We start from the raw sequence: 57671 nt of genomic DNA, 5'->3' as shown, positions 1-57671 counted from the left end.
CGGTGCGTCCATCCCGTTAACAGTAGGTGCTGTATTTGCTAGTGGAGCCTTTGGGGCATTAGCTTCACCTTTAGGCGATACCACTATTACGACTGCTTCTATTATGGATTTGCCGATAGTCGAGTATGCAAGATATAAATTGAAGGTTTCCGTAATAGGAGGCCTCATATCCATTGCCGTCTATCTTGCTGCTGCCTTCTTTATTTGAAATATCTATACATTTTTAATCGATATCTACTTAAAATGGCGGGTTATAATGGTTACTTGCCATTTTCTCCGCCATAATTTAATTGATCCTGAAACAAATCAATATATAAATTGCCTTTTGTCCCTACTACAGCATACGAGATTTCATTAACAGCGAGGTTTCTTTTTTTAAGCTCAGCCATTAGCCATTTTTCATCGTAGGTGTGTTTGGTAAAGTTTTCGTATAAAATATTCCCATCATAGACCAGCTCTACCGGTACAGTATCTACAGTTGGTAGTAACTTTAAATCCTGCTTAGTGGTATTTTGGTACTGTATTTTTTTTAAAACTGAAAGTGAGCCATTAACCTCTAAAATAGCGCACTCCACCTCATCGATGTTGAAGATATCTTTTCCCCTCAAAGCCTGTTTAAGTGAATCTAAGGAATACCCCATTCGTTCCATTGACTCTTCGAGAATTTGTCCTTTATGAATTAAAGGAGCAGGTTCTCCTGCAATCCATTTTCGGAAGCGCGGATTTCGAACCGCAACAAGATTCAGCATAAAAACGATGGTACCCATTATAATTATTGCAATGATAAAATACAAGAATTTAACTTTAATATTGAATGCTAGATTACCTGCAATGGTCCCCATCGTAATGGAAGCGATATAAAGGTGATAGGTCCTTTGGGCAATCGTCTGTTTACCGAGCAGCTGAACAAATACCCATAATAGAATAAATGCAGTAAAGGTTCGAAAAATAATTTCAACAGATTCTAACATCGTTGTTTCTCCCTTATAAAAATCCAGAAAGTTTGTTTGTGATAGTTTGTTCATAAAGCAGATGCTTTATAGGTAATAAAACACAAGGGAAACATTTTTGCTAAGTCTATTTTCAAAACTAGGTTCATACAATTGTTACCAAACATTTGCTCCGCCCTATTTTTCGGGCACAATCCACCCTCCCGTAGATATTTTTCAAAAAAAAAACGACAGTGATGTCGTTTTAATGTTATCTGAAATTATTATGGATAGGTTGGAACAGGTTTTCTTTACTTTTTCTAACTATTGAAAAGTGGTGAACATTGTCGTGCCCATGCAATATTTTATTATGATGCGATATGATTTGTTTCAGCAGGCAGAACGGTTGAGTCCTTTGTGGAATGACCATCAGCTACTAGTGTTACATCCAATATATTAATTGTTGCCGTTCTAACAGCAGAATCAATGCAATATTCTGTTTGACATTCCATGATAATTAGTCCGAGCTTGGATGATGTCTTTTTCTATTCTCGTTTTATATATTCCCTTCAGCTTCCCACCTAGCCACTTCTTCACGAACAATCGGCGCTACTTCTTTCCCTAACAGTTCGATGGACTTCATGACATCCTCATGTGGCATAGTTCCAACTGGGCAGTGCAGCATAAATCGTGTAATTCCCACGTTCTTACGGAGGTTAATGATTTTTTCTGCCACTGTTTTCGGATCACCCACATACAAGGCCCAATGTAAACTGCGCGCAGCATCGAAGGTTGATTGGTCGTATCTTCCCCATCCACGCTCGCGTCCTAATTTATTCATGGCCTGTTGGGTCGAAGGGAAAAACTTTGCCGTAGCTTCGTCTGTACTTTCTCCAACGAAACCATGTGAATGTGAAGCAACAGGTAGTTTAGAAGCATCGTGTCCTGCGTGCTCCGCAGCTTTCTTATAGAGCTGAACGAGCGGTGCAAAATGCTGGGGATTTCCTCCAATGATTGCTAGAACCAGCGGTAATCCAAGCAGACCTGCACGGATGACAGAATCCTGACTTCCGCCGCTTCCAATCCAAACTGGCAGTGGAGTCTGAACTGGTCTTGGATACACACCACGATTTTGAATAGCAGGTCGGTGCCCGCCTTTCCAAGTTACTTTCTCGGAGTCCCGTATTTTTAACAGCAGCTCAAGCTTTTCTTCGAATAACTGGTCATAGTCCTTTAAATCGTATCCAAACAGTGGAAAGGATTCAATGAAAGAACCTCGACCTGCCATGATCTCAGCACGACCATTCGAAATCGCATCGACTGTTGCAAAATCCTGAAAAACTCTGACTGGATCTGCCGAAGAAAGAACGGTCACCGCACTTGTTAGTCGAATCCGATTTGTCTGTGAAGCCGCTGCAGCCAGTACAACTGCTGGGGAAGAGACCGCATAATCTTCTCGATGGTGCTCCCCTACACCGTATACATCTAGCCCTACTTGATCCGCGAGTACTATTTCCTCCACGACTTCACGGATTCGTTGTGCATGACTAATCACCTTACCGGTTTCAACATCCGGTGTTGTTTCCACAAACGTACTTAACCCAATTTCCACTATGACTTTCCTCCTATGTATCACCTGGTAAAATTATTTTTCCATATCTTTATCTTAACCTTCTATCTCCAATTCACAAAGAATTTTAACCTTCAAAACCCAATTAAGCACCGACTCCTACTAAGAGTTGGTGCCTAAATTTGTTTACAAAATAAAAGTACCATTTCGATAATCTTCATATGCTTGTTTAATTTCTTCCATTGTGTTCATGACGAATGGACCCTGTGCTACAATTGGTTCCTTCAATGGAGGTCCAGCGAACAAAATAATTCGTAATTTTTCATTAGCATGTACTTGAATGAAACTCTTATCCGCTTCATCTGCTGATCCTAACCACATTGCCTGTCCTTTTTTTGCTACTATCTTGTTTTCTCCAAACGTGCCGCTGCCTTCTAATACATAGATATATCCGTTGTAGTCCCCGGGTAAATCTTGACTTACGGTAGCACCTTGATCTACTAGCATTTCTACAAAAGTTACAGGGACATAATTCAATGTTTCAGACATGACATCCCCAGATGACCCAGAATATACTCGAATTTTTGCGCCCTCTTCTTTTCGAACAGGTACATCTTTTCCCTGGATGTTTTGATATCGAGGTGCTGTCATTTTATCTTTCCTAGGGAGGTTTACCCAGAGCTGAAGGAGGTGTACTTTATCCCCATTATCGGGAGATTCATTATGAATAACACCTCGGCCAGCCGTCATTAATTGCATATCACCTTTTTGTAATTTACCACCTTCTCCAGTGGCACTGTCATAGTGGTTTATACTGCCATCAATAACAAAGGTAATTGTTTCAATCCCCCGGTGAGGATGTCTATCAAATGCACCTTTTTGAAACTTATCTTCCATTAATAATAAAAATGGATCATATGCCTGCCAATTTCCCGGTTCAAGAATAGCACCAGCACGATGGATATTACTAATGGTTCGTTCCTGCACTGTCCATATTTTCTGTATATCTCGACGTTTTTCATTATTCATTGTGAGACCCTACTCTTCTTTTGTATTTTTTTCAAATGCATTTTAGCTATTAGCTACAAATTCATTCATCATAAATACTCCATTTTTGAATATATTGCATTTAGAGTAAAATATCATACGCCTCATATCACGATTAAATATAGGAGGGCAAATGAAGAATTTAATTAGCTTCAGACTCGCAAGTAACACTATAATCGCTATTAATACAATGGCTCTTTTAATGCATGTTCTGATACTCTTAAATATTTTACCGCATGATTTTGTATGGGGAGGTAGGGTAAATAGTGAGGCAGATTTAATCATCCTCGAAAGTATATCTATTGTTGTGCAAACATTATTTATTTTTATTATTGCTATAAAAGCTGGATATTTGTTCATAGGTAAGTTTAAGAGAACAGTAACCGTCGGTATTTGGGTTTTCTTTGGAGTAATGGTGCTTAATACAATCGGCAATTTAGCGTCAAGTTCAGGCTTGGAAACAATAGTCATGACTCCATTAACAATTGTGCTATCTCTTTTGTTATACAGATTAGCAATTGAAAAAGAAAATCCACAATAGAACTTATGTTTTTTTACAAGATTTCCTTAAACCTTTTGATGACGATATCTATTTCTTCCTTTGTCGTATACCTGCCTAAACTAAATCGAATCGCACCCATTCCCACCTCTTCACTCACCTTCATTTCTCTTAAAACAGGTGATAATTCAATGCTTCCAGCATGGCATGCAGACCCAGTAGATGCTGCAAGTTGTGGAATGGCGTACAACAAATCTTGCCCTATTTTTCTAACAAAACTCACATTTAATGTATTCGGTAACCTTTCTTCCGGATGCCCATTTAAGACGACCTGTTCACCAAACTCACTCTTTAATTCCATCCAAAAATAGTCAGTTAATTCCTTTATTTTCCCTAATGGAGTACCAGCAATTTCACATGCCTTTCCTAACCCAACTGCCAATAAAGTATTTTCAGTCCCTGCCCGCAGTCCATTTTCATGCCCAGCACCATGAATAAGTGGTTCAAGTTCCACTCCATCGCGAATGAACAGTGCGCCAATTCCTTTTGGAGCATAAAGTTTATGACCAGCAATCGTTAACATATCTACTTCTAACTCATTCACATTGACTGGAACTTTACCAACTGACTGTGAAGCATCCGTATGAAAGACAATCCCATACCTTTTGGCAATCTCCCCAATTTCTTTTATCGGCAGTAAGGTGCCTGTTTCATTATTGGAGTGCATGATTGTAATCAGAATTGTTTCTTTTGTAATTGCCTTTTCTATTTCTTCTGGTGATACCCGTCCAAATTGATCAACGCCAACGTACGTTACCTTTGCCCCTACTCTTTCAAGGAACTTACAAGGGTTCACTATCGCAGGATGTTCAATTTTAGAGGTAATAATATGTGTACCTTTATGCTGATTTCTAAAATAAAAACCTTTTAACGCCAGGTTATTAGCTTCACTTCCACCCGAGGTAAAAGTAATTTCACTAGGAGAACAGCCAATCAACTCAGAAACCTGTTTTCTTGCGTTATGTAATAGTTCTTTCACTGGTTTTCCCGCCCAATGAAGTGCTGATGGATTGCCATAGAAATCATTCAGCAGTGGCAGCATCGCGTCAACAACTTCAGGTGCCAGCGGCGTACTAGCGTTGTAATCAAAGTAAATTTTTTTCATCCAGCTATTCCTCTCCCAACTATTTCTCTAGTATAATAGTAACAAAATTGCCTTCATTATGTTACTTATACTGCTTACAAAAATAATCAATCAGCATTTATAAGTCCTCTATCCAAAATAGCCAGACCCCTAGGGAACTGGCTCCATCGTCGACAAATGCTCCTCGATACTCATTTCTCTCTTTTTCCCCTTCTCTTTAAACAGTTGTCCTATATGTACTCAATAGACATGTATTGTTTCAAGTTTTTATATTTCCAAGCCAATCATTAAGTTCGATTGGCTGTCATATCGTCATATGGCAGGATTAGCTTTTCCACTCGATCATAGTTCATCGTACTTATTTCTTTCATTAATCTTGGAATCGCTTTTTCTGGATAGCCATATTCACGAAGCAGCTTTTCCATTCTTTCAAATTTTTCCATTCGATTACCCCCCTGTTGCTTTCTAAGGAAAACCCCGTTATACCTTTACTTTTCCCTTTATGAAGAAAGATTCATATGGAAATATTTAAATGATTTTCCCTAGGATTCACCTGGATAATTCACACCTTACTACATAACCTATTGCTGTTCAGGAGGTGAGATATTTGTCTAATAAAAATCAAAATAGTAAAAGTGCTACGGAAGGAATTAAAGAAACCGCAGGTGCAGCCTTTCATACTCTTCATAGTGCCTTAGAAACAACTGAGAATGTTGCTATGAATTCAGTAGATGCCGCTAAGAATGTTGCAAATAATGTAACTAGGAACGGAAGTGGAAGGGACCAGCGTAATCGTGATTAAAGAATAAAACGCTTTTAAACAGGTGTTCAAAGTAAAAATCCCTTTAATTAGATAAAGGGATTTTTGTTTAAAAGTTATTTTATTATTTTGTAATTCTTATGGTTAACAATTGTTATAAGTGGTTCATCTTTATCTTTTGAAACACCATACTGGACCATAACAGAATTTTCCCTTATCCCTGTAACAACACCTTCTAAAGAATCCCCCTCACGCTTAAAGGAAATTTTATCACCAATTTGTGCGTTAGCCATTCTATCACCCCAACAATATATTTTCAAAATTCACCTTTATAAATACTTAATTATAAGCTTAGTCAAACCGGTTTTCAATATTTTAGAACTGAAAAAAACGGAAGGACAATAATCGAAAGTGTAAGAAAGAAAACGGCAACTGCCCCCATTTTTTGTTTCTCTCTCCATAAAGTTACAGCAAACCCAAAGGTATAAACCGCAATGGCGATCAGGGCAAGGACGGTTATTATTTTCACTCTAATCCCCCATCTTTAAAGGTTTTTTTGTTTGTTTACCAAAATCAATAATTTCTATTTCTGGTATTACATGAATATCTGCCTTAAGATACGATTTTGCCCAATTAAATTTTTTATATTCCTGAATGGTTCCAAAATATTTACGGGCAGAGACTGATAAAGGGTATGGTACACCCTTTAATTCAGTTTGTGTTTTTTTAAATAAATCTTCATTTAATGTTCTTATATCTTCCTTTATTCTTTCTTTTAGAATTTTTTGATTTTTTTTCACTTTAAAATCAGCCATAGAAGGGTTTGACATGATTTCCAATTGTAACGGTATAATAATAATAATCTTTGGCCTAGCACCCTTTAATTTCATTTTCACTTTATTGTTCCCCGATTTAAACATTCTTGCCGACATCTGTTTCTCACTGCCTGGAAATGGATTAGGGAAATTCAACAATATATCTTTTATATTAGTGGTATCATCAAGAATATTGACATTACGTGTTTCCTCACCGGTTAGCTTATTAATCATCTTCCCATTTCTGAAGACCGCTGACCCCATAAATTGTGTATCTTGAAGGTCTCCTGTTGCATTCAATTGCCCTGCTGTATATTCATCCTCTTTTTTATATTCGGGATTCTTTTCCCTTACAGCCGTTGTATACATCGCCAAAAAGAGGTCTGTTCCTCTTTCCATTGTTCTAAAAAAACGAAGAAGTGTCGAATCAGGTATAAAGCCGTTTTGAATTCCGTGTTCGATCATGAATTGATAATATTTATGTGGTCTTGTTTCCATTCTTGGACGATTCTTTATAAAATACTCACTTGCCTTTTCCCTCGATACCGCTAGATAACTATTTAATCGAATTTCTTTATCTTTTAGGGCGTCATAAATAGTAGTAATAAATTCTTTGTCCCGTGCATATTTCTCGGAAACAACAATAATCTTTAATAGTTCATAGCTAATATTGCGTGAGATAATCGCATTGGCGGTCGCTTTCGCTGCAATAAAATCATTGGCTTCAAACGTAATGATTTCCCTTGGCTTCTCGGTTGACCCACCACCTCCTTGCACACTCCCTACTTCTGGATTGGCAAGTAACATCGTGACTTTGATATTCCCTTTATGTTTGGAACTATCAATACCTAGCCCAATAACATAGGCTTTATCTTCAAGTTCTTCTCGATCCCAACAGCCTGATAATAGGCAAACCATGATTATTAACATCAACCATTTACATACCGTTTCTGTTTTTTGCATGTTTAAATTCTCCTTTTACCAGTGCAACGAACCATAAAAGTAGTGAAATGACGAAAAACGTAGGACCCGATATATTTGTTATAGCCTGTTTAAATACAAGAGAGACCTCAATTGCATTTTCCGGAATACTACCGATTAATAAATAAATCGTCGTAAGAGCTGGGATTAAGAATTTATGGTCATTTATTTTAAATAGATGACCAAACATTAGCGCATTTAGATATATAAATGCTGCAAAACGAACAAAAATCGCTAAAATCCACAACACAAAAAATAAAATTTCGACGTTTGGCAGGTACAATCCGAGAGAAAGAAAACCAATGGATGTGTGGAATGGATAGCCAATTCCTTTTAATGATGTATCAAACATACAAATAAAAATGAGAATGGCGATACTAATTTGGAAGCTGACGAAAGCAAATGCATACCAGGTTGATTTTCGAAACTCCTTTATTGAGGTCATATTCGGTATGAGCATGGTAAGCAGAAAAAATTCTGCATAAAGTGTTATTTTTAGCGAACTTTGCTTTAGAATTTCAAGCTTTCCAGGACCCCAAATCGGAAATATTGCTTGTAGAGTGCTATCCTGAGTACTTATAATTAATGCGAAAAATAAGGATAACACCACATAGAAAACGACCAGATAACCAACTGATCCGATATTTTGAATTCCTTTTTTCGCACCATAGGCACCTAAGACCATTAAAACAGCGTAGATGATAAGATTAGGAGTAGTTGTAAAATAAAAGGACCTAATAATATTTGTATAGGTTCTAGAATCGAACGAAATGCCGAAAGAACTAATGAGAAATATTACAAGGCACAAAAAGAAGCCTATATACCTTCCTAGTAATTGTTGGATAACGGAAAACAAGTTTTTTCCTTGAAATAGGTCCATCGTTTTTAATAATAAAAATAGTCCAACAAAAAAAATAACAGCCGATAGCAGGGGAACCATCCATGCTGCATTTTGTACCTTACTGTACAGAAGCGCTGGGTTACTATCCGTTGCTTTTGCCCCTATCATTAAAATAGCAATGGACATATATTCACGCTTACCGAGTTTTCCAGATTCCATATAAGCTTATCCCTTTCTTTGTTTGACCATATCCTTAGGTTTTACATATCCTGGCCGAAACTTTTCCTTTAATGGGATTTGACGAACAAGTAAGTCCTTTGAAGATGTGAAATGCGGTGTCATAGGCGCAAAGTAAGGAACACCAAAAGATTTTAATGAAACTAAATAAAAGAGGCCTATTGTGAATAGCGCCATAACCCCATAAATACCGAAAAAGCCGGCTGAAAAAACAAACAAAAAGCGAGTTAAACGAATCGCAAAATTCATGCTCCCATCAATGATTATAAAAGAGCTTAAACCACTTAAGGCGATAACGATGATGACAATAGGACTAATGATATTCGCTTGAACGGCAGCTTGCCCCAAAATTAATGCACCAACAATCCCAATCGTTGGACCTATAGGTGATGGCACACGTAAACCAGCTTCCCGAATAAGTTCAAAGCCAGTTTCCATCATCAGAATCTCAACGATTGATGGAAAAGGTACGCGTTCTCTAGAACCAGCAATTGCCATTAATAAATCGGGCGGAATCATTCCTACATGATAGTTTGTAATAGCAATATAAAAAGGGGAGGAAAAAATTGCTACAAACAAAGCAAAAAATCGCAATAACCGGATAAAATTACCATATGGTGTCCGTAAATAGTGATCTTCAGGCGAATGCATCATGGCCCAAAAGGTGGTAGGAAGAACAAGACAACTTGGTGAATTGGACATTAATAAAACAATGTGGCCTTCTTCAATAAAAGAAGCAGCCCTGTCAGGACGTTCTGTATATAATATTGTTGGAAATAATGACCTTGGACGCTCTTCTAAATATTGTTCCAACATACTTAAGTCGAGAATTTTATCCGTATTAAGCGCAGCCAACTTATCTTTTATCATTTGAAGCAACTCATCATTTACTAAATCTTTTTCATAAACGAGGAACACACTGTTTTTTGAACGTTTTGTTATGTTCTGCGATTCAACGATTAGATTTTCATTTTTAATCTTTTTACGGATTAAAGCAACATTTTCAACCAAGTTTTCGTTAAAAGCTTCTTTGGCACCTTTTACAATCACTTCATTATCAGATTTTTCAATTGATCGACCATGGAGTTTGGTCGTTTCAAATAAATAACATTCAGAATCGCCTTCCACAAAGAGTGCGGTGACGCCGCCCGAAATCAAATCAGTAATTTCCCCAATATTGGTGGCGGTCTTTTCCATTGGAAAGGAAACAATATCTTGAATCTTTGCTGAACGTTGATCGTTTCCTAAAAGTTTTTCCATGATGCTTTCTTTAATATGCTCTAGGTCAACCATTGTACCGACGAAAATGATAAAGGCCCGGCGATTTAGGGAACGGATGGTAAACTCACGTACCTTGACATCCGAGTTTAAAGGTACACTAAAAATAGATTTAAATGTTTCTAAATTTTGTTCATACTGAGTGCTGATGTCATGTTTTTTTAATTCGATATCCTCTTTATTGGATTGTTCTTTAAATTCTGGTGATTCTTTATTGAGACTTTTCACCAACAACTTGGAGATTTTTTTTCGCATTTTAAATCCCTCCCAGTTTTTATATCGTTTTCCTTTAATGGGAGTTTTATGTATGTTTGAGCTAAAATATACAGATTACAAATAACCCCCATCCATTAATTGGATGGGGGGCATTTCTAATTCATATATTTATCTGATAAAAAATTATTTCGAATTGCGAAAAAAATGGTACAATACAATACATAAAAATAATAGATTGAGGGTACAGGATGAATAAAAAGACTTGGATTATTTATATAATGTTGTTTATTGCAACAGCAACCTGGGGAAGTGCTTTTATTGCTGGTAAAATTGCCGTCCAAAGCTTCGAACCGGCAACGGTAGCATTTTTACGTTTTTTAGGCGCGGCGGTCCTTTTGTTTCCACTAATGTGGATCATGGAAAAAAATCAAAAAAAGCCTACACTCAAGGATTATGGATTATTTGCGGTTTTAGGCTTAACCGGGATTGCTCTCTATAATATTTGTTTTTTTATCGCAACAAAACAAGCACCCGTGATTAAGAGTTCTTTATTTATTGCCTCAAATCCGGTATTGATTGTCCTGTTATCGGGATTATTTTTAAAAGAGAAAATAACAAGGAACCATATTATTGGTATGGTGATTGCTCTTACAGGAGCTGCTTTTATTATCACGGATGGTCACATACTCACATTGTTTACACTTGGCTTTGAAACGATTGATTTTGTTTTACTTGGAGCCGTGATCAGCTGGGCATTATACAGTGTCGTTGGTAAAGTGGTCTTAAAAAAATATAGTGCAGTGGAATCGACCACCTATGCTGTTGCATTTGGTACTGTATTCCTAGCACCATTTGCTTTCGCAGAAACCACTTGGCAGGATATTACGCAGGCGAATGTGTCAACATGGGTAGCAATTGCACATATGAGTATTTTTGTAACCGTCGTTTCTTTTATTATGTATTATTACGGTATAAAAGAAGTTGGTGCTGCAAAAGCTTCAATCTTTATTAACGTAATGCCTGTATCCGCTGTTTTGATGGCTACCATTTATTTAGGAGAAAGCTTCACTTTGGCTCATGGAATTGGGGCTGCGTTTGTTTTAAGTGGAGTATTTATAGGAACAAATACGAGATTATTTAAGAGGAAAATACAAGTAGTTAACATTACAGAATACCGCTAAACAATTGTTTAGACAAAAGAGGGAATCAGCTGGTTAGCTAATTCCCTCTTTTGTCTTTATTTGTTTTTCCATCTCAATCATTCTTTTTAAATATTCATATTCCTCTTTTTCGAGAATGTCAATCTCACGGTTCGTTGCCAGCAGGATTTGGTCTCGGCACTTGGCGACTCTTTGAATCATTGGATGTATCGTTAGACTTGAAAGATTAACAAAGTCATACAAATCATTTAAACAAACCGGTAGTTTATAGCCTTTATTGCTAGAGGCAATTAACAACCCCTGATCGCGCAGCTTTGAAACTATATTTGAACGAAAATAATGCTGTTTGATTTTATTGATTCTGATGGCGTTAAGGTTATCTAGAATCTCCTCTGTGTACACATACTCATCCGGATTTTCTTTCAGATTAAATAGAAGAAACTTTAGTAAATCAATTCGGATTCTTTCATCCTCTTCTTCACTTTTTCTGTGTTCTTCAATGTATTGGTAAGCCAAATTGACTGCTTGTTTGATGATTATCTGATCGGTTTCTGAATCTGTTTTTTCAAAATGGTAGTCATATAGATAGTGCTTATAATCATGCGGCCATAGATTTATCGTGATGAGTTTATTTTTGATAAGTTTATAAAACGATGGATACTGACTAGAGCGATGTTTGGCGTCATACCCTATGGCAATCGTACCAGCGATCAGCTCTGCCAATTCAAGGAGAATTTCGGATTGGCTATGGTTAAAACCAAAGGTTGAATAATTAAACAAATCTGGGATGCACTTCTCTTTTACATAAGCGGAAAATTCCTGCATAAATTCCTTGGATTCCTGTTCATCTACTACAAGATCAAGTGTGTCAAAGGTACGATATAAATCATCAAACACCATTCGGTTGAAAAATTTAATAAACGTCTTTTCATATGTAACGCCGCTGTCTTCTCTAATTTTTCGCTTATCGATGACGTACGCATACACCTTAAAGGGTAAATCCTTTAAATCTTGTAAGATTTCCATTCGAAGAGTGTCGTCTAGTTTCCGTTCATCGAATTCCTCTGTTTGAAAGTGTTTGAGCTTTATTTTTTCAACTTCCTGTTCAAGAATTTCTTTATCAGAACCTTTAACTAGTATGGATGCGATTACAAAGTGGGTCGAAGTCTCAGGTTGATTAAAGTCGAATCCGTAATGGCCAAATTCATTAATAAAAGCATATTGGATATCATTCAATTTTTCATCCCACCTCACCAATGGAAAACTTACTATACTTATTTCAACAAAAAACTAGCTAAACCTTCTTAATTTGATGTTTTTCGTTTGAAAATTCTTTCTCTTGGCAAGAGATAATTCTTTTTAAAAAAAGATTAGGGAATGTGCTGAATGTGTGCTATACTGTTTTTACCATTTGCTTTACGTTTTACGTTTTCAATTACCCGCCCTGCTCAATTACTGAGCAGGGTTTTTTGTCTTTTTTATTACCAACATAGAATTTTAGACAAAAAAAAAGACTCTACAAGAGAGTCTTTTTTATATATGTCGGTTCAAATTATGCTTTACGAACGTTAGTAGCTTGGGGTCCACGTTGACCTTGTTCTACTTCAAAAGTAACTGCTTGACCTTCGTCTAAAGTTTTGAAACCTTCAGTTTGAATTGCTGAGAAGTGTACGAATACATCGTCTCCTGCTTCTCTTTCGATGAATCCGAAACCTTTTTCTGCATTAAACCATTTCACTTTACCTTGTTCCATTTGTTGTTTCCTCCTCGTGTGCTGTGCACACATTGTGTTACTATCCTTGCTCAGTTCTTTAGACGTAAAGTTGTAAACTTTTTAATCAAACTGAATGACAAAAATAATTCTTCTTTACTATAACAGAGATATTAATTTAATGCAAATAAATATTGGAAGTTTTATTAATTGGAATCTTTGGCATTGCTTAATTCTAGTTTTTGTAAGTAATAATTGATAAGCTCTTGATACTCCTGCACCTCTAGTTTCCCCTTCTCACTAATGATGTAGGTTCCTCTTTTGATTCTTTCAAACCAACCATAGTAGTTCTTGGTTAAGATTGATGGTGTTTTATCCCCTGTTCCCATTTGAATCAAAGCCTTCGGCGATAATGGACCCATTATATTTAGAAAACTAGCAATTTGAATGCAATTTTCTTTGTAGGCGGTCATGATTTTCGTGCGGGTACTTCCGCCAACATTGAAATCGGCACTGCGCCCGCTAATTTCCTTTAGGATTGCTTCTCTCCTTATCTTATTTCTGCCCGCCCCTGTTTTGCCGTTAAACGGTGCAGGATGGATAAGGATATCTGCATTCGAACGGTTTCCGGGGAAGGAAACCACAATTAATCCCAGCTCTAATCTTTTAATTAAATGGCACTTATCTGCCCATTGTTTGGATCTCATCCGAATCTTTGGTTTAGGAATGGCAATATACACTTGATTCGTTAACCGCTGCCGTTTGACGGCTTGGATAAGAAGTTCGACACTTAGGGTAAGCTTTAATTCAATAATGACTAACTCATCCTCTTTTACTGCGACCATATCGCAGTCCCTAACCTCACCATAAACCTCGTAGCCTTCTAATGAAAAATATCTCTGAATCGGTTTATATAAATCTACTTCTTGTAGCTTTTTGTTATCCTTCATATAAATCTCCCAATGTAAAAATACTCGTATCGTTTTCTCATCTTTTTATCTTATCATGAAATTTGTTAGAGGATTATCAAGATTTTCAAACAGTTGGAAATAGCATATTTTTACAGAAATATGTTAGTATAGTATTCGGAATCTATAGAGAACCTGAACTTGTAACATGGGGGAATAAAATGAAGAAAAAATTTAGTATTCATCTATATTGGATTATACCTGGAGCCATCGTGATTTTTGGATTACTTTTATTATTTTATCAAAACTTCTCCAATGTGACCGAACCACCTGCCTCAGATTGGAGTAGAGCATTATTAGTTGGAAAAACAGAAATAAATAAACTCCCTCCAGTAAAGGTAACAGAAGATGGGGGTTTTGTTTTTACTAGATTTGAAGATGGAAAATTAGCTACTACTACTTTGGGCAAAGATTTTAACGTAAAAGATCAGAAAACATACGACATACCAGTAGATAAGTGGACCCAAATTTTTCAGAAAGAAAATTTGATTATCTATTTTGATTTCAAAAATATCTATGATCAGGATAAAAATATGATTGTCTCAGGTGTTGAGAAATTCTATCCTTTAGAAACGACTATTTTTTATCTAAAAGATAATATATTGTATCAACTTGCACCGGATAATAAAGAGTCCGTAAAAATACTTGAAGTTGACCTAAAAAAGCAAGATATAGTCCTGCAAGAAAACGAAGATGGATTAAATATCTTAATGTATTCAACGAATCCAAGTGGAGTCGATGTTACTCTGGAACAAGTAATAAATGGGAAAATGAATACCATATATCAGTCGAGAATAAAAATAGAACCAGGAAAAGTTGTAAATGACATCTCATATGCATTAAATGGAGAAAATTTAGCATTGTTACTCCAGGAAGAGCTTGAACAATCCCAAGGGAAGCCGCAATTTTTTAACTATTTTATGGAAACAAGTGTGACCAATCAGGATCCTCAGCCTTTATATGAGCTAACCTTTGATGATCCTGCTGGAAATAACAGCTTGACTGAAGTTACGGATGTTGTTTTTAAATATAGTGATGGTAAACCCACTCTCTTATTTCAAGCAAATGGGAAGACCGAAACTCAATACAATGACAGTACCACCTTCAATATATACACGGCTGAGATTACCGAAAGTGGCGCAACGAAAACTGAGCGACGCAGCAATACACCTGCTATTTCAACGAGCCCTCAATGGTTAAATGAAGAAACTATTGCTTGGTTGGATTTGGATGCAGAAGCACATGAGATCAAGATAGCAACATCTGATATAGCTAAAGTTAGTCAATTAATAGAAATTACACAAGAAGATTGGTTAAATGCACTTGGAAAAACGCTAGGAATGATAACCTCATCGTTTTTTGCGCTTGCACTTGCAATAATATGGTTTTTATGGCCCATAATTTTTATTGTGATTATGTATTTCTTTAAGAACAGAACAATCGATCGCGATCCAACTTGGATTTTTTATACCGGGATTGGACTTTACGCACTAGCAGCAGTCATTTGGAAAAATCAATTTTTTGTGGACAATATTTATATAACAGCACCGAATTATTTAACCTTTACCGGAAGCTCTTATTTTTATATGATTTTATTTGGAATCATAGCGTTTTGGTTAGCCATTCACACAAAACGGACAAATGACTGGAGCGGTACGTTAAGAATAATGTATTTTGTCGGCATTCACATCTTACTTTTAACCATTTTCTTTGGACCGTATATCATCTAATTTTAAAAAAATCCCCATTTCTGTACCTGCCAAGCAGTAAGAAATGGGGATTTTTTTTAAAACTTATGCTTGAATCGTTTCTTTTACAAAATCTACTTCAAATCCTAAATCTTTAAGTATTTGGTGATCTGCGGTAGTATCTTGCCCTGAAGTTGTTAAGTAATCTCCAACAAAAATAGAATTCGCTGCATATAACCCTAGTGGTTGTAAACTTCCTAAATTCACTTCTCGTCCACCTGAAATTCTGATTTCTTTCGTTGGATTCACATACCGCATAAGTGCTAAAACCTTTAAGCAGTATCTAGGATTCAACTCATTCGTGCCTTCAAGCGGAGTACCATCTATTGCATGTAGAAAATTAACAGGAATAGAATCTGCGTCTAATACTTTTAGACTCATGGCCACGTTAACTACGTCCTCTTTCGTTTCCTTCATACCGACGATTACCCCTGAACATGGAGAAATTCCTGCTTCTTTTACTAACTCGACCGTATTAACTCGATCCTGATAAGAGTGTGATGTAGTGATGGATTCATGGTGATTTTCTGAGGTGTTAAGGTTATGATTGTAGCGATCGACACCAGCTTCTTTCAGCTTAGCTGCTTGTTCTGGTTTTAAAATTCCAAGGCAGGCACAAATCTTTAATTGATATTTATCCTTTATTTCCTTTACTGCTGAAACAACTTGGTCCACTTCTTGATTACTAGGACCACGACCGCTTGCTACTATGCAATATGTACCAGCATGAAGCTGATACGCTTGTTCCGCTCCTTTAAGGATGGTATCTTTATCTACCATTCGATATTTTTGAATTGGAGCATTAGAAATACTAGATTGCGAACAATAGCCGCAATTTTCAGGACAAAGACCTGATTTTGTATTAATTAACATATTAAGCTTTACCTTATTACCATAATAATGATGGCGAATTACGTAGGCTCCATGCAAGACCTCTAATAATTCCGTATCGGTGGAATTTAAAATACTTAACGCTTCCTCTTTTGATATTTCATGACCATTTACCACTTCTAAAGCTAAATCCTTCCACTTACTCATACAATCTCCCCATTTCCTCTTAACTTACTTTTCTAAAATTCCTAACTTGGCTTCTCGATAAGGTACGTGCTAAGCGATGTCCCATTAGACCTGCTAAAATGGCTAGAATAATATCTTTTGGAAGTGGAACTACCATCCATAACCATGCCATCTTATAGGTAAATCCATCTGGTGCTGAAGCCCATACTTTATAAGCAGCATACATCCAGTTCGTACCAAAAACATAATTGATTGCCATCCCTACAAGTGCTGCCAAAACAAATACCCCAGCTGTTTTCTTCATCTTTTCCACTATGTATCCGGTTGCAAATGCTGTGAAAATAAACGAAACAATAAAACCAAATGTAGGGCTGATGAGTTGTCCAAATCCTGCCCCAAATTTTGCAAATACCGGAACGCCTGCCAATCCAACAAATGCATAAACCATCATTGCAATGGCTCCCAATCGACTGCCAAGTACCACTCCTGCTAAAATAGCAAAAAATGTTTGCAACGTGATGGGGACTCCCCCCACGACCATGAATGGAGCAATCGATGTAATGTTAGCCCCAACAGCCATTAGAGCAACAAACATTGCCGCTGCCGTTAGATCAGTTGTTCTAAGTTTCATAACCTTCCCCCTAAAATATTCTATAAATTAAGAATAATTGGTTCATTTATTTATGTCAACCTTAAATATCAAAAGGTTTACATATTGATATTCTTTCTTTGACCCATCATCTCTATCTAAAACCACAATTTCCCCTAAATAATTCATACTTTCTGAAACGTTCAGTATCTGCCCTCACTTAAACAGCAACAAAATTTACCTGTTTTCATACTATAGAGTAGGTATTTGACTAGATGAATGGCTAGTTTATTAAAGGAGATGCAAAGGGATATGACGATTAGAAAGGCAACCTATGAGGAGACTCAAAGTATCTTAAATTATCATTTGGAGGTATTAAAAGAGGCCACAATGGGTTACGTTAAGCCGAGCCGCGAAAAAGCGATTGAAATGATGACTCCTTTTTTAAATGGCGGCGGTTATTACCTTGTTCGCGTTAAAAATAATGCCATCCAAGGATGGGTTGGATTAGGTCGAGTCATCGATCAAAATACGGATGAAGTGGTCGGTTTTATCAATGAAATGTATGTGCTCCCACCCTATCGCAAACAAGGGGCAGCTGAAAAATTATGTAAAGCGGCTTTCATACAATTACGTGGAGAGGGTCATAAAAAAGTCCAATTAAATGTGTATGCTGGAAACCATGCGAAATATCTCTATGAAAAGCTCGGGTTTAATGATGTATCAACTTTAATGACAAAAAACTTAAATTAACGGTTCTCACTCATGTTATGAACTGCTTTCTATTTTTAATAAATAGGTCATCAGAAGTAACTGATGACCTTCGGTGATATTTTATAACTCAAAAGGTATCAGATACTTAATCTGTTTACCTCCTTCATCGTTGTTAACCTCATAAGGGAATCAGACACTTTATCTGTTTACCTCCACCATCGTTGTTAACCTCATAAGGGAATCAGATGCCTCATCTGATTACCTCCAAGGTGGTTTTTCAACGCATAAGGGAATCAGTTACTATATCTGATGACCTCCAGATAAATTTTTTTATTGAAAAAGTCATCAGTTACCTGATCAGATAACATTAGATGAATTTTTCACTCTATTATTCTATGCTTTAAAGTGTTGCACAATGGTTCCTTTACCTTTTTCTACTTCTACTACTCCATATGCGCCATTCACAAAGGTGATTTGTGGGGGAACATGACCGCAATCAATGTCATAAACAATTGGGATTTGGAGCTCGTTATATAAATCTTGATAAACATCTTCAATGGTATAGTTTTCTACTGATTCATTGGCAGGGCTTCGGCCAAACATGATACATGATGTATTCTCAAACCAGCCTGCTAATTTCATTTGTACTAAAGATCTTCGTAAATCAGTCGTTTTCAATTCACAATTTTCTAGATACCACATGATAGGTTCATCATTGATAAAATTTTCCCTAAAATTCTGTACATCTCCATACGAAGTACCAATTATATGCCTGATGATGTCAATACATCCTCCAAGCAGCCGGCCTTCTGCCTTAACCTTATCTCCAGAAACAGTTTTCCAATCAGTTGTTTCCGTTAAGTGAAACACACATGGAGATGGATGATCATGCTGCCATATCTTTTGATATTTTGCGGAAGAATACTGCGTAATGGATGCACCTGCTTCCGTAGATAATACACTTTTCCACATGGCAGTGGTCTCATCGCAGTATTCCCCTCTTAAATCGATTAAGTTAGTACCATGAGCAGTTGCTATACCAGCCTTTAAGGTAATGGCGAGCAATAATAAGCTTGTGTCCGAGTAACCCAAAACCCACTTGTCTGTCAAAGTATCAAAATCTATCCCATCTAGAATCTCAATGAGCAGCTCGCCACCCCAAGGTGGAATGATTAGATCAATAGCTTCATCCTGCATCATTCCATTAAACTCTTGGGCTCGCTTCATCGCAGGCGAAGATTTTGCTTTGTCCTGGGTCCAAACTGTATCCCCACAAATGACACGAAACCCTTGCCCTTCTAATCGGCTGCAAGAAAGTTTAACCAAATCATACAATTCAGGTTCCACACCCGAAGAAGGTGCTGTTACTCCAATCGTTGCCTTTTTTTCTAAAAACGGATATGTAATCAATTACAAATCATCCCCATCCTTAAGTAGAATTCTTTATCCATATTCTACTATTTATTAAAAGGCTTTGTTAAATAGTATTGTTGTTTTTCAGGCAAAAAATATGGGAACGTCTGATTTGGACGTTCCCGTTCTTATTCCGTTAAAGCACCCGTTAATGAAATAAGGTAATTTATTTATTATAATCTTACCAGTGTACTTGAAGTTTATTACCATTTGGGTCATAAAAGTGGAAAAAGGCATGACCATTATCTTCTTTTATATCCTCGACCTTAACTTGATTATCAATTAAGTGTTGATGAAATTTAGATAATTCTGGACTTGTAAAGCCAATGCTAAATTCTTGTTCATTATCAATTGTAAAATGTGCAAATGTTTCATCTTCGGTAGGAACTAAGATAAGTAAGAAAGGTCCTTCATTTACTTTTAAAATTGCAAGTTCCTCAGTATTGTTTAGTAACTGGAGCCCTAATACATCTCTATACCATTGTGCAGACAGTTCTAAATCTTTTACAGGAATTCTAATATAATGTACTTGTTCAATAAATGATTTACTCATCGCCTTCTCTCCTTTATTTAATCCGGTATATCAAATAGTTCCCTTTCTATATACCTTTTTCCTTCCGATTATTGAATTAACCTGCCCTTTAACGGAACAATAAACTTCCTATTATTCGGAAAATTCCGATAACCTTAGTTTATCATAAGTTATGTTAACTGAGAAAGAACAACTGTCTAAAACCATTTTGGTTATCGTAAAGTTATCTTTTATATGTTTGATGGTGTCTAAGAATTGGAACCAGCTCAAATAATGGTCTAGATATTTAGTCGCTACACCATTAAAACGCTCCATCCAGCTCTTTAAACGGCTGTGATAACTATTTACATTCTGGATATGATAAATCCCTTTAACTCGCTCCCTACCATTTGCTTTAAAGCGATGATGCTCAATTCCTTTTTCTTTGGCATAAGTCATAAACGCCCGCCAAGCATCCGTACATAGAACATTTTGAATTGATAGCTTGGAACCTAACGCTTCGTCCAAACTCTTTTTTATAATCCGCCCTTTTCCAATTGTTCTGGAAAACGTTCTCTTTTGGCGGTCTCTAGCTACAAGAACGCATACTTGGTCCTTGCTTATTCATCTAAACTCTGAACTCCCACCGCGTAACCTTGGTTTTCGTCCTTGGATATTCCGTTTTCCTTTCTCGGAATAGAGAAAATAGGTTTCATCCATTTCTACGATGCCTTCAAAAAGTTCAAAATCCATCTGCTTTAATGCAGTTAGAATTTTATGCCTCCAATAAAAAAGCGTCACATAATGAGCACCAATGAGTTTAGCTGATTTTCGAAGGGAATACCCCTCAATCATACATTCGATAAACTGAAGCCATTTACTCGGCATATGTGTTCTGTGAAGAGGAGTGTTCGTCATATCTGTAAATGTTTTACAGCACTCTTTGCAGCGGTATCTTTGGCGTTCAATGGTATTGATTGTAGTTTTAACTTGGTATTTACCGAAACGAATGACGTTAGTGGATTGACAATGAGTGCAGGTGTAGCCGTCTTTGTGTTTCTGTTCTGATACATCTTTGAATACAGACTCTGTTTCTGCTGCACTCCCTAATGAGTTTGTAAAGAACTCCTTAAATCGCTGCTGGTCTCTTCGGCTAAGATTTCTGATTTGGTTAATTATGTCAGCTAACACCATTAAAACTCACTCGCTCTCGGTAATTTTAGTCCACCCATTATAGAACAACCGTTCGAGAAAATCAAATAACAACATTATTCTTTAACAAAGCCTATTAAAAAAAGGGACTACTAATTTAATTTGTAGGATTCTTTATGAAAAGACGCCATATATTTTAGACAATCTTCCCCTTTTAATGGTGTGGCTGGCCTACCATTCAGGTACAGAACCATTGCCATGTAGTGCTGCGGCCCCCATTTATAACAATGCTTATAATCATCTAACAGGTGAAATCCGCATTTTTCCCAGAAATGAATTCTTGCTTGATTTTGTGGTGTTTCATCACATTCCACCTCAACCAAGATTCTTTTGTATTGAGACTGAGAATATGCCCATACATTTATGTAATCAAAAAAGTCCTTTCCCACTCCATGACCACGCAAATCCTTTCGAACGGCCAAATAATCCAGCAGCAGGACACTTGAGTCAGGCAATGAACCTGTCAGCGCCATCGCGAGAACCTCATCGTTTTCCATTAACACATGAAGTGCAGTAAGACCCCCGGCAAACATATTGCGAATTATCTTTTCTGGCTTGGTTGCATGCTCGCCGAAAGCAACATTATAGATATTTCTTGTCTTTTGCCAAAGGCCTTCATCCCATTTTTTGGTTGTTATAAATTCCATTGTCTTGTTCCTTTGTTTTGAAATTTTATGATCTTTTTAACATTCTACTAGCAAGATGGGGCTGTCTCTCTATATACCATTGGAAAAACCAAATAGAGGTCGCAATCCAAAAACCGCTGGCAAGATAGCCTCCTATGATGTCGCTAGGATAGTGTACTCCTAAATAAATCCTGCTAACGCCAATCATAAAGACTACAAACGTGCTAAAAAGTAGTAAGAGGCTCCTGCCTGTTCGATTAAAGATATGGCGCCAAAGCAAGAAGGTAAGGATTCCATATACGGTTAAAGCATTCATAGCATGACCACTCGGGAAGCTGTATCCACCTATATCAATCAGTCGATGTAAATCTGGACGTGCTCGCTGAAATATTTCTTTCAAGACATGGTTTAGTAAGGGTGAACCGGCAACAACAACAATAAATAATAGTAATTCATGACGGTGGTGCAGCACTTTGTAAAGAAAGAATAGAATCAGAAGACATATGATGACCACGGCTAGTGTTGAACCAATCATAGTAAAAAACTCCATGATCCTTGTCAGAAAAGGTGACTCTTGTGATTGAACGGCACTAATAACAGCATGATCAAAATCAACGATTTTCTCCGCTCTTACCAGCATAGCCACTACACTAAAGGCCAAAAGAGCGACCAAACTTATTAAAAATGCGCGCGTAAGCTGAAACTTTACATTCATCTTGTTTATCCCCTTTTCTTGGATAAACATATAATTTCCCATACACCACAATCCTACTATAACCACACAAAAAAAACAGGTACCAAATATACAAGAAAAGCTGCATAAACAGCAATCTATTGTATATTTGGTGCCTGTCACCGATAAGCAAATTTTTCAGAAATGGATGTTTCTTGTTTTAGTTGCATGATTTGTTGTGTTTTGATTTCGTTTTTTCTGCTCATTTCAAAGAGTTTTAATTGCTCTGCGCTTATGTTTCCTTCTATAAGGGCTTTGGTTAGGAGTGGTGCTAGGATATGAGCGTCTTTCATTCCACAATTGATTCCAACTGCACCGGTAGGGGTCATGGTATGAGCAGCATCCCCTATGAGAATTAATCCGTTCTCTACCCATGTTTCGCTGCGAGAGCTTTGTACTTTTAAACAAACAAGGTCCTTCCAAGAAGTAAGGTGCTCAGTGACACTTTCTTCAAGTTCTGGAAAACTTTCAATCAATGGTTCAAGAAAAGGTTGTAAGGAACCTTTCCGTAATTCTGCAAATGAACCCTCTGGTATATTCCAGCCAATTTGGATGAGACCTCCAGTTTGAGTAAACAATGCGAGCTGATGACCATTTACAAGGACCATTCTCGTTGTTGGCTCCCATCCCGCTGGAGCAGGAATTTTTGCCCACAATACATCGTACCCATGAGTCATTTCGATTGTCGGTATCTTTGCCAGCTTTCGTACAGTTGAATAACGACCATCTGCTCCAATTGTTACCTTACTAGAGATGTGGATTTCTTCCCCATTCTGTATTGCCATCACACCCGTATAGAAACCTTTCTCATCCTGAATTAATTCTTTAACGGTCGTGTTAAATAATAATTGGAAATTTTGATTTCCCTCAGATTCTTGGATGATTGCCGATAGTAAATGTGCTTGCGGTACATGGATTCCAACATGGTCTTCATGGGCACCAGGCGTAATACTGTTCACGATATTTCTTCCAGAGAAGTATTCTACCTTTTTCATTTTAAGAATTCCGAGCTCTTCTATTTTATTAAATAAATGATGTTCTTTTAAGATTGCTTCTGTTTCACCGTTAATATGCTCGCCTCTGAATTGTCTGTTAACCCCAGCAGAACGTTCTATAATAATGGTTAATATTCCGTTTTTAGCTAATAAATGTCCGAGTAATGTCCCCGCAGGTCCGCCGCCAACGATACAAACATCTGCTTGTAAGTTCATGGTTAGCCACCTTCTAAGTTATTTTATATTATGTTTTTAATCTATATTTCAACGATGTGTTCAGCTTCAAAAAAGTTTCTCGATAAGAAAAAAAGTTAAGTATAGAGTAACAAAATAATAAGTAATGGTCAATTCATTTCTTTTATAAATAGAGGAATGTACCTACTTTTAAATGATAATAAATACCCATAATGATAAATTCTATATTTTGTAAATTTTTTTAATAATGTGTAAACAATAATTCATTAAGATTGAAGTTTTTTAAAGAAGCGGTTAAAAAATGTTAAGAAATCGAAAATTCAATCTATTTTTCATCCAAAGCTTGTATGATAAGCCTGTATTATAAATCATGCAAACAATCAAGGAGGATTTTAAGATGAAAAATTTCAAAACATGGTTAGTTGCTTTGATGTCAGCATTGATGTTACTTGGAGTTGCCACTGGGTGTAGTAATACAACAAATACGGATGATCCAGAAACCGAAGAATCGGAACAAAATGAAGAAGGTACTGATGAAGGTACTGAAGATACAGAAGAATAAGTATAGATATTGTAATTATGCAGCATAAAACAAGGCGGCGCCTGCCGTCTTGTTTTTTTCCATTAATCGTTTATTTATGTCGTACCTGTATACCAGAATGAATATTTACCTTAATACTACTTTTATTTTCTCTGACACTTTTAAGCCTATCTCTTAAAGAAGATACAATGATTGAGCTGCCTAACCAGAACAGAAGTCCTAATACGATACTTAAAGCCCAGTTGCCACTGACTTGTAATACCGTCCATACGGTTGCTACACAAACAACGCCACCAATCATTCCAAACACAGAGCCATTTGCAATTTTGGCAGCCTTTTTTGAACCAGAAGCAATTCCCATCATTAACACTGCTGTGATCATTACGGCTGGAAAGGCAGCAAAGATTCCAGCAAGGATTTTCCATGGAGATAAGACCGTTATCAAATAGCTGATCATCACGGCTGCTCCTCCGAGAGTAAAGCGAATAAGTAAATCTTTATACATAACTAGCACCCTTTCCCCTTAGTATGTAGTAATAATAACCACAGCCATTGAAACGACTAGCCAAAATCCCATAGCCTGTGCGAGACCGCGTTTCCATCCTTGTCTTGGCAAAAGATAGCCAGCCAATATCGCTACAAGTATATTGATTCCCATTCCGACAATCGCACCTTTTGATAATAAAATCGAATGAGAAACTAATTCCTCTCCACTAAAGTCCAAACCGACTGTTAATAAAGCAGCCAAGTATACAGCAGGGAAAGCAGCAAATATGCCCCCAGCTTTTTCACCTAAATTTCTGGCAACAAGTGTCGAAACAACTACCGCTGCTCCTCCTAAAAGAAATCTAATCAGTAAGGCACTTATGGATAAATCTGCCACTGCAATTCACCTCTGAAATTTATTCTTAGCTTATCAAGCTTCATATTATATAATGTGAAGTTTTTCACATAACTAAGTTAATATGTTTATTCTAACTCATTTTTTCTACTTTTCGTGTGAACATTCCGTTACTTTTTTTAAAGCGTTACCATACTAAAGTTAAGGGAATTTATCAAAAGAAAAAAACCCTGTATTCGGGTTTTCGATAAAATATATGCTTTAATAACCTTTTTTTATATCAACTATATTCTTAAGAGGCTTATTTTCTTCAATATTCTTAAGTGTCTCCAGAAAACAAGCTGCCCCCTCATTTGGGGTGGTAACTGCCGATATATGAGGCGTAATTAGAATTCTAGGATGACTCCAAAAGGGGTTGTTTTCAGGCAGTGGCTCTTGTGCAAAGACATCGAGGACTGCAAAGCTAACATGATTGACAGATAATGCCTGGAGTAAGTTTTCTTCATCTACCGAAGCACCTCGACCGACGTTAATAAATCCTGCATTTGATAAATGGCTAAAGATTCGTTCGTTAAAAACTTTTTCAGTTTTTTCCGTCAGTGGTAAGGTATTGATGATATAGTTCATTTCACTTAAACGGGAAAGATGAGAATCCAGTTTCATGACTTTTTTAAAATAGGCTTTTTCCTGCCCGCTTAAGGAAACCCCGTAGACATCAACCCCTAATCCTGAAAAAACTTTCGCAATCATTTGACCGATTTCGCCTGTACCATAAACAAGAACTTTTTGATTACCAACTAATCTTGGCGTTTGCTGCTTCCAATTTTTTTGCCCCTGTTGTTCTTGGAAGACATCATGAAATTGTAAATCCTTTAGGATGTAGCTTAAACAATACTCTGCAATCCTTTGTCCAAAAGAACAAATCGTTCTTGTTAATAAAACTGCTTCATTCCAGTCTTTCTTATATAAAAAACGGTCAACTCCTGCTCCAAGGGAATGTACCCATTTTACATGGCTGTAATCATAGTCAGCTTTAAGGTTAAATGAAACAAGTGCGTCTGCCCAGCTTAAATCATTTTGTGTCAACCCATCCTCAGGAATAAAACGAAAATTCTTTTGCGGGACTTCCTTTTCTATTAATGTTTGAAGTTCTTTATACATGGGACTGACTACTAAAATAGTTGAAATGTTCATTCCTTACCCTCTTCTTATAAATTCAAAATGACTCACCCTTTTGGTATGTCGAGTGCTTGATAAGCAGCCTGATATTTTCCCCCATCGGCAACTTCTGAATGGTACAAAGCCTTCAGGGCAAAGTTTTTTTCTAATTGGTGCTCATCGATCAATTCTTTCAAATGCTTCTGTAGGTCTTTATTTTCTTTAACTAACTGTTTCATTTGAGTTTTAAAATACTTCATTGGTAGACCTCTCCTCTATTTATTATAAAAATAAGGACGATTATTTTAAAATAAATCGTCCTTCTAAGACACAATTACTTTAAAGCCATGCTAACCTTCAGTTTTTTCCCTTTGACGGTTGTATTCTCCATAGCCTGAATCACTAATGAGCCTTTACCATTAAGGATGTCAACATAGGTTAAATTGTCCTGAATGGTGATAATACCAATATCGTCGGCGGTAACTCCAGGAATATTTGAAATCGTACCGACGAAATCAACTGCGCGAAGCTTTTTCTTTTTACCTCCGCTAAAGTGTAGCTTGGTGATATCCTTATTGATTCGAGCTGTTTTATTATTTCTTACCACTCTTCTGCCACTTAGTTTTTCCTCAAATGCTGCTTTTCCACTTGACACTTCATCCTGCATTGGGGCGTCCATCACAGGAATTTCAAAGCCGATATATCTTTCAATCGCCTTAAGGAATTTCCCCTCATATGGAGTTGTGAAGGTAATCGCTTTTCCTTTATTACCGGCTCTTCCTGTTCTGCCAGTTCGGTGAACATAGCCCTCTTTTTCCATTGGAACATCGTAATTAATAATCAAAGTTACATTATCAATATCGATTCCCCTCGCTGCCACATCTGTTGCCACCAGATATCGAAAATTTCCCGCTTTAAAACCATCCATAACCGCGAACCGATCCTCTTGTTCTAGACCACCGTGAAGTCTTTCACAGGAATAATTAGCTTTTTCCAATTCAGTATAGACATTCTCGACATTTTCTTTGGTTCGGCAAAAAATAATGCAGCTATCTGGATTTTCAACAACTGTTACATCTTTAAGTAGTGATATCTTGTCATCTTCCTTTACTTCAATGACAGCATGTTCAATCGTATTTGTAGTTACACCAGTGGACGCTATCTCAATATGGATGGGATCTTTCATGTATTGATGACAGAGGTTTTCCACATCCTTCGGTAAGGTAGCTGAAAAAACCATCGTTACTCTGTTTTCTGGGAGTTCTTTTATGATGGATTCCACCTCATCGATAAAGCCCATATTTAGCATTTCATCCGCTTCATCAATGATCAAAAATTTGATTTTATCTAATTCAAGAGTTCCCCTTTCGATGTGGTCCATCGTACGACCGGGAGTTCCCACGACGACATGCGTTTTTTGCTTTAATTCATCCTTTTGCTTTGAAAAAGGTTCTTTCCCATAAACCGCCATTGCTTTAATCCGCTTAAATCGGCCTATATTCGTTACATCTTCCCGTACTTGCACGGCTAGCTCCCGGGTTGGTGTAAGAATTAGCGTTTGCGGCTTTTTTTCCTCCCAATCCATCATTTCACTTATAGGAATCGCAAACGAAGCCGTTTTACCGGAGCCTGTTTGAGATTTAACAACCAAATCTTGTTTTTCCAATGCCTTTGGGATAACCTCTTTTTGCACTTCTGTAGGCTGATCGTATTTTAACACAGCCAGTGCCCTTGTTATTTCCTCGCTTAAACGATAATCCTCAAAATTCTTTTCACTCATGTATTAACCTCATTTTTTTATATTATCCAACTTCTATATAGGATTTCTCTCAAAGAAATATCATATGCAAAATCTGAATAGGTTCATTATACTTGAAAACAAGACTAGCGAGAATTATTTTTAGTTCTCTGTTGCACAACAGCTTTACAAGACAAAATAGAAACGCTACAGTAAATTTAGAACAAATAGGTAATTTGGCGGTTATTTTCTAAAAAAATCAGAAATATCAAAAATTCAGTCTGTAAATCTGTTATAATGGAAATATCCTGTTCTAAGGATAGTATAAATTATGTAACAGACAGCATGATAATCAACTGTAGGCTCTTTTTTATTTAAACCATATTTCATTATAGGAGGTTATCTATGTATAAAATCAAAGATAAGGAAAAATTATTCATTTACACTGGTCCTGATGGCTCTGGGCGAAAAACGGTTGCCAAGATGGTCGCAACAGCGTTTGATATGGAAACGGTCCTTTCCTACACAACACGGCCTCCCCGTCATTATGAACAAGATGGTGTAGATTATCATTTTATTACGGAAGAAGCCTTCCAAAAAATGAAAAACAACCAGGAATTTATTGAAACAGTTGATATCGATGGAATTCATTATGGAATTCGTGAAGAAGATATTGTCAAAGCATTTGAACATCATAATCTTGTCTACTTAACGTTAAACCCAGAAGGTACTGAAAAATTAAAAGAGATGTATGGTGACCGCGTCATGCGCTTTTTCGTCTTCGCTAACCGTGATACGATAATCAAGCGACACAAAGCACGTAACGACAAGGAAGAAGATATCCAAAGGCATTTATCCCATTATGATGAAATTATGACCTATAAAAGTAACTGTGAGCATGTCTTTGAAAACTATGATTCACCTCAGGTTTCTTTTCAGGTAAGTGAAGTCATTGAAGCTTTTCTCGATCAAAACAGAATTGTTACTGATTATTAATTAATTCCAAAAAAAAAGGACCATTTACTGGATATTTATCCTTTAATGGTCCTTTTTTAATATACAATCGCTTTGCTACCATTTCTGTGCCATTCATAATATATATTAGATCAATACAGATAACAGCTTGAAATTGTCATTTAATGCGTGTATAATTAAGTGTTGAAAACATTATTTAGGGGGAACTCTTTTTGTCGATCGAAGTAGGCAGCAAAGTACAAGGTAAAGTAACGGGTATTACTAATTTTGGAGCGTTTGTAGAATTACCTGGTGGCACAACTGGTCTTGTGCATATCAGTGAAGTAGCAGATAGCTATGTAAAAGACGTGAATGATCATCTTAAAGTAGGAGACCAGGTTGAAGTAAAGGTTATAAGTGAGAAAGACGGAAAAACTGCCTTGTCTATTAAAAAAGCTATTGATAAGCCAGAAGGTCAAACTTCTTCTTATTCCCAGCGTCCACAACGTCAAGGTAGAGATAATAGGCAATCAAAAGACTTCCGGTCAAAAGGCGGTAATTTTAAGCCAAAAGAAAACTTTGAAGATAAAGTGGCTAAATTCTTAAAAGCGAGCGAAGAAAATTTATCCAGCTTAAAACGCAACACCGAAACGAAACGTGGCGGCAGAGGCGGAAGACGCGGATAATTATAGATAAAGAAAGGCAAGCCCACTGCGTCTTGCCTTCTTTTATTTGGTTAGAATTCTGATTTCAGCTTACTTCCTACTTCCCAATGAATTTTCGCGATTTCTGTAACAATGACTAGAATACAGAGGATATTATGAAAAATTTTTTTCAAGGCTAGGAGTTTACGTTGCTTGTCCATAAATATAACAATTCAAAAGAAGTTAATTTAATGGATTATGGGTATTTTCCATAAAAATTTCCTCCTAATATTCATGCATAATATTTTCCAGTATAGGAGGAAATTATTTATGGTTTTGAGAATGGACGAATGGACCCGAGGATTAGAAACAGTAGGTACTAAATGCGGTGTGGCTTACACAGTGATTTTATTAATGGATTTATTAATAGCTTGCCTAAATGCCCAAATGATGTCTGTTAAAATATCAGTTTCCACCTTTATTTCCTTTATATCCCAGTAAAATTCATTTTTTCGATGGTAATAAAATTCCCCTTCTGGTGATTTCATAATCGTCAGGATTCCTGTTGGACATTCTGTTTCCATTGAAAGAAAATGTTTTTCTCCATTCCAATTGGCAAAGACTTCGAAAGTTTTCAGAAAGCCATGGACTTCCTCTTTACTCTTAAGCACTTTATTCACCCCTTTTTTATTATAAAAAGAAATACAAGTTAATTATTACTTTGATAAGACAAATGCTCCTGAAACAGATTAATAGTGTGATTCTGATTATATGCAACGAAACAGGCAGGTTACAACTATTTTGTTAGTAAGACAAACAAAAAATATTCTTAGACCTATCTTTTGTCCCCTCCGTAACTTTTGCGTCCAAACAACAACTCTTATTAAAGAATAAATTAATTTATTGAATACGCAGTGGAGGGATTTTAAAGATGACAGAGGAAAACGATTTGCCACTAAAAGTAAGATTAGAAGCCATCGAGTTAGAGGAAAATCAGGGCGGTGACCTAATGTTAAAAGACTATGTTTATTATGTTCTGTTAGGTGTAGTCTTTCCTGGGTTACTGTTAATTTGGGGCTGGTATTAAGTGTCTGGTCAAAATCATCACGAAACGGAAAGCGCCTTTCCATTACTGCCCCATGAACGAGTTTGGCGCTCTAGGGATTTAATGCTAGTGTCAATCAGTACTTCCGTTGCTACTTGGTGTTTTTTAATGGGTGGATTTGTAGGTTATTATTTAAATGCAAAAATGGGAATTGCCGCATTGATTGCAGGTTCCATGATTGGCATGCTGTTAATATCACTTGCCGTCATTCCAGCCTCAGCAAAATACGGTATCGAAAGTGTCACCTCCACCAAGCCTTTCTTTGGTAACCGCGGCTGGGTCCTCGCTTTAATTCTTCAGTATTTATCAGTGATTGGTTGGAATTCCATCCTGCTTATATTCTTTGCTAAATCAGCCACTCGGATGTTAGTGGTTACGGGAGTCATTGATGAATCCATGAGTTCACTCGCCATATCCTCCCTGTCCATCCTAGCAGTCTTCACGATATGGCTACTCTTGAAACGGGGTGCTAATGCCGTTAAGAATTTATCAGCCATATTAGCTATTCTGATTATTTTAGTTGGTATTTGGATTTTTTATATGATTGTAAAAAACTTTGGTTTTCAAGCAATTATCGAGGCAAAGCCCCTATCACCATCAAGTGACCTAATCTGGAATTACGCTACAGGTATTGAAGTCGGGATCGTTAGCCTTATGTCCTGGTGGCCATATGTGGGCGGAATCATAAGGATTTCTCCTAAAACAAGTCAAACAACGATTCCTTCCATGCTGGGATTAGGCTTTCCAGTAGCATTAATGAGTATCATTGGCTTGCTTTCCGTTTTGTTAATCGGTGATCCAGATCCAACAAGCTGGATGGTGGAATTAGGTGGAGTGATGTATGGAAGCTTTGCCCTATCCTTTATTGCATTTGCCAACTTTGGTTCGGCTGTTATTGGTGTTTATATTTCATGTATTGGGCTGCGAAATCTAGAAACCATTAGAAATAATTCTTGGAATATGACCACTATGGCTGCTTTAATTCCAGTAGGATTAGTGGCAGTTTTTATTCCAGAATTATTTTTTTCAAAGTTTGGTAATTTCTTAGCATTTCTAGGTGTAATTTTCGCCCCTTTAGTTGGAATTCAAATTATTGATTATTTTGTTTTTCGAAAAAAACAGCTGAATATCAAAGATTTATATAATTCAAGTTCAAACTCGGTCTATACCTTCTGGAAGGGGTGGAATCCCGCGAGTATTTTTGCATTGTTGGCTGGTTTTATAACTTATTTCTATTTATTAAACCCGTTAACCTATGAGTCCCGCTTTCCCTACCAGTTTTTAACTGCAACCTTTCCAACCATGGCGATTGGTGCTGCTGTATATTGGTTCATCACGCGATTTGTCATTATTCCATTAGGATGGGGAGGTTACCCGAAAGTCAGAAAAAAAGATTCTCATTAATTTCTAATAATTTTATCATCATCCTCTAACCACTATCGTGGACAATGGAAAAAATAAAACGTTTCCATTTTATAGATTAGGGAGATGTTAAAATGAGTGTTGTGATTGGTTATGTTTCAGATTACTTTTCAATCGTAATGACAGATACCCGAATTACTTATGGAAAATTTGCGGAAATGGGATGGGATGACCATCATGAAAAGCTAGTCTCGCTGCCAAATATGGGGTGGGCGACTGGAGTAGGTGTATTTGACTTTATTCTTAAATTTAATAAAAACCTAGCAAAGACGAAAGTGGCCACCGTGAAAATCATTGAAGATTTATTTGAGAAAACCCTTGAACAAGAAAAATATAAAAATGTAAACTTGAAAGAACACTTTGACTCAACGGTTATCACCTACTCTTGGGTGGACAAAGGAGTAAATAAAAGTAAGTTCCATGTTGGCTTATTAAACAAAGAACACTTTGGTAACAGACTCGTAGAATTAGACAATCATCATATTACCATATTGTATCCATACAATTATTTAGATGATTTAAACAAGGTAGACAATATCGAAAAGAGATTCAACATGTATAGAGAATTTGATGGTAATTTCGGAAAGCTCCTTCAACATTTGCTTCAAATTTTTGCCGAAATCTCAGCAAACTCCTTCGGTGTCAGTAGAATCTGTGATATTGGTATTCAAGTTTTCTTAGATCATGATTTATATAAATTTCAACTTAAGGAAGATGTAATTCCGCTGATTAAAGCTGCAGAGGATGGCACTAGTTTAAATAAGTTATCTGTTGTGAATTGATAGAAAATCAGTATTGTTACGGTAATTTGTGGGCTCCTGATTTAGGGGGCACTATCCCTGCATAATTGTTACCGTATTTGGTGGGGTCTCTTAGTTTAGGGGAACAATCCATTGTTTAACAAACTATTTAAGGCTGTCCCAAAGGCTATTGAATCATTAGCCTTTGGAACAGCCTTATAATTTCTCTTATTTCTTATTCAACTCATCCAATAGTGGAAAAAGCTCTTCTAAGTGTTCAATTTCATAGGTTGGAATGACTTCATTTCTTTCCTTATTATGACGGTTAATCCAAACAGATTTGATTCTTGCTGAATTTGCACCTAGAATATCTGTCATTAGGTTGTCCCCTACCATAAGAACCTCGTCCTTGTCTAGTGACATGAGTGATAACGCATGCTCAAATATTGTAGGGTCGGGCTTCCCTCTACCAAACGCACCGGAAACGACAATCTGATCAAAATACGGAACTAGCTCTGGTGTAATGGATAGCTTCGTATGCTGCAGATCTGGTGAACCATTCGTTAATAGAAGCAGTTGATACTTCCCTTTTAATGAATCTAGGATGTTAAAGGTTTCTTCGTAAACAAACGGCAGGTTCCTGCGTTCTTGTGGGAACCTTTCGGCCAGTTCGTGACCAAATGTTGGGTTATCGACACCCAATGCCTTTAGCCCGGCAGTCCACGCCTCTTTTCGATAGCCAGGAACAATCTCTTTCATTTTCCTAAATTCATCGTGATCATCTAAAAAATTCCCCCATAGGCCTTCGAAGGGATTAATCCCTATCATTTGAGTAAACTTATAGGTCTCATAGGAAGAGTATAGATTTCTAGCAGACTCGCGAACTGCCTCTTCTAGTTCATTTGCGTCTACACCATACCGTTCTTCTGCTGCCTTACAGGTTGCAACAAATGCTTCCTTTATACTTTTTTGATCCCAAAGCAGTGTATCATCTAAATCAAAAAATATCGCTTTTATCATTTCCTTTAGCCTCACCTTTCACCTAAATAATATTTAACTAGTTTACCATTTTTAGAAATAAAAGAATATTCAATGTCGAAAAAAAATAAAAAATCTCCACCCAAACGACCGAGGAATACATAGGAGGAGATTAATAAAGTTCTACTATCCTACTGGTTTATTCTTTCGTGCAACTAAAAAGCCCGAGCAAATAATCTGCTGCTTGAAGAAGATGTTTCCGGCTGGATGGCGGCCTAATGGGCTATGGAAAATAGTGTACATTTACTGCGCGCACTTTTAAATGAAAATATTTCCACATATTCTTTTTTTACATCTCATAAAATGGACAAGGAAGGCTAGTCCGAAGAGGGGGAATGAATATGGAAGGAATTACTATACATTTGAGGGTCCATTTCAACTATATATCATGAAGAAGCTATTAACCTATTTATGTTTACTATTTGGAGCTACCTTGCAAGGAGTATCAATGTCTTTATTTTTATTTCCACATTCTATCCCATCTGGCGGGGCAGCTGGACTTGCCATCCTCATCAATCATTGGTTCCATATATCCCTTGGATTTTCATTGTGGCTGGCTAATATTGTCTTTTTACTTTTCGCCCTGCCCTATTTTGGTTTTACCTGGACCCTTCGGACGATTATTTCCGTTGCAATTACTTCCATGACTGTGGGCTATATAACCTCCCAGTTTCCTCACATTCACCTAAATATCTTCTTCTGCATTGTGGCTGGAAGTATTGGTTTTGGGGTCGGGGTTGGTCTATTGATTCGGGCCGGGGCCTCTAGCGGCGGGATGGTCATCCCAGCATTAATGATTGCCAACTACAAGCATTGGAGCCCGGGAAAAGTAATGATGGGGATTAACTTTTTCATTTTTGTATTAACCGCCCTCGTAATTGATTATAAAATTGTTCTATATGCGATTGTTTGCCAATTTATTTCAACGAATATTATTGATTATATTTATGAGTTTAAATTCCATCGAATAAGCTATTTATCCGCAGCTTGGAGAAAAAGATAAGAAGATCCATTATAGAATCTTCTTATCCTTTAAATAAGCTGTAATTTTCTCCACCGATTCCTCAATCGTCATGTTATCTGTCTCTATGACAATCTCAGGGCGGCTCGGCATTTCATATGGAGAAGATATTCCGGTAAACTCAGGAATCTCGCCTTTCCTCGCTTTTTTATATAACCCTTTTGGATCCCTATTTTCACAAACTTGGATCGGGCATTTCAAAAAGATTTCGATAAACTCCTCTGCTTCAAACATGTCACGAACTAGCTTTCTATCCTCTCGAAAAGGTGAAATAAAGGCAGATAAAACAATTTGCCCACTGTCGACAAATAACTTTGCGACTTCCCCAATTCTGCGAATATTTTCTTTCCGGTCTGCAGCATCAAAACTCAAATCAGAATTTAAACCATGGCGAATATTATCACCATCTAATACATAACTTCTTAAACCAGTTTGAAACAAGGCATGATCTACGGCAGTGGCTAAAGTGGATTTCCCTGAACCTGACAGTCCGGTAAACCAAAGGACGCAGCTCTTGTGTCCATTTAAAAGGTGGCGATTCTTTTTGGTAACGCTTGAATGATGCCAAGTAAGATGATTACCTTTTTTCATTTCCTACACCCTTTGGTATTTCGTAGGTATACACTTCTTTCATACCTTGAATAAGAATTTCCACTACTTCCGGCCGGCTGAATTCTTTTGGCGGCATCTCTCCATTTTTCAACATGCCTCTCACCTTTGTTCCGGATAAAATGACATGATCCCTTGAATCGTGTGGACAAGTTTTTTTAGATGCCATATTTTCACACTTATTACAATAAAAACTATGTTCAAAGAAAAGAGGTTTAATTCCTAGTTCATCTTCTTCAAATGCAGTAAATATTTTTTGCGCATCATAAGTTCCATAATAATTTCCTACTCCTGCATGATCTCTTCCGACAATAAAATGTGTACACCCAAAATTTTTTCGAACTATTGCATGGAAAATGGCTTCTCGAGGACCCGCATAACGCATGGCAGCAGGGAAAACAGATAAGAAGACCCGGTCCTTTGGATAATAATTTTCAAGTAACGCTTGATAGCTTTTCATTCTGATGTCACTTGGGATATCATCTGGTTTAGTCTCACCTACGAGCGGATTCAAAAAAAGACCATCAACGGTCTCTAATGCCGTTTTTTGGATATATTCATGTGCGCGGTGAACTGGATTTCGCGTTTGAAATCCCACTACCGTCTTCCAGCCTAGATGATTAAATTGGTCTCTCGTTTGAATCGGATCCAAATAATAACTTTCAAACATACTCTTTTTACGCTTTGATACCATGGTAATTGGACCCGCAATATAAAGTCCATTTCTGTTGAACATTTTTTTAACACCTGGGTGATTCATGTCGTTTGTTTTATAAACCATATTTGCTTCTAGTATTTTATCTGGAATATAGATTTCCTCCAGATTCATTACACCATAAACAATTCCATCTTGAATCAAGTTAATTGTTTCCCCAACCTTCAATTCCATTGCTTTGTTTTTATCTATAGCTAAAGTAATGGGAATGGACCAGGGAAGTCCATTTGAAAGACGCATATTTTGAACAACACTTTCATAATCGGCTTTCCTCATGAAGCCTTCTAGCGGGCTATACGCGCCATTTGCGATTAGTTCTAAATCACTTATTTCTAAATTATCAAGCAAGACAAAAGGACGCGATAAATCTATGGCTTCATCTAAGTTAATTCGATTTATCAATTTGCCGCCATGTGGTACGCTTTTACTCACGATATTCCCTCCTTTACCGCCTAAATCAGCAATTTTTTTTTCTAAAAAATAAACTTAAGACTCATGAAGTCCGCATTCTGTTTTTGATTGTCCAGCCCATCGTCCAGCACGAGAATCTCCATTGTCTGAAACAGCCTTGGTACAGGGGGCACAGCCAATACTTGGATAACCTTTGTCATGTAGTGGGTTATAGGGCAGCTTGTTTAAATCAATGTAGGTCATAATATCCTCTGAGGTCCAATGAATAAGGGGGCAAATTTTTACCTTCTGGAATTTATCATCTTTATTAAGGTATTGGGTATTCCTTCTAGTGAGCGATTGCTCCCGCCTTAAACCGGAGATCCATGCCTTTACTTCACCTAAGGCTTCCTTAAGTGGAACCACCTTTCTCATATGGCAGCATAGATTTGGGTTATGCTTCCAAAGCTCTTCCCCATACCATTTCTCCTGATCCTTCAAGGAATGCTGCGGTTTAATCATTTCTATTTTAAGGGAAGAATATCGTTTTTTTACTTTTTCAATTAATTCATATGTCTCTGAAAAATGGAGCTCTGTATCCAGAAAGATAATTTTTGCACTTTTATTTACCTTGGAAATTAAATCAATTAACACTATACCTTCTGCACCAAAGCTGCAGGCATAAACAATATCATCGTCATATTCACGATAAGCCCATTTTATGACATCCAAAAAATCTGGCCGGGTATTCATAAAAGAGACTATCTTACCTTCATCCCACTTGTCATATGTTAACATTTCAGACAATCCTCAGCCCTCCATTTCTCTTTTAATCCGAGGAATTCACTACCAAGGTGTGGCATGAATTGTTCAATACCTCTATCTTATTCATATTGTTTATATGGCCGCATTGGGCGTATGAAAGCAATGCTCGAATCCAAGAACCATGACCGAACACTAAAATAGTTGAAAACTCCTTATATTTAACTAAAAACTGTACAATTCGGTCTTCAAAATTCTTTAAACTTTCACCTAATACCAATTCTTTTGGATTTTCAAACCATGTATCTCCATACCTATCAATCATTTTTGCCTTTGGGATACCTTCAAATGGCCCGAAATCTAGTTCGTCCAACAATCCCTCTGTTTCGCATTTATATCCATAAAGTTGAGCGGTTTGGTGGGTCCGTTTTAATGTACTTGCCAAAACGAGGTCAAAGGGAGACAATTCTTCAAGTACGTTTTGATTCCTGGCTATTCCCTTGACTACCTCTTCTGAAACTTGAGAAATAACTATATCCCTCCTGCCTTGAAGCAGGGTTTTTCTATTCCATTCTGTTGGAAGGTGTCTAATTAAAGTAATTTGCATCCATCTTCCTCCAAATAAAAGGTTTCGCTCCTTAGACCATAACGCTGGGTTTCTAACACTAATACATCTTGAAGCTTCACATTTCCTAAATTTACATTCGTTCCAACTTCGTTAATAAAATACATTTGTTGCATAGGTGTAGGGGCTTCAAAAATGATTTTCTTGCTATCTAAATCCTTAAGTAACTCTTGAATTAAATTTGAGTTTATTGAGCCGCTTTTGTCATAAATGCCAGAAGTACCCGAATCCCTTCCTTCCGTTATTACATAGGCACAGCCTGCATGAAATAAAAGGTTTATTTCTTCCTTCCACTCCGAAATCGGGATTTCCTTATTGGTATCTTTTGACCCCACCTCTGCTATAACATGGAAATCCTGCTTGATTTGTCTAATTAGTTGGAGGCGTTCTTGTAGAGGAATATCCAGCGTTCCGTTTGATATTTCAATCCATTCAATACCTAAATTTCGTAAATACGTTAAATATTCAGGAATTTTATTTTGATAAAAGCACTTTTCAAACAAGGTTCCACCACAATAAGGTTTGATTTGATATTGCTTATATAGTTCAATTTTTTCCTCTATATTTCGTGTCACATAAGCAGAACCTATTCCAATCTTGGCGATATCAATGAGATAGCCATAATCAGATAAAATATTTTTCAACTCACCTATCGGGGTTCCGAAATCGATCACCGAGGTCAAACCATATGTTCTATTTCCTGACGTCCTTTCTGGCAGTGTTAAAAAATCCATAGAAGAAGCGCCTCCTCTTTTTGTCTAGGATAGATTATTCAAAATATGGGTGAATGTGTAGATATTAGGCTTTATTAATAGAAATTAGGCTACTGCCCTTGTATAAACTCTTCCGTCACTTCAAACACTAAAGAAGCTATTCTCACAGTTAGGGGTGTACGCTCATTGCCAAAGAAAAAACATAATGGTTTGACAATATTTGCAATCGGTTCAATCCCTCTCATCCTTGTGTTAGGAAACTCGATGCTGATTCCCGTTCTTCCGAAGATGAAATCTGAACTTGATATTTCTCAATTCCAAGTTAGTTTAGTCATATCAGCATTTTCGATTGCAGCTGCCATTTCTATACCTGTATTAGGATATTTGTCCGACCGGTTTTCACGAAAGGCGATTATTGTCCCTTCTCTCATCCTATATGGAAGCGGGGGTCTTTTAGCAGGTGCTGCAGCAGCTTGGTTTGACAATTCCTATACCTGGATTCTTGCTGGAAGAATCATGCAAGGAATGGGGGCTGCAGGAACCGCTCCCATTGCTATGGCACTGACGGGTGATTTATTTAAAGGCGGAGAACAAAGTAAGGTCTTAGGCTTAGTAGAAGCTTCTAATGGATTTGGAAAAGTGATCAGTCCTATTATTGGTTCCCTGCTCGCCTTACTCTTTTGGTATGCGGCATTTTTCGCTTTTCCGATTTTCTGTGCTATTTCTTGTTTGTTAACCATCTTTTTCATTAAAGAAAAAAAATCAAAAAAGGAACCGCCGCCTGTTGGAAAATATGTTAAAGGGCTCGTTTCTGTTTTTAAAACAGAAGGACGGTGGTTATTTGCAGCCTATTTAACTGGGGCTACCTGCTTATTCACCCTATTTGGTATTTTATTTTACATTTCAGATATATTGGAAAAAGATTATCAAATTGATGGATTATTAAAAGGTTGTATTTTAGCCATCCCGCTCTTAGTTATGACCATCTCATCCTATATAACCGGAAGTAAAATCGGTAAAAAGATGAAGCTCATGAAAACACTCATCATCTTAGGATTATTATTAATGACCGCTTCCTTTGCGTCGTTAATTTTCTTTACGAAATTAGTTCCTTTTTTTGCTGTCCTAGCCGTTAGTAGTATTGGTACTGGACTAGTTCTACCATGTATTAATAGCTTTATTACTGGTTCTGTTCCAACCGACCGAAGGGGTTTTGTAACCTCCCTATATGGATCGGTAAGATTTTTAGGGGTTGCGATTGGTCCCCCCGTGTTTGGTTCCTTAATGGCATGGTCACGCTCGGGAATGTTTTTAGTAACAGCTGGGTTAACCTTGTTAAGCGCTATACTTTGCATGATTCTTATACATGTGGCAAAACCAAAACCATCCGAAGAAAATGAAAATGACTCGCTTTTTGAAAAATTGCAATTTACCTAAGAAATACGCTGGACTAAAGGAGTAGATCCAATTGCAAATTTATTTTTCTCCCGAAGTGATAACTCCTCATTATCAAGTATTAAATGTTGTGAATTCAAACAACAAAGCTGTAGGGAACGTAGCATTTCTATTCGATGAAAAGAAGCTGTATGTCTATGGAATCTTAGAGGATGAAGAAGTCGGTGCTGATTTCAAAGATTTAGTAACACCATATATAAAGGGAATGGCTAAAGCAAAAGAAGGATTAGATATTCTCTCTTGTTTATACGTTGGCTGTAAGAAAATTAAGCTAAAAGAAGATGAAGAAGAGAAAGAATAGCTAAAGCAAGCGGGAGGGTACTATAGGTGCCCTCCTTTAAATTTGGGTTTAGGCGGTAGTAACAAGGCATTTAACCACTTCATAACTTATTGGTAGGAGTTTTAGACAAATATGGAGTGTGGGCCTAATGAGTATTGGTATCATTCTAATGGGGCTATTTATTGGTTTTATGGTTGGTTTGACAGGTGTTGGCGGGGCAGCACTTTTAACACCGATATTAATATTATTGGGGTTTAGTCCGTCAATTGCGGTAGGAACAGACCTGATTTATAATTCTATTACCAAGCTTTTTGGTTCCTTTCAACATTGGCGGCAAAAGACCATAAACCTTACATTGGTAAAATATCTTGCAATCGGAAGTATTCCAAGCGCCATATGTGCAGTTGGGGTTCTTCATCTATTCGATTCTTTTTTTCATAACCAAGAACAGGTAATAAAGCATGCATTGGGGTATGTTTTAATATTGGTAGCATTGACTACTTTAATTAAAACGTTCGCGAAAAGTAAATTAGAAGAGAACCCGCTCCAAAAAAAGCCCCTTCATGAAAAACGAACGTTAACGATTTTGATTGGCGTGATTTTAGGCTTCATAGTTGGTTTGACTTCAATAGGTTCGGGTTCACTGTTCGCTTTAGCGATGCTTTATCTGTACAGAATGAGTCCTTCAGAGCTTGTTGGAACAGATATTGCTCATGCATTTTTATTGGTGACCGCCGCAGGATTCATGCATGCTGGAATAGGCAATGTTGATTATTTTTTAGTTTTAAACCTACTAATGGGTTCTATTCCAGGTGTCTTAATAGGGAGCAATCTATCATCGAAATTTCCTGCAAAACCATTAAGAACCATTATGGCTATCATGATTTTTATAAGCGGGCTTAAACTTATTTAGGAGAACACGGGAACAACGTGTTTTCTTTTTTTATAAGAATGAAAAACCTGTCCTTCTCCTAGAAATCCAAACATATACTTATGGAAGAAATGGTAAGTTCAGGAGGTCATTATGTTTATAATAATTGAAAAAGTAGTACTAGGAATGGCTTTTTTACGATTAATATCTGGAAGTATTGAAATATTTGCAGCCATTCTAATGATCAAATTTAATACCGTAGAAAAGGCCCTTATGGTTAACTCTTCACTCGCACTTATTGGTCCTATAATATTAGTTTTAACTACCTCTATTGGGTTAATAGGAATCGTTGAAAAAATATCAGTCATGAAATTCGTCTGGATCGCCCTTGGAGTTAGTTTTATCTTTATCGGTGTGAAATCATCATAAACATTCTTTAAACCTTACATAAAAAACCTATCACCAAGGGTGAAAGGCTTTTTTCCTTTCACCTAAGTGAAAGGCCTTTTTCTTTTCACCTAAGTGAATGGCTTTTTAACTTATTGTCGAGTTCTATCCTGTACATTTAATATCCTTGCCCGCGTATTTTTTAGAGGAATCGGTGTTCTCGCAAGCATAATCCGAAAATCCCGTGGATGAAACGGAATAAATGGGTATAAATAGGGAGTATTCATACTCTTTGTTCTCACAAGCAATATCAGCCACAACGTAATTCCGATGGCAAGACCTGGTACCTTAAGGAGTGCGACCATAATCAAAAAAAATACGCGGAATAGTCGATTGGCAAGACTTAATTCATAACTAGGTGTTGCGAAAGTACCAATTGCTGCAACTGCGACGTAAAGAACCACTTCATGTGTGAAAATCCCTACCTTTACTGCTACATCCCCAATAATAATCGCTGAAACGATACCAAGTGCTGTCGCGAGTGCATTTGGGGTATGAATGGCAGCCATTCGCAAGATCTCAATCCCCACTTCCGCTATGAGAAACTGCCAGATTAACCCAATCTCTCCAGGTTCTTTGAGCCCAATAAACTTCCACCGATCCGAAAGTAATTGCTCATTTGTGGCATATGTATACCAAAAAGGTAAAAGAAATAATGAAGCCAGAACCGCAATGAACCGAGCCCATCGTAAAAAGACCCCAACGATTGGTTTTTGGCGATATTCTTCAGCATGCTGCAGATGATGCCAATAGGTAGATGGGCAAATCATTACACTAGGTGACCCATCCACTACAATGAGCACATGACCTTCCATTAAATGAACCGCACTCGTATCGGCTCTTTCTGTGTAGCGTACTAGTGGATAGGGATTATAATTTCGCCCGAATACAAATTCCTCAATGGTTTTTTCCCCCATTGAGACACCATCAACCGATATTTTCTCAAGCTTATTTCTTAACATTTCTACATGGTCAACATCGACAAGGCTATCAATATAAACTAAAGCTATATCCGTTTTTGAACGTTGACCTACCTGAATATATTCATTGACGAGAGACCGGTCGCGTACACGTCTTCGAATTAATGCCAGATTAAAAACAATCGTTTCTACAAAACCATCGCGCGGACCTCGGACCACACGTTCAATATCCGGTTCTTGAGGAGAACGAATCGGATATTCCCGTGCATCAATCAGAATAACTTGCTCACAGCCTTCGACCACTATTACAGTCTGACCTGCAAGTACTTGAGCAATAGCTTCTTCTAAATCGTCTGATGTATTAACCTCTATATGAGGAATGAAGGTTTTGAAAAGCTTTTCGATTGGATTGTCTGCAAAATCCTCTGGTTTGCGCTTCTCAATTTCCTTCATGATTAACAGCAGGATATTGGCTGTAGCAAAACCATCAATTTGGAACATCCCAAACTTTAGTCCACCAAACTCTAAAGGACGATGGATGACATCAAAGCTTTTGCCAATCCGTAGTTCTTTTATTAAATAATCAATATTATCTTCAAACTTTTCTTTAACTGGAATTTGCGTTCCCTTTTTTCCCAAACTTGCCAACTCCTAAAATTTTCATATTGGTATTTTGCAGCAAGCTTAGGTGATATATACCAAGATAAAAAAAAAGGAAGGTTTCCCCCCTTTTATCGAAAAAACTATTCTATTAAAAACTTTACAATTTTGTTGTCTACTATAGTCCACCAAGATACGCCTTTTTAATTTCTTCACTTGCTTGTAATTCTGCAGCAGATCCCGAGATATCGATTCGACCTGTTTCTATTACGTAGGCGCGGTCTGCTACGGATAGTGCCATATTCGCATTTTGTTCAACCAACAAGACGGTTGTTCCATCCTGATTGATTTGCTCAATAATTTGAAAAATAGTTTTGACCATTAGCGGAGCCAAACCCATTGAAGGCTCATCCAGCAAAAGCAGTTTAGGTTTTGCCATAATGGCTCTTCCCATCGCTAGCATTTGTTGTTCTCCTCCTGACAGTGTTCCCGATAACTGCTTCCTGCGCTCAAGTAATCTCGGAAAAAGCTCATATACACGCTGAATGTCTTCCCGAATTGCCTTTTTATCATGTCTTATATAGGCACCCAATTCGAGGTTTTCCTCTACGCTCATATTGGCAAACACACGACGTCCTTCTGGAACGTGAGAAATACCCGACTTCACAATGGATTGTGGAGCCTTACCTGAAATCGAGCTGCCTAAGTACTCAATGGTACCTGACTTTGGCTTTAAGAGGCCGGACAATGTCTTGAGAAGAGTACTTTTCCCGGCTCCGTTTGCCCCAATCAAGGTTACAATTTCACCTTCATTTATTTCTAAAGAAACACCCTTAAGAGCATGAATGTTTCCATAATAGACTTCAATTCCATTTACTTTAAGCATTGTCGCTCGTAACCTCCTCTCCTAGGTATGCTTCAATTACTTTTGGATGGTTACGGATTACATCTGGTGTTCCCTCGGCAATCAATTGTCCATGGTCAAGTACATATATTCTTTCACATATCCCCATAACTAATGCCATATCATGTTCAATTAAAAGAATGGTTAGATCAAACTGTTTACGAATAAAAGCGATTAACTCCATAAGTTCGTGAGTTTCTTGTGGATTCATACCAGCAGCTGGCTCATCAAGCAGCAACAATTTCGGACCAGCTGCCAAAGCCCTGGCAATTTCCAATCTTCGCTGCTGACCATATGGTAAATTCTTTGCTTTTTCATCCTTATAACGGTCTAATTGAAAAATCTTTAAAAACTCTAATGATTTTTCCTCCATCACCTTTTCCTCAGAAAAATGGGAAGGCAGACGGAAGATGGAACTTAGAATCGAATGCTTTGCTAAGGAATGATAAGCAACTTTAACATTATCCAAGACAGATAATTCGCTGAAGAGGCGGATATTTTGAAAAGTACGGCTGATTCCTTTCCGTGTCACTTGGTAAGGAGCAAGCCCATTGAGCCTTTTCCCATCGAACAAAATGTCACCCTCAGTCGGTACATAAACGCCGGTCAATAAATTAAAGCTTGTTGTTTTCCCTGCACCGTTCGGACCAATTAAACCAACTAATTCACCTTGATTCAACTCCATATTAAAACCTGAAACAGCCTTTAAGCCTCCGAACTGGATCCCAGCCTCTTTAACCTGTAGTAAAGCTCCCACACTAATTTCCCCCTTTCGCCGTTTTCTTCTTACCAAAGAAATCAGTGATCTCACGAGTACCCATTAGACCCTGAGGACGATATAACATAACAACAACCAAAACAATACTGTAAATAATCATCCGAGTCTCAGGGTATTGCTGTAGGTAAGTTGAAATAATCGTTAATAGGATCGCAGAAATAACGGAGCCTGATAAACTTCCAAGTCCACCTAAAACAACAAAAATCAAAATATCAAATGATTTTAAGAAACCGAAATTGGTTGGCTGGATAATATAAAAATTATGAGCAAATAACCCTCCGGCGATTCCTGCAAAGAAGGAACCGATGGCGAAAGCCGCAACTTTATAAAACGTAGTATTGATTCCCATCGCATCAGCCGCAATTTCATTTTCACGAATGGCAATACACGCCCTGCCATGCCGTGAGTTCGTAAAATTCGATATCACTAAAATAGTGATGACGAGACAAACAAATGCGCTTGTCCATGTGGTCATATTGGAAACCATCATCCCAGATGCGCCGCCAACATACTCAATATTTAAAAATACAATTCGAATGATTTCTCCAAAACCTAATGTTGCAATAGCGAGATAATCTCCTCGCAGCCGTAAGGTAGGAATGCCGACAAGCAATCCTGCTAGTGCAGCTACAATTCCTCCGATAATGATTGCTAAAACAAAGGGCAACTCAAATTTCATGGTAATAATGGCTGAAACATATGCTCCTACGGCAAGAAATCCTGCATGTCCAATTGAAAATTGACCAGTTATTCCAATAACCAAATGAAGACTGGCAGCCAAGACGATGTTGATAATCATTAAGATCAGCATATTGCTATAAAAAGCATTTAATATTCCTGTTTGGATTAAACCCTGGCCAACTCCATACACAACCACTGCTAATATGAGAAATAGCCAGAATTTATTCATTTTCTTCATCTGTCTATCTCACCTACACTTTCTCTCTTGTATTTTTCCCAAAAATGCCTGAAGGTCTAAAGATAAGGATAAGGATTAATATAACAAACGCCGCTGCATCTCTCCATAAGGAGAATCCTAATGCACTTACAATTGATTCAACTACCCCAAGGATAAGACCACCAACCATGGCTCCAGGGATAATCCCGATTCCGCCTAATACAGCTGCAACAAACGCCTTTAATCCAGGAATGATACCCATTAACGGTTCAATCTTTGTATAATATACCCCGAAAATGACACCTGCTGCCCCAGCTAAAGCAGAACCGATTGCAAATGTATAAGAAATTGTTAAGTCAACATTAATACCCATTAAACGAGCAGCATCCATGTCATGTGAAACTGCACGCATTGCTTTACCAATTTTTGTGCGATGAACAATAAATTGCAGAATAATCATTAGCCCAACAGAAACTGAAAGGATAAATAATGACTGACTGCTAATTTGTGCACCAAACAAGTTAAAGGTGGTGCTTGGCAAGACCCCGTCAGGATAAGCCTCTGGCTGTGCCCCACGAGCATATATAACTCCGTATTCAATTAATAGTGACATTCCGATTGCTGTAATTAAAGCAGCAATTCTCGTTGCATTTCGTAGACGTTTATAAGCAATTCTTTCAATTAACACCCCGAATACTGCACAAAAAGCCATCGAAAGCAGTAATGCTGGAAAGAAGCCTAGACCCCATCCCTTAATCGCATAAAACCCGACGAACGCACCTACCATAAAAACATCACCATGAGCGAAGTTAATTAATTTTATAATTCCATATACCATGGTGTAGCCTAATGCGATTAAGGCATAGATGCTACCGAGTGAAATTCCGTTTATCAATTGTTGCAGCCACTCCATTGTACTCACTCCTTTAAACTCCAGAATTAACGCTTAAGACAAGTAGAATGGAAGGAAAATCCTTCCATTCTACTTGTCAGTATTTTTAAGGATTTACTTTTGTGTTAAACACTTGTTTTCCATCTTTATATTCTAAAATGGTTGCAGTTTTAATTGGATGATGATTTTCATCAATCGATAATACTCCAGTAACAAGGCTTAAATCTTTAGTTTTCGCTAATTCTGCTTGAATTTTACTTGAATCTGTACTGCCTGCACGCTCAATTGCATCCGCTAAGAAGTAAACTGTGTCGTAGCCAAGAGCATTGAAGGCGTTAGGTGCTTCGTCATTGTTCTTTTCTTTAAAAGCTGTAACAAACTTTTGTACCTTTTCATCTGGATCTTCAGATGAGTAATGGTTGATTAGGTAGGTATTATTTAATGCTTCTGCACCTGCTAAGTCAACCAACTTTGGAGAATCCCAGCCATCAGCACCTACTAACGGAACATCGATACCTAATTCACGTGCTTGCTTTACTATTAAACCAACTTCTTCATAATATCCAGGGATAAAAATGAAAGATGGGTTTTTAGCTTTAATACGAGTTAATGTTGCACGGAAATCTGTATCCTTAGCTACATATGCTTCTTCCGCTACAACTTTAGCTCCTGCAGCTTCAAAAGTTTCTTTAAAGGCGTCGGATAAGCCTTTTGCATAGTCACTTGAATTGTCAGCAAAAATTGCAGCGTCTTTTACTTTTAATGTATCTAAGGCAAAATTGGCAGCAACTGTACCTTGGAATGGATCAATAAAAGAAGTACGGAAGACAAATTCTCTTACTTTACCTTTATCATCTACAGTAACGCTTGGGCTCGTACCACCTGGAGCAAGTAAAACCGTTTTCGTATCATTGGCAATCTGTGCCTGTGCAACTGTATTTCCGCTTGTTGCTGCACCAATAACTGCATTTACTTTATCTTGGCTTGTTAACTTAATGATACCGTTTGTAGCTTCAGCAGCTTCAGATTTATTATCTACTTTGATCACATCAAACTTCTTGCCATCTACTCCGCCATTTTTATTAATCTCATCTACAGCCATTTGTACACCTTTTGCCATAGATTCACCATAGGAAGCAACATTACCTGAAAGCTCCAAATTCACACCTAATTTAATCGTATCTGAATTGCTGCCTCCAGAACTATCTTTCGCTGCCCCACATCCTGCTAACATTCCAGCAAAGATGGTTGAAGCCATAAACACTCTTGCTATTTTCTTTTTCATGGTAATTTTCCCCCTTTAATTGAATTTTCTGATACTAATAATCGTAATTTAGTATCTTCTCTGACCCATGAATTTTGTTTACCAGCTAAATTAATTAGTACATTTGTTATTGTAGTACTTTTTTCGTTATTAGTCTAGTATATTATTTTAATATTTCAGAACTTTATCTCTATTATAAAAATTGAAGCGCTTTCTTTGTTATTAAACCGATTTATAGCTATATTTCATTATAAATAGAATAATCATACAAGTTAAATGTTTTTTTGGTATATAAGAAAATGAATTAACTATTATTGTAAATAATTCCTGTGACTTCCATTTAATGAAATCATGTTCTAATCCCATATTTTCCATTTGGACAAACCTAAAAGAAGAAAGAAGACATTTTTCGTCTTCTCTCTTTTTACTCAAAATATCCTTTACCACTTATGCGCCTTTGCGTTTGATCTCAATATAATATTATGTTGAGATCTTTGTGTTTGTCCATTTACCTGAGTGGTAACACGCTTTGGCCGTGTCCAATTATGGTGAAACTTTTGAGACTGTGGATCCAAATTATCTTGATAACTCACAATGAATCACCTCAATAGTTAGGATAGGGATACTCTGAAACATGATATTACAGGAATATCAGTTATAGTATTTGATTTGATTTATATAAACATACCCCTTTAAAAAAACTCCGACTGGTCTAATGTTAATAAATAGTAAACGAAACTTTTTATAGATTAAAAACGCATGTATCTCCCCATGCGTTTTTAATCTAAAATTTATTATTCATTAAGACATGATTCTTTTTTCCCCATCTAACTCTTTTATTGGGGCAATATTTTGGGTAAATTCAAGCGTTCCGATATACTTACCAGTCTCATCCCTTACAGCAAAATATCGAATATATACATATTTATCACGAAACTTAATCCAGAAGTCCTCTGTATCCTTCCTGCCCGCTTTAAAGTCTGCTAGGAGTTCTTCTACGACATGTACACTTCTTGGTGGATGACAATTTTGGACAGTACGTCCAATAACCGCTTTTGTGCGAGCAAAGATTCTTTCTTTCCCGTGTGAGAAGTAACGAACTACATCGTCTTGATCTATAAAAGTGATATCTACAGGTAAATGATTTAACAGCAGTTCTAGCTGTTTTAGTGATAATATCCCTGTTTCCATCTTTATATATCCTTCAGAGATTGCATTCTCATCAAAAGCATGTCTTTCAGGCTTCCACACCTTTGTTGGGGCAATCAGGCAATAGCCAATTTCATCACTTTCACGCGCAATCTTTACCCATTCATCTTCAGTAAAATTATTTAAGGCCATAGGAAAGAGAATGTTTTCTTCTCTATAGATCATCGCACTAACCTCTTGAATAATAAAATTTAATACATCTATTACCGATTGCTTGTCCCCGTTATACGAACTTAACTTCTGCCTTGAATCTTTAATCGCGTCACGTATAAAATCATTTATGCGCCACATATTCGTAGTTGGTCCATAGATGCCGTACGTTTCTAAAAACGGGAAAATTAAATTCTCTTTTCGACTGTAATGCTTATCAATGTCTAGCAGCAGATTGATGTCTTCTAAAAGCTTAAACACATTTTCAGGACTATCTGCTTGAACAAAATCCTCTATATGCCCTTTAATTTGGATATTAACCAGCTTATCAAGCTCTTTATTCTCTAAAACAAAAGTGTGGATAGGATGACCTGGCTGCTCCTCAGGCTTATACGTTTTTTCAATTTCTTCAATAGAGTCTTTAAAAATTTCTGTGTGCTTTGCATGTAAACGGTGCATTTCTTCTACAGATAGATCTCCAAAATCATGCTGTAGCTGTGAAATTTCTTCAATCGTTATTTTTCCGATAAATGCATCAAAATGTGCTTTTACCTCTTCGACATTCTTTCCGTCATGTAGGTCTTTAAAAATTTGCTTTAAGATAGCTTGACGTTTACTAGGATTATTTGTTAGTTGTTCACGGTTATTTATGATTTCACTCATGGGTATTCTCCTTCGCTAGTTGCTCTATTTAAATGTTATTGATAATGAATCTCATACTTAAAATAACACCTTTTAATAAGACTGTTTGTGATTAACATCATTGTTACAGAATAAACTTTGAAAATGTGATAAATTTAAGAACAAATTTAGGACGGAGAAATTGACAGTATAAAGTAATCGTGTTATATTTACCTCGAATTAAAGATAATTTACTTCAAGATATTATGAAATCTCCTGATAAGGTTTTAGAGTTTTTGGGAGAAAATAAATCTATTGACTATTTAATGGAGGAATTAACGTGAACAACTTAAAAGGAATACACCATGTAACAGCCATTACAAGTAGTGCAGAAAAGAATTATGAATTCTTTACCTTTGTTTTAGGTATGCGTTTGGTTAAGAAAACAGTGAATCAAGATGATATTCAAACCTATCACTTATTTTTTGCAGACGATACCGGCAGCCCTGGAACAGATATGACATTTTTCGATTTCCCTGGAATTCCGAAAGGAGTGCATGGAACAAATGAGATTTCAAAAACGTCCTTCCGGGTTCCTAGTGACGCCGCATTAGATTACTGGGTAACACGTTTTGATCGATTAAACGTAAACCATGCAGGTATAAAAGAACAATTTGGTAAAAAAACGATCTCGTTTGTTGATTTTGATGACCAACATTATCAATTAATATCAGATGAAAATAACAAGGGAGTTACAGCCGGTGTACCATGGCAAAATGGTCCGATTCCACTAGAATATGCTATTACAGGATTAGGGCCGATTTTTGTTCGAATCGCTAATTTTGACTATTTTAAAGAAATGATGGAGAAGGTTCTACTTTTTAAAGAAATTGCGCAAGAAGGAGACTTTCATTTATTTGGAGTAGGTGAAGGAGGAAATGGTGCGCAAGTGGTAGTTGAATATAATGCCGTTCTTCCACCTGCACGACAAGGCTTTGGCACTGTGCACCACGCCGCGTTCCGAGTTGAGGATCGTTCTGTGCTAGACGAATGGGATCAACATATGCGTAGTTTCGGCTTCCAGACTTCCGGTTTTGTCGACCGATATTTCTTCGGTTCCTTATACTCAAGAGTTGCCCCTCAAATCTTGTTCGAATTTGCAACAGATGGTCCTGGATTTATGGGAGACGAACCTTATGAAACACTTGGTGAAAAGCTATCGTTACCTCCATTTTTCGAGCCAAAACGTGACCAAATTGAGAAATTAGTACGTCCAATTAATACTGTTAGAAGCAGCATAGACTTTAAAAAGGAATAAAAATAGAGCGGATCCAGTGGGAATCCGCTTTTTTACATATCTCTATAAGGTGGTAATAATTGGTCCATTTTTTGAAAGGATAATGGTATGTTCATACTGAGCCACATAACTTTCTTCTGTCACATAGGTCCAGTCATCACCTTCAACTTGAAAGACTTCCTCTTCCTTCGTTGAGATAAAAGGTTCGAATGCAATAACCATTCCTTCCTTTAACAGTTCGTCATCCCAGGTGTCATGATAGTTATAAATATGATCTGGCGCTTCATGGATTCTCCGACCAATACCATGACCAGTTAAATTCATGATAACCGTTAATCCATGCTGTCTTGCTGTTTGAATAACGGCTTTACCTAGCCCACTTTTCTTTGAACCAGGTTTTGCTTTTTTAAGACCTGCTTCAAATGCCAATTTTGCAACATCACAAATTTTTGTTAAAATCTCTTCCCCTTCACCTACAACAAATGAGATTCCCGTATCAGCGAAATAGCCATTCTTTGAACCAGAAACATCAATATTTACGATGTCTCCTTCTTTTATGACCCTTTTACCTGGGATGCCATGCGCTACTTCTTCATTGACACTTATACATGTGTACCCTGGAAAGTCATATTCACCCTTTGGCGCTGAGATTGCTCCGGCCTTTTCAAAAAGCTGTCCAGCTATATCATCTAGTTCCTTTGTAGTTAAACCAGGTACCGTTCTTTGTACCAATTCATCTCTAATCTCGGCACAGATTCTGCCGATTTCTTTCAACGCTTGAATATCTTCTTCTGTTTTTGCAATCATGTGTTTTCCCTACTTATCATATTAATATCGTTGTAAATTTTCCATTCTTATATTTTAGACTTACTTATATAAAAATTTCAAGTATGTTCCTTCTATATATAACAGGATATTACCTAAAAACTATTCTTCTTGATTCCAATGGGCAGGCATTACCAGGGCTGATGGAAGCTTTGTATGTTTATTACCTTTCGCAGCATTTACTTGTGCCTGAGTAAGGAAGATGCTCCCGGTAAGATTAGCCCCGCTGATATCTGCATCTCTAAAATCAGCCCCTATCACATCACTCCAGCGTAAATCCGCATTTCTAAGGTCAGCAGCTATTAGTAAGGCGCCCCTTAGGTTTCCACCTTTTAGATTAGCACCTCTCAACTTTGCTCCCAAATAGTCCATTCCGCGGCGTGTATTTTTTTGTTTTTTGGTTACTTTACCGCGTACCAATTCGCTTGTTCGAATTAATAATTGATTTACCTTCGCTCTATGTTCGGTTACATTTATTGTCAGTATATCATCTGGACTTTGTTTGGTTAATTCTTCTGTCTCATTAATACTAACCTGTAATTCTTTTAAGATAGGTTTTACAGCCTCAAAAGTGATTGCTTCATTTAAATACCATAGCATTTCATGAAGCTGTTGCACGATTGGATAAACATCAAACATTTCCTGAGCGACTGCTTTGTTTGTTCTCCAATCCTTCCCCTTATAAGTCACTTGAGACACCTTTTGACCGGCACCAAAGCATTCATAAGCCGAACAGCCACGAAATCCTTTGTTACGAAGGTCTTTATGGATACCACATAAATAATTGGATTGTAGATTACGACACGGCGTACCGCTATCTTTATTAAAAGCGAAATCCGCTGATTTTGCATAGGGCAAGGCCACACAGCACAACCCAAAACAGTTTTCACAGTCAGCACGTAAATGATTTAAAAGATTATCGTCTAACGTTATTTGATTAGACAATTTGAAACACTTCCTTCTATTAAAAAAGCATTGCTAAGTTTGTTTTTCCTTTAGTACCTATGTACTATTTTAACACAGAATGTACAACTATGTCTTTTCCCCAAATATACATGTTTAGTCTACTTACTAATTTTTTTGTTTGTCCTTACAGACAAGCAAAAAAGAACAACTTTTTTCAAGTTGTTCTTCTCTATCTGGACACATTCTATTGTCACTAGACCTCTTTATCATCGATTACTTGATATGCTTCATTAAATAATATTAATTGGCTATCGATAACGGGTGTATCATCATTTCTTTTGACATAATGGTACTGACCGTTTTCATCTTGTTCACGAGCTTTTACGTTATCTGCTAATGCAATTTCTAAAATGTGATGCACACGTTTCTTACTTTCACCATTAAAAATTGGAAATAAAATTTCTACACGATTTTCCATATTTCGAGTCATCATGTCAGCAGAAGAAAGGAATAATTTCTCTTCACCATTATGATGAAAATAATAAATACGGCTATGTTCCAAAAATCTCCCAACAATACTCCTAACTCGTATGTTGTCACTTACTCCTTTAATTCCCGGAAGCAAGCAGCAGATTCCGCGAACAATTAAGTTAATTTTAACTCCGGCAATGGACGCTTCATAAAGTTTCATAATAATGTGCTTATCAGTAAGAGAATTCATTTTGGCAATAATTCGGCCATTACCAAAACTTTTTTGATAATAAATTTCTTCATCAATTAACTCAATAAAATCATTACGGATGTCAAATGGAGCAACCGATAAATGGTAATATTCTGGCTTTTCCGTATAGCCGCTCAGATAATTAAAAAAGTTTGTAGCATCAATGCCGAACTTTCTTTTTGAAGTGAAAATTCCCATATCCGTATAGAATTTGGCAGTTTGATCATTATAATTTCCTGTTCCAAGGTGAACGTAACGTTCAATACGGTTATTCTTCCTTTTCACAACGAGAGTTATCTTGCTGTGTGTTTTTAAGTGTGTCATACCGTAAATCACATGACATCCAGCCATCTCAAGCTCTTTTGCCCATTGTACGTTATTTTCTTCATCAAACCTGGCCTTAAGCTCAACTAGTACCGTTACTTGTTTGCCATTTTCAACTGCTCTTTTTAACGCTTCAATAATGGGTGAATCTCCACTGACACGATAAAGTGTTTGCTTAATCGCTAATACATCTGGGTCATCTGCTGCTTCAGAAATAAAATTCACAACAGGTTTAAACGATTCATATGGATGATGCAAAAATATATCCCGCTCAGAAATAGATTTAAATATATTTTCACATGAAACTAGATCATGTGGTGTTTGCGGAATAAGTGTGTCATAGGTTAAATCTTCACGTATTTTTGCCATTTCCTTATAAAAACGGAATAAGATCGTTAAGTCTAGTAATCCGTCAATTTCATACACATCTTTTTCATGGATTTCCAGTTCATCTGTTAAATATTGTAGAATATTTAGGTCAAAGCGATCCTTTTGAATTTCAAGCCGGACAGCTGCACCCCATTTTCGTTTCTTTAGTTCTTCTTCAATCTCTTTTAGTAAGTCACTCGCACCTTCTTCATGAATCATCAGGTCTGCGTTTCGAGTGATTCGAAATATCGAAACGGATAGGACTTTATATCCTTTAAATAATTTATCAATAAAATAGGTGATAATATCTTCTAAAAGAACAAGTTGAACCTTTTGATTCGTTGAATCAAGACGAATAAAACGGTCCAGAACAGCAGGTACCTGAACGATAGCCTTTTTTACGGAGAACTCATAAGATTCAGTCTTGTCCTCTATGATAATGGCCAAATTCAAGCTTTTATTTAATAACATTGGGAATGGATGATACGCATCCACTGCCAATGGAGTAAGCACAGGGAATATTTGTTCATCAAAATATTCTTCCATTGCGTTTACTTGTTGGCTAGATAGCTTTTCCATACTTAGTAGTTCAACTTGTTCATCTATAAACTCAGTATTTACTATTTCGTTTAGTGCTTCGTATTGTAATTTTACTAATTGGTGAGTTCTATGGCTAATTTCCATCAATTGCTGCTTAGGTGTTAGTCCTGCCTTATTTTCAGGTTTTTTATAACCTGCCCTAACTTGATCTTTAAGACCTGCAACACGCACCATAAAAAACTCATCAAGGTTTGAGCTAAAAATGGCTAAAAACTTTAACCTTTCTAATAAAGGGTTTCCATGATCAAGTGCCTCTTCCAACACCCGTTCGTTAAAAGCAAGCCAGCTTAGTTCTCTGTTGTTGTAATACTTTGGGTTACTCAGCTCTAAGAGATTTTCTGATAACGTTTTTAACATTTGTTTCACCCTTAATTCGACGATTTTCGCTAAATATTAGAATAACACTCTTTTAATAAATTCTTGTTAATATATTGTAAAGTTTTTGTAAATCTATAGAAAGACTTACCCTAAAATACTAATTAAGGATATGTCCTGTTTTGAAAAATTGGACGGAAATAGATCTATCTAGTAGTTTTTCTAAATGCTTCTTTTGTTTTTCTACTTGATATTCTTCGGGTTTCCAATTTTTATGACAGTATACAGAAAAGACAAGCTCCTCAAGATTATCCTCTAGATGGATATGGTCAATAATATTTCTTTTAGTGGCATTTAAACTGTAAGCAAATTTTATAATAGCACCCATTAAACGGAACGTTGCCAGCTCCTCTTTTGTAAACCACTGACTGTACGGCCTCAGGTAACGCTTGAAAGCTGCTTTATTTTTATAAGAAGCAATAAGGGCGGTAATAACTCTTTCCCGATGATGCATTCCATCAATAGTTCTATTTGCTAATATATAAAATGTATGTTGACTGCTTGATTCTGAATCAATATAGGTACCAAGATTGTAAGTAAAGCTTCCCCGTTTAATTCGTTGAATATCCTCGCTTGCCATGGGCAATAGTCCAACTTCATTTAACAACTGAGCAATTTCCAATGCATTATTTGTGATTTGATTAACCTGATTTACATCAATAGAATAATCAATTGCTAATTGGTTAAAAGCTTCATCCAATACATTCGGTATTCCTAATGGTCCCGTTCGTTGTTCATAGAATAGTCCATCTCTTAACCCCTTTTGACTAAGTACAAACTTGTCTGACTGGACGCTATCCATTAAAACAGCAAACACTTCAATAGCAGGGATAATAATATCTGCCCGATCTTTTGATAAGCCCTCAACGCGCTGTAATTGCGGAAATGTCATCGACTGTAGAAAGTAGCTTATATCATTTATATCTTGTTTCATCATAAGATATTGATGAACCCCTGCGAGTGGATAGTCAGTATACTCCTGATGAATATGTACTAAATTACGGGCGCTACCGCCGATCCCAATTACCGGCGTTTGTTTATTTTGAATCCATTCCAGTGAATTAAACTGTTCCTGTAAATATGCTCTAAGTTCAACAAGTTCAGTTCCTTCAGGAATCTCTCCTTTTATGAATTGCTTCTTTAAAGATAATGCCCCAAAAGGAAAGCTATGGTAATGAAGCATTTTTCGATTTTCAAAATAGGTTATTTCTGTACTTGCTCCGCCAATATCAATGGTAATACCGTGCTCGTATGTAGTGGAATGGATCACTGCTAAAAATCCATAATAAGCTTCCTCGTACTCCGACAAGACACGCATGGTAAAATCTGTTTCTTTATTTACTCTTGTCAAAATCTCTTCATTATTTTTGGCTTGACGTATGGTTGCAGTCGCCACACATTTTACTTCTTTCAAATTATGATGTCTGGTCACTTCCTGAAAAACTTGTAGTACCTCAATTAGTTTAGTAATACCTTCCGCGGCCAAAAAACCATCTTCTGATAAAAAATTTCGAAGCCGAGCAACTGCTTTTACATTTTCAATCTCTTTCAATCTATCGCTTTGTTCTCTTCTATAAATAACTAATCTTATCGTATTTGACCCTATATCAATAATGGCATACTTTTTTTGAGTCAATTCACATCCCACACTCCTCATAAGAAAATTTCGGACGCTTTTTTTTTGAAACACACACTATTAATTTCTGTTCAGGTGATTTCATAAAACGACTGGATAGCATTTTGATTTTTATTAACCTATCTCATTTTATCACAAGTTGTTGGAGATAGGTTGAAACTGCCCTGTACACATTTAATGTGTCCTCGTCTTATGGTATCTACTATCCCTATGTTATCAAACCATTTTTCTTTATAACACAAAAAAGGACAACCATTTATGATTGTCCTTCCCCGTGCCTGGCAACGTCCTACTCTCACAGGGACTCGCGTCCCAACTACCATCGGCGCTGAGAAGCTTAACTTCCGTGTTCGGTATGGGAACGGGTGTGACCTTCTCGCCTTAATTACCAGACTATTTAATTG

62 protein-coding genes, 1 rRNA gene and 2 pseudogenes (1 of these 65 running past the window's edge) are annotated in these 57671 nt (G+C 37.0%); 18 read left to right on the top strand and 47 right to left on the bottom strand.

The features are described 5' to 3' along the window. On the top strand, window positions 1–208 hold the 3' end of the coding sequence (locus J2Y03_RS15740; protein ID WP_310195609.1) for a Na+/H+ antiporter NhaC family protein. It extends 1214 nt beyond the left edge of the window; only the last 208 of its 1422 coding nucleotides appear in the window; its start codon lies beyond the left edge, outside the window; it ends in the stop codon at window positions 206–208. 52 nt (window positions 209–260) lie between these two features. Here J2Y03_RS15740 and J2Y03_RS15735 read toward each other — a convergent pair whose 3' ends face one another. From J2Y03_RS15735 to J2Y03_RS15720, 4 genes and pseudogenes are all read right to left on the bottom strand, one after another. Next, entirely contained in the window at window positions 261–971 is a 711-nt protein-coding gene (locus J2Y03_RS15735; RefSeq protein ID WP_310195607.1) for a DUF421 domain-containing protein, read from the bottom strand. A gap of 229 nt (window positions 972–1200) precedes the next feature. Then, a pseudogene (locus tag J2Y03_RS15730) lies at window positions 1201–1450 on the bottom strand (cysteine hydrolase); the annotation flags it as partial. A gap of 35 nt (window positions 1451–1485) precedes the next feature. Next, window positions 1486–2541: an LLM class flavin-dependent oxidoreductase gene (locus J2Y03_RS15725; protein WP_310195605.1), complete on the bottom strand. Its 1056-nt coding sequence runs from the start codon at window positions 2539–2541 to the stop codon at window positions 1486–1488. 144 nt (window positions 2542–2685) lie between these two features. Continuing rightward, window positions 2686–3528, bottom strand: coding sequence for a pirin family protein (locus J2Y03_RS15720; protein ID WP_310195603.1), 843 nt, complete (start codon window positions 3526–3528; stop codon window positions 2686–2688). A gap of 151 nt (window positions 3529–3679) precedes the next feature. On the opposite strand from J2Y03_RS15720, the gene J2Y03_RS15715 reads away from it, so the two are divergent. Next, window positions 3680–4087, top strand: a complete 408-nt coding sequence (locus J2Y03_RS15715) for a hypothetical protein (protein ID WP_310195601.1) — start codon at window positions 3680–3682, stop codon at window positions 4085–4087. 13 nt (window positions 4088–4100) lie between these two features. Here J2Y03_RS15715 and J2Y03_RS15710 read toward each other — a convergent pair whose 3' ends face one another. Then, window positions 4101–5210: a cysteine desulfurase family protein gene (locus J2Y03_RS15710; RefSeq protein WP_310195599.1), complete on the bottom strand. Its 1110-nt coding sequence runs from the start codon at window positions 5208–5210 to the stop codon at window positions 4101–4103. Between the two features lie 266 nt (window positions 5211–5476). Then, a complete protein-coding gene (locus J2Y03_RS15705; protein ID WP_165903030.1) occupies window positions 5477–5632 on the bottom strand; it encodes a hypothetical protein in 156 nt (51 codons plus the stop codon). Between the two features lie 164 nt (window positions 5633–5796). Here J2Y03_RS15705 and J2Y03_RS15700 point away from each other — a divergent pair, with 164 nt between their 5' ends. Beyond that, entirely contained in the window at window positions 5797–5991 is a 195-nt protein-coding gene (locus tag J2Y03_RS15700) for a hypothetical protein (RefSeq protein WP_310195596.1), read from the top strand. Window positions 5992–6065: 74 nt separating this feature from the next. Here the strand turns inward: J2Y03_RS15700 and J2Y03_RS15695 are convergent, their stop codons facing one another. The 5 genes from J2Y03_RS15695 to J2Y03_RS15675 form a co-directional block, all read right to left on the bottom strand. Further along, on the bottom strand, window positions 6066–6242 hold the full coding sequence (locus J2Y03_RS15695; protein ID WP_132087008.1) for a DUF2187 family protein: 177 nt from the start codon (window positions 6240–6242) through the stop codon (window positions 6066–6068). A 74-nt stretch (window positions 6243–6316) separates the two neighbouring features. Further along, a complete protein-coding gene (locus J2Y03_RS15690) occupies window positions 6317–6478 on the bottom strand; it encodes a hypothetical protein (protein WP_165903031.1) in 162 nt (53 codons plus the stop codon). Window position 6479: 1 nt separating this feature from the next. Further along, window positions 6480–7727 carry a Ger(x)C family spore germination protein gene (locus J2Y03_RS15685; RefSeq protein ID WP_310195591.1) on the bottom strand — a complete coding sequence of 416 codons (1248 nt, stop codon included), beginning with the start codon at window positions 7725–7727 and terminating at the stop codon, window positions 6480–6482. After that, window positions 7702–8805: a GerAB/ArcD/ProY family transporter gene (locus J2Y03_RS15680; protein WP_310195590.1), complete on the bottom strand. Its 1104-nt coding sequence runs from the start codon at window positions 8803–8805 to the stop codon at window positions 7702–7704. Before J2Y03_RS15680 ends, J2Y03_RS15685 begins: the two co-directional genes overlap by 26 nt. Window positions 8806–8811: 6 nt before the next feature. Then, window positions 8812–10356, bottom strand: coding sequence for a spore germination protein (locus J2Y03_RS15675; RefSeq protein ID WP_310195588.1), 1545 nt, complete (start codon window positions 10354–10356; stop codon window positions 8812–8814). 209 nt (window positions 10357–10565) lie between these two features. Here J2Y03_RS15675 and J2Y03_RS15670 point away from each other — a divergent pair, with 209 nt between their 5' ends. After that, window positions 10566–11498: a DMT family transporter gene (locus tag J2Y03_RS15670; RefSeq protein WP_310195587.1), complete on the top strand. Its 933-nt coding sequence runs from the start codon at window positions 10566–10568 to the stop codon at window positions 11496–11498. 33 nt (window positions 11499–11531) lie between these two features. Here J2Y03_RS15670 and J2Y03_RS15665 read toward each other — a convergent pair whose 3' ends face one another. The 3 genes from J2Y03_RS15665 to J2Y03_RS15655 form a co-directional block, all read right to left on the bottom strand. Continuing rightward, window positions 11532–12713 carry a DUF3800 domain-containing protein gene (locus tag J2Y03_RS15665; protein ID WP_310195585.1) on the bottom strand — a complete coding sequence of 394 codons (1182 nt, stop codon included), beginning with the start codon at window positions 12711–12713 and terminating at the stop codon, window positions 11532–11534. Window positions 12714–13029: 316 nt separating this feature from the next. Beyond that, a complete protein-coding gene (locus J2Y03_RS15660) occupies window positions 13030–13230 on the bottom strand; it encodes a cold-shock protein (protein WP_132087025.1) in 201 nt (66 codons plus the stop codon). Window positions 13231–13394: 164 nt separating this feature from the next. Continuing rightward, window positions 13395–14138, bottom strand: a complete 744-nt coding sequence (locus J2Y03_RS15655) for a DUF2161 domain-containing phosphodiesterase (protein WP_310195582.1) — start codon at window positions 14136–14138, stop codon at window positions 13395–13397. 179 nt (window positions 14139–14317) lie between these two features. On the opposite strand from J2Y03_RS15655, the gene J2Y03_RS15650 reads away from it, so the two are divergent. Then, entirely contained in the window at window positions 14318–15886 is a 1569-nt protein-coding gene (locus J2Y03_RS15650) for a hypothetical protein (RefSeq protein ID WP_310195580.1), read from the top strand. A 63-nt stretch (window positions 15887–15949) separates the two neighbouring features. On the opposite strand, the gene bioB is transcribed toward J2Y03_RS15650, so the two are convergent. Further along, window positions 15950–16942, bottom strand: a complete 993-nt coding sequence (gene bioB, locus J2Y03_RS15645; RefSeq protein WP_310195578.1) for a biotin synthase BioB — start codon at window positions 16940–16942, stop codon at window positions 15950–15952. 19 nt (window positions 16943–16961) lie between these two features. Further along, the gene (locus J2Y03_RS15640) at window positions 16962–17552 is read right to left on the bottom strand and encodes a biotin transporter BioY (protein ID WP_310195576.1); all 591 of its coding nucleotides are present in this window, start codon (window positions 17550–17552) and stop codon (window positions 16962–16964) included. A 270-nt stretch (window positions 17553–17822) separates the two neighbouring features. Here J2Y03_RS15640 and J2Y03_RS15635 point away from each other — a divergent pair, with 270 nt between their 5' ends. Beyond that, entirely contained in the window at window positions 17823–18263 is a 441-nt protein-coding gene (locus J2Y03_RS15635; RefSeq protein WP_310195574.1) for a GNAT family N-acetyltransferase, read from the top strand. Window positions 18264–18617: 354 nt separating this feature from the next. Here J2Y03_RS15635 and J2Y03_RS15630 read toward each other — a convergent pair whose 3' ends face one another. The 6 genes and pseudogenes from J2Y03_RS15630 to J2Y03_RS15605 all read right to left on the bottom strand — a co-directional run bounded on the left by J2Y03_RS15630 (window position 18618) and on the right by J2Y03_RS15605 (window position 23930). Beyond that, window positions 18618–19634, bottom strand: coding sequence for a S66 family peptidase (locus tag J2Y03_RS15630; RefSeq protein WP_310195572.1), 1017 nt, complete (start codon window positions 19632–19634; stop codon window positions 18618–18620). A 184-nt stretch (window positions 19635–19818) separates the two neighbouring features. Continuing rightward, complete coding sequence (locus tag J2Y03_RS15625) at window positions 19819–20190, bottom strand: VOC family protein (RefSeq protein ID WP_045516608.1); 372 nt, start codon at window positions 20188–20190, stop codon at window positions 19819–19821. Between the two features lie 111 nt (window positions 20191–20301). Further along, window positions 20302–21342: pseudogene (locus tag J2Y03_RS15620) on the bottom strand (IS1595 family transposase). Between the two features lie 110 nt (window positions 21343–21452). Beyond that, entirely contained in the window at window positions 21453–22007 is a 555-nt protein-coding gene (locus J2Y03_RS15615) for a GNAT family N-acetyltransferase (RefSeq protein WP_310195568.1), read from the bottom strand. A gap of 25 nt (window positions 22008–22032) precedes the next feature. Continuing rightward, window positions 22033–22701, bottom strand: a complete 669-nt coding sequence (locus J2Y03_RS15610; protein WP_310195566.1) for a phosphatase PAP2 family protein — start codon at window positions 22699–22701, stop codon at window positions 22033–22035. Window positions 22702–22838: 137 nt separating this feature from the next. Beyond that, on the bottom strand, window positions 22839–23930 hold the full coding sequence (locus J2Y03_RS15605; protein WP_310195564.1) for an FAD-dependent monooxygenase: 1092 nt from the start codon (window positions 23928–23930) through the stop codon (window positions 22839–22841). A gap of 376 nt (window positions 23931–24306) precedes the next feature. Here J2Y03_RS15605 and J2Y03_RS15600 point away from each other — a divergent pair, with 376 nt between their 5' ends. Beyond that, window positions 24307–24471: a hypothetical protein gene (locus J2Y03_RS15600; protein ID WP_310195562.1), complete on the top strand. Its 165-nt coding sequence runs from the start codon at window positions 24307–24309 to the stop codon at window positions 24469–24471. 70 nt (window positions 24472–24541) lie between these two features. On the opposite strand, the gene J2Y03_RS15595 is transcribed toward J2Y03_RS15600, so the two are convergent. From J2Y03_RS15595 to J2Y03_RS15575, 5 genes are all read right to left on the bottom strand, one after another. Beyond that, window positions 24542–24955, bottom strand: a complete 414-nt coding sequence (locus J2Y03_RS15595) for a DUF3147 family protein (protein WP_310195560.1) — start codon at window positions 24953–24955, stop codon at window positions 24542–24544. Window positions 24956–24973: 18 nt separating this feature from the next. Further along, on the bottom strand, window positions 24974–25333 hold the full coding sequence (locus J2Y03_RS15590) for a DUF3147 family protein (protein ID WP_165903033.1): 360 nt from the start codon (window positions 25331–25333) through the stop codon (window positions 24974–24976). A 219-nt stretch (window positions 25334–25552) separates the two neighbouring features. Continuing rightward, window positions 25553–26485: a D-2-hydroxyacid dehydrogenase gene (locus tag J2Y03_RS15585; protein WP_310195558.1), complete on the bottom strand. Its 933-nt coding sequence runs from the start codon at window positions 26483–26485 to the stop codon at window positions 25553–25555. Between the two features lie 32 nt (window positions 26486–26517). Continuing rightward, complete coding sequence (locus J2Y03_RS15580; RefSeq protein WP_132087062.1) at window positions 26518–26709, bottom strand: hypothetical protein; 192 nt, start codon at window positions 26707–26709, stop codon at window positions 26518–26520. A gap of 74 nt (window positions 26710–26783) precedes the next feature. Beyond that, window positions 26784–28229, bottom strand: coding sequence for a DEAD/DEAH box helicase (locus tag J2Y03_RS15575; protein WP_310195556.1), 1446 nt, complete (start codon window positions 28227–28229; stop codon window positions 26784–26786). 363 nt (window positions 28230–28592) lie between these two features. On the opposite strand from J2Y03_RS15575, the gene J2Y03_RS15570 reads away from it, so the two are divergent. Together J2Y03_RS15570 and J2Y03_RS15565 are read left to right on the top strand one after the other, a co-directional pair. Further along, window positions 28593–29183, top strand: coding sequence for a guanylate kinase (locus tag J2Y03_RS15570; protein ID WP_132087068.1), 591 nt, complete (start codon window positions 28593–28595; stop codon window positions 29181–29183). Window positions 29184–29374: 191 nt separating this feature from the next. After that, a complete protein-coding gene (locus J2Y03_RS15565) occupies window positions 29375–29827 on the top strand; it encodes a S1 domain-containing RNA-binding protein (RefSeq protein ID WP_132087071.1) in 453 nt (150 codons plus the stop codon). Between the two features lie 353 nt (window positions 29828–30180). Here the strand turns inward: J2Y03_RS15565 and J2Y03_RS15560 are convergent, their stop codons facing one another. After that, a complete protein-coding gene (locus tag J2Y03_RS15560) occupies window positions 30181–30456 on the bottom strand; it encodes a hypothetical protein (protein WP_132087074.1) in 276 nt (91 codons plus the stop codon). Between the two features lie 260 nt (window positions 30457–30716). Here J2Y03_RS15560 and J2Y03_RS15555 point away from each other — a divergent pair, with 260 nt between their 5' ends. From J2Y03_RS15555 to J2Y03_RS15545, 3 genes are all read left to right on the top strand, one after another. Beyond that, window positions 30717–30872, top strand: a complete 156-nt coding sequence (locus J2Y03_RS15555) for a hypothetical protein (protein WP_310195552.1) — start codon at window positions 30717–30719, stop codon at window positions 30870–30872. After that, window positions 30873–32294: a cytosine permease gene (locus J2Y03_RS15550; RefSeq protein ID WP_310195550.1), complete on the top strand. Its 1422-nt coding sequence runs from the start codon at window positions 30873–30875 to the stop codon at window positions 32292–32294. Window positions 32295–32386: 92 nt separating this feature from the next. Then, on the top strand, window positions 32387–33094 hold the full coding sequence (locus J2Y03_RS15545) for a hypothetical protein (protein WP_310195548.1): 708 nt from the start codon (window positions 32387–32389) through the stop codon (window positions 33092–33094). 186 nt (window positions 33095–33280) lie between these two features. Here the strand turns inward: J2Y03_RS15545 and J2Y03_RS15540 are convergent, their stop codons facing one another. Beyond that, window positions 33281–34072, bottom strand: coding sequence for an HAD family hydrolase (locus J2Y03_RS15540; RefSeq protein WP_310195546.1), 792 nt, complete (start codon window positions 34070–34072; stop codon window positions 33281–33283). Between the two features lie 406 nt (window positions 34073–34478). Here J2Y03_RS15540 and J2Y03_RS15535 point away from each other — a divergent pair, with 406 nt between their 5' ends. Then, complete coding sequence (locus J2Y03_RS15535; protein ID WP_310195545.1) at window positions 34479–35093, top strand: YitT family protein; 615 nt, start codon at window positions 34479–34481, stop codon at window positions 35091–35093. Between the two features lie 9 nt (window positions 35094–35102). Here J2Y03_RS15535 and cysC read toward each other — a convergent pair whose 3' ends face one another. From cysC to J2Y03_RS15510, 5 genes are read right to left on the bottom strand one after another with little or no spacing between them, the layout of a single operon-like run. Continuing rightward, window positions 35103–35702 carry an adenylyl-sulfate kinase gene (gene cysC / locus J2Y03_RS15530; RefSeq protein WP_310195543.1) on the bottom strand — a complete coding sequence of 200 codons (600 nt, stop codon included), beginning with the start codon at window positions 35700–35702 and terminating at the stop codon, window positions 35103–35105. Beyond that, window positions 35689–36867, bottom strand: a complete 1179-nt coding sequence (gene sat / locus J2Y03_RS15525) for a sulfate adenylyltransferase (RefSeq protein WP_310195542.1) — start codon at window positions 36865–36867, stop codon at window positions 35689–35691. The genes cysC and sat overlap by 14 nt, the downstream gene beginning before the upstream one ends. Before the next feature lie 54 nt (window positions 36868–36921). Next, window positions 36922–37623, bottom strand: a complete 702-nt coding sequence (locus J2Y03_RS15520) for a phosphoadenylyl-sulfate reductase (protein WP_310195957.1) — start codon at window positions 37621–37623, stop codon at window positions 36922–36924. A gap of 31 nt (window positions 37624–37654) precedes the next feature. Continuing rightward, entirely contained in the window at window positions 37655–38194 is a 540-nt protein-coding gene (locus J2Y03_RS15515; RefSeq protein ID WP_310195540.1) for a histidine phosphatase family protein, read from the bottom strand. Next, complete coding sequence (locus J2Y03_RS15510; protein WP_310195538.1) at window positions 38179–38946, bottom strand: phosphosulfolactate synthase; 768 nt, start codon at window positions 38944–38946, stop codon at window positions 38179–38181. The genes J2Y03_RS15515 and J2Y03_RS15510 overlap by 16 nt, the downstream gene beginning before the upstream one ends. A gap of 165 nt (window positions 38947–39111) precedes the next feature. On the opposite strand from J2Y03_RS15510, the gene J2Y03_RS15505 reads away from it, so the two are divergent. The 4 genes from J2Y03_RS15505 to J2Y03_RS15490 all read left to right on the top strand — a co-directional run bounded on the left by J2Y03_RS15505 (window position 39112) and on the right by J2Y03_RS15490 (window position 41960). Further along, window positions 39112–40362 carry an MFS transporter gene (locus tag J2Y03_RS15505; protein ID WP_132087100.1) on the top strand — a complete coding sequence of 417 codons (1251 nt, stop codon included), beginning with the start codon at window positions 39112–39114 and terminating at the stop codon, window positions 40360–40362. Between the two features lie 31 nt (window positions 40363–40393). After that, window positions 40394–40681 (top strand): hypothetical protein, encoded by a 288-nt coding sequence (locus tag J2Y03_RS15500; RefSeq protein WP_132087103.1) that lies wholly within the window; start codon window positions 40394–40396, stop codon window positions 40679–40681. Between the two features lie 127 nt (window positions 40682–40808). Then, window positions 40809–41573 carry a sulfite exporter TauE/SafE family protein gene (locus J2Y03_RS15495; protein WP_310195536.1) on the top strand — a complete coding sequence of 255 codons (765 nt, stop codon included), beginning with the start codon at window positions 40809–40811 and terminating at the stop codon, window positions 41571–41573. A 111-nt stretch (window positions 41574–41684) separates the two neighbouring features. Then, window positions 41685–41960, top strand: a complete 276-nt coding sequence (locus J2Y03_RS15490) for a YqhV family protein (protein WP_310195535.1) — start codon at window positions 41685–41687, stop codon at window positions 41958–41960. Between the two features lie 110 nt (window positions 41961–42070). Here J2Y03_RS15490 and J2Y03_RS15485 read toward each other — a convergent pair whose 3' ends face one another. From J2Y03_RS15485 to J2Y03_RS15450, 8 genes are all read right to left on the bottom strand, one after another. Next, the gene (locus tag J2Y03_RS15485) at window positions 42071–43537 is read right to left on the bottom strand and encodes a spore germination protein (protein WP_310195534.1); all 1467 of its coding nucleotides are present in this window, start codon (window positions 43535–43537) and stop codon (window positions 42071–42073) included. Window positions 43538–43676: 139 nt separating this feature from the next. Beyond that, the gene (locus J2Y03_RS15480; protein ID WP_310195533.1) at window positions 43677–44384 is read right to left on the bottom strand and encodes an ABC transporter ATP-binding protein; all 708 of its coding nucleotides are present in this window, start codon (window positions 44382–44384) and stop codon (window positions 43677–43679) included. After that, a complete protein-coding gene (locus J2Y03_RS15475) occupies window positions 44377–45159 on the bottom strand; it encodes an ABC transporter ATP-binding protein (protein ID WP_396954213.1) in 783 nt (260 codons plus the stop codon). The genes J2Y03_RS15480 and J2Y03_RS15475 overlap by 8 nt, the downstream gene beginning before the upstream one ends. Before the next feature lies 1 nt (window position 45160). Further along, complete coding sequence (locus tag J2Y03_RS15470; protein WP_132087118.1) at window positions 45161–46099, bottom strand: branched-chain amino acid ABC transporter permease; 939 nt, start codon at window positions 46097–46099, stop codon at window positions 45161–45163. A gap of 13 nt (window positions 46100–46112) precedes the next feature. Further along, window positions 46113–46991: a branched-chain amino acid ABC transporter permease gene (locus J2Y03_RS15465; protein WP_132087121.1), complete on the bottom strand. Its 879-nt coding sequence runs from the start codon at window positions 46989–46991 to the stop codon at window positions 46113–46115. Window positions 46992–47076: 85 nt separating this feature from the next. After that, window positions 47077–48255: an ABC transporter substrate-binding protein gene (locus tag J2Y03_RS15460; RefSeq protein WP_310195529.1), complete on the bottom strand. Its 1179-nt coding sequence runs from the start codon at window positions 48253–48255 to the stop codon at window positions 47077–47079. 419 nt (window positions 48256–48674) lie between these two features. Then, a complete protein-coding gene (locus tag J2Y03_RS15455; RefSeq protein ID WP_090765533.1) occupies window positions 48675–48827 on the bottom strand; it encodes a YpzG family protein in 153 nt (50 codons plus the stop codon). 208 nt (window positions 48828–49035) lie between these two features. Beyond that, entirely contained in the window at window positions 49036–50256 is a 1221-nt protein-coding gene (locus J2Y03_RS15450) for a DUF438 domain-containing protein (protein WP_310195527.1), read from the bottom strand. 298 nt (window positions 50257–50554) lie between these two features. Between J2Y03_RS15450 and J2Y03_RS15445 the strand changes: the two genes are divergently transcribed. Next, window positions 50555–51532 carry a ring-cleaving dioxygenase gene (locus J2Y03_RS15445; protein WP_310195525.1) on the top strand — a complete coding sequence of 326 codons (978 nt, stop codon included), beginning with the start codon at window positions 50555–50557 and terminating at the stop codon, window positions 51530–51532. 42 nt (window positions 51533–51574) lie between these two features. Here the strand turns inward: J2Y03_RS15445 and map are convergent, their stop codons facing one another. The 5 genes from map to rrf all read right to left on the bottom strand — a co-directional run bounded on the left by map (window position 51575) and on the right by rrf (window position 57660). Continuing rightward, window positions 51575–52318 (bottom strand): type I methionyl aminopeptidase, encoded by a 744-nt coding sequence (map, locus tag J2Y03_RS15440; RefSeq protein WP_310195523.1) that lies wholly within the window; start codon window positions 52316–52318, stop codon window positions 51575–51577. Between the two features lie 120 nt (window positions 52319–52438). Continuing rightward, the gene (locus J2Y03_RS15435) at window positions 52439–53281 is read right to left on the bottom strand and encodes a pentapeptide repeat-containing protein (RefSeq protein WP_310195522.1); all 843 of its coding nucleotides are present in this window, start codon (window positions 53279–53281) and stop codon (window positions 52439–52441) included. Window positions 53282–53495: 214 nt separating this feature from the next. Next, complete coding sequence (locus J2Y03_RS15430) at window positions 53496–55613, bottom strand: RNA degradosome polyphosphate kinase (RefSeq protein WP_310195520.1); 2118 nt, start codon at window positions 55611–55613, stop codon at window positions 53496–53498. Between the two features lie 118 nt (window positions 55614–55731). Continuing rightward, the gene (locus tag J2Y03_RS15425; RefSeq protein WP_310195518.1) at window positions 55732–57288 is read right to left on the bottom strand and encodes a Ppx/GppA family phosphatase; all 1557 of its coding nucleotides are present in this window, start codon (window positions 57286–57288) and stop codon (window positions 55732–55734) included. 255 nt (window positions 57289–57543) lie between these two features. Next, window positions 57544–57660: ribosomal RNA gene (rrf, locus tag J2Y03_RS15420) — 5S ribosomal RNA — on the bottom strand. Window positions 57661–57671 lie beyond the last annotated feature (11 nt).

This window comes from Neobacillus niacini (assembly GCF_031457145.1).
Classification (GTDB): Bacteria; Bacillota; Bacilli; order Bacillales; family Cytobacillaceae; genus Neobacillus; species Neobacillus niacini_J.
This window is presented reverse-complemented; position numbering and strand designations above follow the sequence as displayed.

Coding starts and splice junctions, on each gene's coding strand:
- J2Y03_RS15735 (WP_310195607.1), bottom strand. CDS start 971: ATGTTAGAATCTGTTGAAATTATTTTTCGAACCTTTACTGCATTTATT.
- J2Y03_RS15720 (WP_310195603.1), bottom strand. CDS start 3,528: ATGAATAATGAAAAACGTCGAGATATACAGAAAATATGGACAGTGCAG.
- J2Y03_RS15715 (WP_310195601.1), top strand. CDS start 3,680: ATGAAGAATTTAATTAGCTTCAGACTCGCAAGTAACACTATAATCGCT.
- J2Y03_RS15710 (WP_310195599.1), bottom strand. CDS start 5,210: ATGAAAAAAATTTACTTTGATTACAACGCTAGTACGCCGCTGGCACCT.
- J2Y03_RS15705 (WP_165903030.1), bottom strand. CDS start 5,632: ATGGAAAAATTTGAAAGAATGGAAAAGCTGCTTCGTGAATATGGCTAT.
- J2Y03_RS15695 (WP_132087008.1), bottom strand. CDS start 6,242: ATGGCTAACGCACAAATTGGTGATAAAATTTCCTTTAAGCGTGAGGGG.
- J2Y03_RS15685 (WP_310195591.1), bottom strand. CDS start 7,727: ATGCAAAAAACAGAAACGGTATGTAAATGGTTGATGTTAATAATCATG.
- J2Y03_RS15680 (WP_310195590.1), bottom strand. CDS start 8,805: ATGGAATCTGGAAAACTCGGTAAGCGTGAATATATGTCCATTGCTATT.
- J2Y03_RS15675 (WP_310195588.1), bottom strand. CDS start 10,356: ATGCGAAAAAAAATCTCCAAGTTGTTGGTGAAAAGTCTCAATAAAGAA.
- J2Y03_RS15670 (WP_310195587.1), top strand. CDS start 10,566: ATGAATAAAAAGACTTGGATTATTTATATAATGTTGTTTATTGCAACA.
- J2Y03_RS15660 (WP_132087025.1), bottom strand. CDS start 13,230: ATGGAACAAGGTAAAGTGAAATGGTTTAATGCAGAAAAAGGTTTCGGA.
- J2Y03_RS15655 (WP_310195582.1), bottom strand. CDS start 14,138: ATGAAGGATAACAAAAAGCTACAAGAAGTAGATTTATATAAACCGATT.
- J2Y03_RS15650 (WP_310195580.1), top strand. CDS start 14,318: ATGAAGAAAAAATTTAGTATTCATCTATATTGGATTATACCTGGAGCC.
- bioB (WP_310195578.1), bottom strand. CDS start 16,942: ATGAGTAAGTGGAAGGATTTAGCTTTAGAAGTGGTAAATGGTCATGAA.
- J2Y03_RS15640 (WP_310195576.1), bottom strand. CDS start 17,552: ATGAAACTTAGAACAACTGATCTAACGGCAGCGGCAATGTTTGTTGCT.
- J2Y03_RS15635 (WP_310195574.1), top strand. CDS start 17,823: ATGACGATTAGAAAGGCAACCTATGAGGAGACTCAAAGTATCTTAAAT.
- J2Y03_RS15625 (WP_045516608.1), bottom strand. CDS start 20,190: ATGAGTAAATCATTTATTGAACAAGTACATTATATTAGAATTCCTGTA.
- J2Y03_RS15615 (WP_310195568.1), bottom strand. CDS start 22,007: ATGGAATTTATAACAACCAAAAAATGGGATGAAGGCCTTTGGCAAAAG.
- J2Y03_RS15610 (WP_310195566.1), bottom strand. CDS start 22,701: ATGAATGTAAAGTTTCAGCTTACGCGCGCATTTTTAATAAGTTTGGTC.
- J2Y03_RS15605 (WP_310195564.1), bottom strand. CDS start 23,930: ATGAACTTACAAGCAGATGTTTGTATCGTTGGCGGCGGACCTGCGGGG.
- J2Y03_RS15600 (WP_310195562.1), top strand. CDS start 24,307: ATGAAAAATTTCAAAACATGGTTAGTTGCTTTGATGTCAGCATTGATG.
- J2Y03_RS15595 (WP_310195560.1), bottom strand. CDS start 24,955: ATGTATAAAGATTTACTTATTCGCTTTACTCTCGGAGGAGCAGCCGTG.
- J2Y03_RS15585 (WP_310195558.1), bottom strand. CDS start 26,485: ATGAACATTTCAACTATTTTAGTAGTCAGTCCCATGTATAAAGAACTT.
- J2Y03_RS15580 (WP_132087062.1), bottom strand. CDS start 26,709: ATGAAGTATTTTAAAACTCAAATGAAACAGTTAGTTAAAGAAAATAAA.
- J2Y03_RS15575 (WP_310195556.1), bottom strand. CDS start 28,229: ATGAGTGAAAAGAATTTTGAGGATTATCGTTTAAGCGAGGAAATAACA.
- J2Y03_RS15570 (WP_132087068.1), top strand. CDS start 28,593: ATGTATAAAATCAAAGATAAGGAAAAATTATTCATTTACACTGGTCCT.
- J2Y03_RS15555 (WP_310195552.1), top strand. CDS start 30,717: ATGACAGAGGAAAACGATTTGCCACTAAAAGTAAGATTAGAAGCCATC.
- J2Y03_RS15545 (WP_310195548.1), top strand. CDS start 32,387: ATGAGTGTTGTGATTGGTTATGTTTCAGATTACTTTTCAATCGTAATG.
- J2Y03_RS15540 (WP_310195546.1), bottom strand. CDS start 34,072: ATGATAAAAGCGATATTTTTTGATTTAGATGATACACTGCTTTGGGAT.
- J2Y03_RS15535 (WP_310195545.1), top strand. CDS start 34,479: ATGAAGAAGCTATTAACCTATTTATGTTTACTATTTGGAGCTACCTTG.
- cysC (WP_310195543.1), bottom strand. CDS start 35,702: ATGAAAAAAGGTAATCATCTTACTTGGCATCATTCAAGCGTTACCAAA.
- J2Y03_RS15520 (WP_310195957.1), bottom strand. CDS start 37,623: ATGTTAACATATGACAAGTGGGATGAAGGTAAGATAGTCTCTTTTATG.
- J2Y03_RS15515 (WP_310195540.1), bottom strand. CDS start 38,194: ATGCAAATTACTTTAATTAGACACCTTCCAACAGAATGGAATAGAAAA.
- J2Y03_RS15510 (WP_310195538.1), bottom strand. CDS start 38,946: ATGGATTTTTTAACACTGCCAGAAAGGACGTCAGGAAATAGAACATAT.
- J2Y03_RS15495 (WP_310195536.1), top strand. CDS start 40,809: ATGAGTATTGGTATCATTCTAATGGGGCTATTTATTGGTTTTATGGTT.
- J2Y03_RS15490 (WP_310195535.1), top strand. CDS start 41,685: ATGTTTATAATAATTGAAAAAGTAGTACTAGGAATGGCTTTTTTACGA.
- J2Y03_RS15480 (WP_310195533.1), bottom strand. CDS start 44,384: ATGCTTAAAGTAAATGGAATTGAAGTCTATTATGGAAACATTCATGCT.
- J2Y03_RS15470 (WP_132087118.1), bottom strand. CDS start 46,099: ATGAAGAAAATGAATAAATTCTGGCTATTTCTCATATTAGCAGTGGTT.
- J2Y03_RS15465 (WP_132087121.1), bottom strand. CDS start 46,991: ATGGAGTGGCTGCAACAATTGATAAACGGAATTTCACTCGGTAGCATC.
- J2Y03_RS15460 (WP_310195529.1), bottom strand. CDS start 48,255: ATGAAAAAGAAAATAGCAAGAGTGTTTATGGCTTCAACCATCTTTGCT.
- J2Y03_RS15450 (WP_310195527.1), bottom strand. CDS start 50,256: ATGAGTGAAATCATAAATAACCGTGAACAACTAACAAATAATCCTAGT.
- map (WP_310195523.1), bottom strand. CDS start 52,318: ATGATTGCAAAAACAGAAGAAGATATTCAAGCGTTGAAAGAAATCGGC.
- J2Y03_RS15430 (WP_310195520.1), bottom strand. CDS start 55,613: ATGTTAAAAACGTTATCAGAAAATCTCTTAGAGCTGAGTAACCCAAAG.
- J2Y03_RS15425 (WP_310195518.1), bottom strand. CDS start 57,288: ATGAGGAGTGTGGGATGTGAATTGACTCAAAAAAAGTATGCCATTATT.